Origin of the sequence: Clostridium porci, from assembly GCF_009696375.1 — a bacterium.
In the GTDB taxonomy this organism is placed as follows: domain Bacteria; phylum Bacillota; class Clostridia; order Lachnospirales; family Lachnospiraceae; genus Enterocloster; species Enterocloster porci.
The window spans coordinates 112580-170250 of the sequence record NZ_VUMD01000007.1; the positions used below are offsets into that span (position 1 = coordinate 112580).

53 protein-coding genes and 1 other annotated feature (2 of these 54 running past the window's edge) are annotated in these 57671 nt (G+C 45.9%); of the genes, 11 read left to right on the forward strand and 42 right to left on the reverse strand.

All coding sequences use genetic code 11. The features are described from left to right. The 6 genes from FYJ39_RS09615 to FYJ39_RS09640 all read left to right on the forward strand — a co-directional run. Positions 1-599, forward strand: partial view of a glycosyltransferase gene (locus FYJ39_RS09615; protein ID WP_154472250.1) — the 3' portion only. It extends 226 nt beyond the left edge of the window; the window shows 599 of its 825 coding nt (coding positions 227-825); its start codon lies off the left edge, out of view; the stop codon is at positions 597-599. A gap of 18 nt (positions 600-617) precedes the next feature. Next, positions 618-1577, forward strand: coding sequence for a glycosyltransferase family 2 protein (locus tag FYJ39_RS09620; protein ID WP_154472251.1), 960 nt, complete (start codon positions 618-620; stop codon positions 1575-1577). Between the two features lie 27 nt (positions 1578-1604). Continuing rightward, a complete protein-coding gene (locus FYJ39_RS09625) occupies positions 1605-2705 on the forward strand; it encodes an EpsG family protein (protein WP_154472252.1) in 1101 nt (366 codons plus the stop codon). Positions 2706-2758: 53 nt separating this feature from the next. Further along, positions 2759-3994, forward strand: coding sequence for an oligosaccharide flippase family protein (locus FYJ39_RS09630; protein WP_154472253.1), 1236 nt, complete (start codon positions 2759-2761; stop codon positions 3992-3994). Positions 3995-4043: 49 nt separating this feature from the next. After that, entirely contained in the window at positions 4044-4859 is an 816-nt protein-coding gene (locus FYJ39_RS09635) for a LicD family protein (protein WP_154472254.1), read from the forward strand. A 63-nt stretch (positions 4860-4922) separates the two neighbouring features. Further along, the gene (locus FYJ39_RS09640; RefSeq protein WP_154472255.1) at positions 4923-7334 is read left to right on the forward strand and encodes an NTP transferase domain-containing protein; all 2412 of its coding nucleotides are present in this window, start codon (positions 4923-4925) and stop codon (positions 7332-7334) included. Between the two features lie 89 nt (positions 7335-7423). Here FYJ39_RS09640 and FYJ39_RS09645 read toward each other — a convergent pair whose 3' ends face one another. From FYJ39_RS09645 to mreB, 13 genes are all read right to left on the reverse strand, one after another. Then, positions 7424-9049 (reverse strand): O-antigen ligase family protein, encoded by a 1626-nt coding sequence (locus tag FYJ39_RS09645; RefSeq protein WP_154472256.1) that lies wholly within the window; start codon positions 9047-9049, stop codon positions 7424-7426. A gap of 256 nt (positions 9050-9305) precedes the next feature. Beyond that, positions 9306-10262, reverse strand: coding sequence for a choline-binding protein (locus FYJ39_RS09650; protein WP_154472257.1), 957 nt, complete (start codon positions 10260-10262; stop codon positions 9306-9308). 126 nt (positions 10263-10388) lie between these two features. Then, positions 10389-12050, reverse strand: a complete 1662-nt coding sequence (locus FYJ39_RS09655) for an argininosuccinate lyase (RefSeq protein ID WP_154472258.1) — start codon at positions 12048-12050, stop codon at positions 10389-10391. 661 nt (positions 12051-12711) lie between these two features. Further along, positions 12712-13086, reverse strand: a complete 375-nt coding sequence (gene rplL / locus FYJ39_RS09660; protein WP_154472259.1) for a 50S ribosomal protein L7/L12 — start codon at positions 13084-13086, stop codon at positions 12712-12714. A gap of 96 nt (positions 13087-13182) precedes the next feature. Continuing rightward, positions 13183-13683, reverse strand: coding sequence for a 50S ribosomal protein L10 (gene rplJ, locus FYJ39_RS09665; protein ID WP_154472260.1), 501 nt, complete (start codon positions 13681-13683; stop codon positions 13183-13185). 55 nt (positions 13684-13738) lie between these two features. Then, positions 13739-13883, reverse strand: a sequence feature (ribosomal protein L10 leader region). Positions 13884-13930: 47 nt separating this feature from the next. Continuing rightward, on the reverse strand, positions 13931-14626 hold the full coding sequence (gene rplA, locus FYJ39_RS09670) for a 50S ribosomal protein L1 (protein WP_154472261.1): 696 nt from the start codon (positions 14624-14626) through the stop codon (positions 13931-13933). Between the two features lie 150 nt (positions 14627-14776). Beyond that, complete coding sequence (gene rplK, locus FYJ39_RS09675) at positions 14777-15202, reverse strand: 50S ribosomal protein L11 (protein WP_154472262.1); 426 nt, start codon at positions 15200-15202, stop codon at positions 14777-14779. A 99-nt stretch (positions 15203-15301) separates the two neighbouring features. Then, the gene (gene nusG / locus FYJ39_RS09680) at positions 15302-15817 is read right to left on the reverse strand and encodes a transcription termination/antitermination protein NusG (RefSeq protein ID WP_154472263.1); all 516 of its coding nucleotides are present in this window, start codon (positions 15815-15817) and stop codon (positions 15302-15304) included. 84 nt (positions 15818-15901) lie between these two features. Further along, positions 15902-16159 carry a preprotein translocase subunit SecE gene (secE, locus tag FYJ39_RS09685; RefSeq protein WP_154472264.1) on the reverse strand — a complete coding sequence of 86 codons (258 nt, stop codon included), beginning with the start codon at positions 16157-16159 and terminating at the stop codon, positions 15902-15904. 26 nt (positions 16160-16185) lie between these two features. Beyond that, positions 16186-16335: a 50S ribosomal protein L33 gene (gene rpmG, locus FYJ39_RS09690; protein WP_007038517.1), complete on the reverse strand. Its 150-nt coding sequence runs from the start codon at positions 16333-16335 to the stop codon at positions 16186-16188. A 196-nt stretch (positions 16336-16531) separates the two neighbouring features. Beyond that, positions 16532-17287, reverse strand: a complete 756-nt coding sequence (locus FYJ39_RS09695) for a ComF family protein (RefSeq protein WP_353847355.1) — start codon at positions 17285-17287, stop codon at positions 16532-16534. 90 nt (positions 17288-17377) lie between these two features. After that, positions 17378-19663: an SF1B family DNA helicase RecD2 gene (gene recD2, locus FYJ39_RS09700; protein WP_154472265.1), complete on the reverse strand. Its 2286-nt coding sequence runs from the start codon at positions 19661-19663 to the stop codon at positions 17378-17380. A gap of 152 nt (positions 19664-19815) precedes the next feature. Further along, a complete protein-coding gene (gene mreB, locus FYJ39_RS09705; protein WP_353847358.1) occupies positions 19816-20847 on the reverse strand; it encodes a rod shape-determining protein in 1032 nt (343 codons plus the stop codon). A gap of 561 nt (positions 20848-21408) precedes the next feature. Between mreB and FYJ39_RS09710 the strand changes: the two genes are divergently transcribed. The 5 genes from FYJ39_RS09710 (at position 21409) to FYJ39_RS09730 (ending at position 27495) form a co-directional block, all read left to right on the forward strand. Next, complete coding sequence (locus FYJ39_RS09710; protein ID WP_154472267.1) at positions 21409-23166, forward strand: argininosuccinate lyase; 1758 nt, start codon at positions 21409-21411, stop codon at positions 23164-23166. 112 nt (positions 23167-23278) lie between these two features. Next, a complete protein-coding gene (locus tag FYJ39_RS09715) occupies positions 23279-24229 on the forward strand; it encodes a choline-binding protein (RefSeq protein ID WP_154472268.1) in 951 nt (316 codons plus the stop codon). A gap of 273 nt (positions 24230-24502) precedes the next feature. Then, positions 24503-25363 carry a tyrosine-type recombinase/integrase gene (locus tag FYJ39_RS09720; protein WP_154472269.1) on the forward strand — a complete coding sequence of 287 codons (861 nt, stop codon included), beginning with the start codon at positions 24503-24505 and terminating at the stop codon, positions 25361-25363. Between the two features lie 21 nt (positions 25364-25384). Next, positions 25385-26236 carry a tyrosine-type recombinase/integrase gene (locus tag FYJ39_RS09725; protein ID WP_154472270.1) on the forward strand — a complete coding sequence of 284 codons (852 nt, stop codon included), beginning with the start codon at positions 25385-25387 and terminating at the stop codon, positions 26234-26236. Positions 26237-26358: 122 nt separating this feature from the next. Further along, positions 26359-27495: a putative ABC transporter permease gene (locus tag FYJ39_RS09730; protein WP_154472271.1), complete on the forward strand. Its 1137-nt coding sequence runs from the start codon at positions 26359-26361 to the stop codon at positions 27493-27495. A gap of 31 nt (positions 27496-27526) precedes the next feature. On the opposite strand, the gene FYJ39_RS09735 is transcribed toward FYJ39_RS09730, so the two are convergent. The 29 genes from FYJ39_RS09735 to FYJ39_RS09870 form a co-directional block, all read right to left on the reverse strand. Then, a complete protein-coding gene (locus tag FYJ39_RS09735; protein ID WP_154472272.1) occupies positions 27527-28078 on the reverse strand; it encodes an IbrB-like domain-containing protein in 552 nt (183 codons plus the stop codon). After that, positions 28068-29387 (reverse strand): phosphoadenosine phosphosulfate reductase, encoded by a 1320-nt coding sequence (locus FYJ39_RS09740; protein ID WP_154472273.1) that lies wholly within the window; start codon positions 29385-29387, stop codon positions 28068-28070. The genes FYJ39_RS09735 and FYJ39_RS09740 overlap by 11 nt, the downstream gene beginning before the upstream one ends. Positions 29388-29484: 97 nt before the next feature. Continuing rightward, positions 29485-31221, reverse strand: a complete 1737-nt coding sequence (locus tag FYJ39_RS09745; protein ID WP_154472274.1) for a phospho-sugar mutase — start codon at positions 31219-31221, stop codon at positions 29485-29487. 107 nt (positions 31222-31328) lie between these two features. Further along, positions 31329-32387 (reverse strand): protein kinase family protein, encoded by a 1059-nt coding sequence (locus FYJ39_RS09750; protein WP_154472275.1) that lies wholly within the window; start codon positions 32385-32387, stop codon positions 31329-31331. Between the two features lie 234 nt (positions 32388-32621). Beyond that, a complete protein-coding gene (locus FYJ39_RS09755) occupies positions 32622-33131 on the reverse strand; it encodes a tRNA (cytidine(34)-2'-O)-methyltransferase (protein WP_353847357.1) in 510 nt (169 codons plus the stop codon). Between the two features lie 9 nt (positions 33132-33140). Continuing rightward, positions 33141-34310, reverse strand: coding sequence for an aminotransferase class I/II-fold pyridoxal phosphate-dependent enzyme (locus FYJ39_RS09760; RefSeq protein ID WP_154472277.1), 1170 nt, complete (start codon positions 34308-34310; stop codon positions 33141-33143). Further along, the gene (locus FYJ39_RS09765) at positions 34307-34789 is read right to left on the reverse strand and encodes an Lrp/AsnC family transcriptional regulator (RefSeq protein WP_154472278.1); all 483 of its coding nucleotides are present in this window, start codon (positions 34787-34789) and stop codon (positions 34307-34309) included. Before FYJ39_RS09765 ends, FYJ39_RS09760 begins: the two co-directional genes overlap by 4 nt. Positions 34790-34834: 45 nt before the next feature. Then, positions 34835-35443 (reverse strand): AIR synthase, encoded by a 609-nt coding sequence (locus tag FYJ39_RS09770; protein WP_154472279.1) that lies wholly within the window; start codon positions 35441-35443, stop codon positions 34835-34837. After that, on the reverse strand, positions 35440-37008 hold the full coding sequence (locus FYJ39_RS09775; protein WP_154472280.1) for a VanW family protein: 1569 nt from the start codon (positions 37006-37008) through the stop codon (positions 35440-35442). The genes FYJ39_RS09770 and FYJ39_RS09775 overlap by 4 nt, the downstream gene beginning before the upstream one ends. 205 nt (positions 37009-37213) lie before the next feature. Further along, entirely contained in the window at positions 37214-37927 is a 714-nt protein-coding gene (locus FYJ39_RS09780) for a 3'-5' exonuclease (protein ID WP_353847354.1), read from the reverse strand. Between the two features lie 100 nt (positions 37928-38027). After that, positions 38028-38702, reverse strand: a complete 675-nt coding sequence (gene nth, locus FYJ39_RS09785; RefSeq protein ID WP_154472281.1) for an endonuclease III — start codon at positions 38700-38702, stop codon at positions 38028-38030. Between the two features lie 219 nt (positions 38703-38921). Further along, the gene (locus FYJ39_RS09790) at positions 38922-39413 is read right to left on the reverse strand and encodes a deoxycytidylate deaminase (RefSeq protein WP_154472282.1); all 492 of its coding nucleotides are present in this window, start codon (positions 39411-39413) and stop codon (positions 38922-38924) included. 194 nt (positions 39414-39607) lie between these two features. Beyond that, entirely contained in the window at positions 39608-40702 is a 1095-nt protein-coding gene (locus FYJ39_RS09795; RefSeq protein ID WP_154472283.1) for an L-threonylcarbamoyladenylate synthase, read from the reverse strand. A 167-nt stretch (positions 40703-40869) separates the two neighbouring features. Then, on the reverse strand, positions 40870-41691 hold the full coding sequence (locus FYJ39_RS09800; protein WP_154472284.1) for a 4Fe-4S binding protein: 822 nt from the start codon (positions 41689-41691) through the stop codon (positions 40870-40872). 13 nt (positions 41692-41704) lie between these two features. Next, positions 41705-41854 (reverse strand): CD1871A family CXXC motif-containing protein, encoded by a 150-nt coding sequence (locus tag FYJ39_RS20485; RefSeq protein ID WP_178258242.1) that lies wholly within the window; start codon positions 41852-41854, stop codon positions 41705-41707. Between the two features lie 57 nt (positions 41855-41911). Further along, on the reverse strand, positions 41912-42568 hold the full coding sequence (locus FYJ39_RS09805; protein ID WP_154472285.1) for a TlpA family protein disulfide reductase: 657 nt from the start codon (positions 42566-42568) through the stop codon (positions 41912-41914). Between the two features lie 237 nt (positions 42569-42805). Further along, the gene (locus tag FYJ39_RS09810; RefSeq protein ID WP_154472286.1) at positions 42806-43489 is read right to left on the reverse strand and encodes a V-type ATP synthase subunit D; all 684 of its coding nucleotides are present in this window, start codon (positions 43487-43489) and stop codon (positions 42806-42808) included. Between the two features lie 89 nt (positions 43490-43578). Then, positions 43579-44952, reverse strand: a complete 1374-nt coding sequence (locus tag FYJ39_RS09815) for a V-type ATP synthase subunit B (protein ID WP_154472287.1) — start codon at positions 44950-44952, stop codon at positions 43579-43581. Further along, complete coding sequence (locus tag FYJ39_RS09820) at positions 44952-46727, reverse strand: V-type ATP synthase subunit A (protein ID WP_154472288.1); 1776 nt, start codon at positions 46725-46727, stop codon at positions 44952-44954. The genes FYJ39_RS09815 and FYJ39_RS09820 overlap by 1 nt, the downstream gene beginning before the upstream one ends. Before the next feature lie 111 nt (positions 46728-46838). Then, positions 46839-47156: a V-type ATP synthase subunit F gene (locus FYJ39_RS09825; protein WP_154472289.1), complete on the reverse strand. Its 318-nt coding sequence runs from the start codon at positions 47154-47156 to the stop codon at positions 46839-46841. Then, on the reverse strand, positions 47149-48114 hold the full coding sequence (locus FYJ39_RS09830; protein ID WP_154472290.1) for a V0D/AC39 family V-type ATPase subunit: 966 nt from the start codon (positions 48112-48114) through the stop codon (positions 47149-47151). The genes FYJ39_RS09825 and FYJ39_RS09830 overlap by 8 nt, the downstream gene beginning before the upstream one ends. Before the next feature lie 36 nt (positions 48115-48150). Then, on the reverse strand, positions 48151-48744 hold the full coding sequence (locus FYJ39_RS09835) for a V-type ATP synthase subunit E (protein WP_154472291.1): 594 nt from the start codon (positions 48742-48744) through the stop codon (positions 48151-48153). A 38-nt stretch (positions 48745-48782) separates the two neighbouring features. After that, positions 48783-49265, reverse strand: coding sequence for a V-type ATP synthase subunit K (locus tag FYJ39_RS09840; RefSeq protein ID WP_154472292.1), 483 nt, complete (start codon positions 49263-49265; stop codon positions 48783-48785). A 2-nt stretch (positions 49266-49267) separates the two neighbouring features. Next, positions 49268-51283: a V-type ATP synthase subunit I gene (locus tag FYJ39_RS09845; RefSeq protein ID WP_328597539.1), complete on the reverse strand. Its 2016-nt coding sequence runs from the start codon at positions 51281-51283 to the stop codon at positions 49268-49270. A gap of 21 nt (positions 51284-51304) precedes the next feature. Continuing rightward, positions 51305-51613 (reverse strand): hypothetical protein, encoded by a 309-nt coding sequence (locus FYJ39_RS09850; RefSeq protein WP_154472293.1) that lies wholly within the window; start codon positions 51611-51613, stop codon positions 51305-51307. A 446-nt stretch (positions 51614-52059) separates the two neighbouring features. After that, a complete protein-coding gene (locus FYJ39_RS09855; protein ID WP_154472294.1) occupies positions 52060-55107 on the reverse strand; it encodes an efflux RND transporter permease subunit in 3048 nt (1015 codons plus the stop codon). A 14-nt stretch (positions 55108-55121) separates the two neighbouring features. Next, the gene (locus FYJ39_RS09860) at positions 55122-56285 is read right to left on the reverse strand and encodes an efflux RND transporter periplasmic adaptor subunit (RefSeq protein WP_154472295.1); all 1164 of its coding nucleotides are present in this window, start codon (positions 56283-56285) and stop codon (positions 55122-55124) included. Between the two features lie 224 nt (positions 56286-56509). Further along, entirely contained in the window at positions 56510-57403 is an 894-nt protein-coding gene (locus FYJ39_RS09865; protein ID WP_154472296.1) for a LysR family transcriptional regulator, read from the reverse strand. 150 nt (positions 57404-57553) lie between these two features. Then, a protein-coding gene (locus tag FYJ39_RS09870) for an ABC transporter permease (RefSeq protein WP_154472297.1) crosses the window boundary here: on the reverse strand, positions 57554-57671 show its end. It continues 812 nt past the right edge of the window; only the last 118 of its 930 coding nucleotides appear in the window; its start codon lies beyond the right edge, outside the window — the gene reads right to left on this strand; the stop codon is at positions 57554-57556.

The following is a 57671-nucleotide window of genomic DNA, read 5'->3' on the forward strand; positions in this document are numbered from 1 at the left end:
GCAATGCTTTAAGTATCGGCCTAATTACCTGTAAAAACACCCTTGTGGCAAGAATGGACAGCGATGATATATCATTACCTACCCGCTGCGAATTACAGTTAAATGCATTTTCAGAAAATCCAGATTTAGCTCTGTGCAGCGGATTAATCGCTGAATTTGAAAATACGCCAGACCAGATACAAAGTATACGTCATGTTCCCCTAACGCATGAAACTATTTTAAAGTTTGCCAAGAAACGTAATCCCATGAATCATATGGCGGTAATGTATCGAAAAGATGCTGTAATGAATGCTGGTAATTATATGGAAATAAGCTTGGCTGAAGATTACTACCTTTGGATCCGAATGCTCCAAAAAGGCTTTTCTGCCATGAACATAAATAAGATACTTGTATTTGCGCGAATCGGAAACGGAATGTACATGCGCAGAGGCGGATTGAACTACGCAAAAAAAATCTTCTATTTTCAATTTAAGATTTGGCAACTGGGATTTATCTCTTTTGGAAGACTTCTCACAAATTGCCTTATTCGCTTTTGCATCATCATGGCTCCTGCATCTTTGAGAAAATATATATACACAAAACAGCTGCACCACAAATAAAAGACAGAAAGGACCGGCATGTTCTTATCTATAATCACCCCATTTTTTAATTGCTATGGTAATATCCAAAAGTGCATTACGTCATTAGAAAACCAAACATGTGATGACTTTGAATTAATCTTAATTGACGACGCTTCTACAGATATTTTATCCAGTGAATTAGACCGAACCATTGAACGCTCCCATCTGAACATATATTTGCTGCATAATAATAAAAACCAGGGTCCTGGTCCTTCACGAAATAAAGGAATCAACACAGCCCACGGGGATTATATACTTTTTTTAGATAGTGATGACTGGTTAAGGGATGACGCAGTTCAACTATTGCAGCAACTAGTTTTAAAACAATCATATGACTGTATATTATTTGATTTTTTTATTATTAAGAATAAAAAGAGTTCCCGTTCTACCGTAGAAAAGCTTTCGCAAGGAACACTTGATAAAAAGCAGGCTTTACTATATTCCTCAGGCAGTGTATGCTGCAAACTTTATAGAACAAAACTTATCACTAATAATAATATACAATTTCCTGATATATATATTAAAGAAGATATGGTCTTTAACAAAATAGCTCTGTCTTATTGTGAAACTATATTTTACCTGAAAAAGAGCCTTTACTATTACAGCATGCATCCAAATTCTTTAATGCACTCAACAAACGCCTTTGAGATAAATAACGATATTATGGCATTCCAAATAATAGAAGATAAATTGTCCCTGTATCCGGATATTTTAGAGGAGCTCTTTCTACGTGAACTATTATATGCCGGCACACTCCATATGCTATGCGCAAAAAAGGAGAAGCAAGCTATTGCAAATTTTATATCTTCTACAACCCAAAAATACCCTGGGTGTTTTGAAAGCTCTTATTTACAAAAATTACCATTAAGGATGCGATTATTTTTGTTTGGGGTTAAACACAATTACTGGAGCCTATTATATATAATGGCATATCTTAAAGTTAAATTCCGGTATTGAATTTATTATCATATATAGAGGTGATCCATGGCAATACATATCGGACTATTATTATATATCTGTATATTAGGTTTTATTTTTTTCTATAAAGCTATATCAAAAACAAGGAACAGGTATTTTGTTATTGCTGCCTTTCTTCCCATATTTATCATTCAGGCAGTTCGTACACTCGAGGTTGGTATTGATACCCCCGCCTATGTGCGTGGATACTTCAACATAAACACGGTTCCATCCAGTTGGGAAATACAAAATTGGGAAAAAGGATACGTCTTTTTAAACCAAATCATAGGAACAATAACCAGCAACAACCCTCATTGGCTGCTGGCTGTTGTCAGTGCATTAATTTTAACTGGAACAGGTTACTTTATAATAAAAAATACGCCCTCATTCCAATCCACCTTTTGGCCTGTTTTTTTCTTTATCACACTTAACCATTATTTAACTTCAATGGTAAGTTTACGCCAATACTGTGCACTTTCAATCGGGATTAACATATATACTGTACTAAAAAAAAGCACATCGCACAGAGCTTATATTAAATCAATATTACTATTTCTGATTGCGATGTCTTTTCATGCCTCTTCCATTGTATGCCTTGTATTGATTTTTTCTTTTTTCCTTAAAAGAGTGAATCAACATACCATACTTATTTGTATCATTACCTTCTTTATTATATTTATAAATTTTGATGTATTACTGAATATTGCATTTAAATTATTTCCCCGTTATTATGCCTATTCACAAATGGGACACACCAAATTTGCAGGTGTTCCATTCAGCAATACATATATTGTGTTTTTAATGGCTAAACTTGGATTTACCATCCTTGTTTTTATGTTAAACCCTCAGTTAGATACAAACCAGGATTTATATCGCCTTCTTTTTTTTGCGCTCATAGGAGCTGGCATCGGCGTTATGACCACTAAAATTGCATTAATATGGCGTTTTGGCTATTACTTTGATATTTTTCTTATTTTACTAATACCTAGGATAGTGGTTCGTATCAAAGCGCTATGCTCAACAATATATATTATATGCTTTTTAGCAGGGTGGTCTTATTACCTTTATTTATTACTTACAAATACCGCCTTATGTGTACCATATCATACGTTCCTGAAATTTCCATAAAGATTGTATAGCAAAAGGTATTATGAACATTTAACTTATTGTAAAGGTAGACAATGAAAAATAATAAAATAGTAAACAATACAGTGATGCTTTATAGCATGAATATTGCAAAGCTTATTTTTCCATTACTTACATTACCATATTTGACACGTGTGCTATCTGTAGAATCCTATGCTTCAGTTGCTTATACAAAATCTGTTATGTCATATATGCAGATTCTAGTTGATTTTGGATTTCTGCTTTCTGGCACCAAAGATATTGTTCAAGCGCAGCAAAATAAACAATCAATGGGTAAAATAACAGCCGAAATATTGATTGCAAGGATTTTTTTAGCAATCATAGCATTTAGTATGTTGCTGATCATGAGTTTTTTCATTCCAATATTAAGTATAAATAAGCTATTTGTTACCTTATCATTTATCCCTGTGTTTCTTTCTGTATTTTTGCTTGATTACCTGTTTCGTGGTATGGAAAAAATGCAGATTATCACTATCCGGTTTGTAGTTATGCGAGGTATTTCCACTATATTAACCTTTGCAGTTATAAAAGAAGATAAGGATATTCTTTTAATTCCTATTTTAGAAATAATTGGCACTACTGTTGCTATTGCTTTCATCTGGACAGAACTAAAAAAGATGAATCTTGTAGCTGAGTGTATCACATTAAAGGCAGCCATCGTCAAACTGAAAGAAGCATCTGTCTATTTTGTTTCAAATATGGCTACAACTGCCTTTGGCACTCTGAATACCATTCTAATCGGAATGTTTCTTCAAAATGAAACTATCGCCTATTGGAGTTTAAGCATGCAGCTAATCGGAGCAGTTCAATCATTATACAGCCCTATTACAGACGGGGTATATCCAGAAATGATTAAATGCAAAAGTCTTCATCTTATCAAAAAGATACTTTACATTTTTATGCCAATTGTTCTAGCTGGAAGCATATTTTCATTTATTAATGCGCCGTTTATTCTTATTTTAGTGGGCGGTAAGCAATATGAAGCGGCTTCAACCGTATTTCGGCTTCTGATTCCTGTACTCATATGCAGCTTCCCAGCCATGTTGTTGGGATGGCCGGCCCTAGGCTCTATTAATAAAGAGCAACAGGTTACCCACACAACAGTCTGGACTGCAATTTTTCAGATCATTGGATTAATTGCCTTAATTATATCTGGTAACTTTAACCTGGTATCCATTGCTATCCTGCGCAGCCTAACAGAAGCCATATTATTGACAGTCCGAGCCTTTTACTGCATAAAATACAGACTCGAATTCAGCAATCCACTTTAATTACAGAAAGCCTTCATAATCATTGCCACGAAAGGAAGGAGTATTCATAATGACCGAAGACGAAATTCATAAACTGCATCAATTAACATTAAAAATAGCAAATGAAATCAAACGAATATGTGAAAACAATGGTATTCAATATAGTCTCAGCGGAGGAACACTATTAGGGGCAGTCCGCCACAGAGGATTCATTCCCTGGGATGACGACATGGATATTGATATGACACGAGAAAATTATGATAGGTTCATTAATAAATGCAAAACAGAATTGGGATCTGAGTACATACTGCAGACCTGGATTACCGATACAGAATATCATAATGGATTTGCAAAAATACTATTAAAAGGAACCTGCGCTATTGAAAAAAGAGGAAAGGATACTATTTGCGAAAAGGGCATTTTTGTAGATATTTTTCCATGGGATAATATCCCTCACAGTCAATGGAAAAGAAATATCCATAACATTCACATACAAATTTTTAAAAATCTCTTGATAGCAAAACATGGAGCAAAAATTCCTGAAAACAGCAAAATGTTTAAAAAAGGTATTTTTATAATATTGCAATTTATTAGCCGGTTTATGACTCACAGATATTTAGTTGCGCATTGCGAACGGGAACTGCGAAAATATCCCCCGGGGGACATGATAACATGTGCCGTAGGTGTGTTGGGATATAAGAGTAATACAATTCCTAGCTCCTGGCATAACCACTACCTTAATTTACCATTTGAAGATACCACATTCTCTGCAATTGAAAAATATGACGACTTATTGAAGCAATCCTATGGAGATTATATGACGCCGCCTCCTCTTAGCAAGAGGAGATGCCATGAATATATAAAACTGGATTTTGGAAACTACTAATGCCAGGAAAAATCATTAAAAAATTAATTAAATCCTCAAAAGAAAGGTGAGTATAATTTGCTTATGAAGAAAACAGAATTTGATGTATTAATGAGCATTAAAGAAAAAGGCCAATGTGATGCTGACTATCTGGCCCGTATCCTGTATAAGCCGCTGGATACAATCGAAGAGTCTATTACTGCCCTGAAAAACGGGGGTTTTATTCTTGACGGACAGCTATCAAAAAAGGGAGAAGCAGAGCTGAATACACACCGTATAGACAACGCAGTCATCTTGTCAGCTGGAATGTCTACCCGATTTGTTCCACTTAACTATGAAAAGCCCAAAGGATTACTTGTCGTTAAGGGAGAACCTTTGGTTGAACGTCAGATATGTCAATTACGCGAAAAAGGCATTCAAGAAATTATCATTGTTGTAGGATATTTAAAAGAACAATTTGAATATCTTGCTGAAAAATATGGGGTAATACTGATTGAAACCCAAGAATATAACACCAGAAATAATCATGCAAGTATTTGGGCTGCACGCCATTATCTAAAAAACACAATTATAACATCATCTGATTTATACTTTGAAGAAAATATCTTCCAAACCTATGCTTATGATTCCTTTTACTGTACTGTTTATGAATCGGGCAAGACTGCGGAACGAGGTATTGAAACAGATGAGAATGATAAAATTCTTACAACAATGTATGGAGATAAATGCTACGACACGTGGGTGACCTTAGGATATGCGTTCTTTTCCACCCAGTTCTCCTCACGCATGATTGAAATACTGGAAAAAATATATGATTTGCCGGAAACAGCAAGCAAATTTTGGGCAGATATACAGGATGATTACCTGGAGGAACTTTATATGTATGCGAAAAGATGTGATTCAGAAATTATACATGAATTCGATTCTCTGGAGGAATTACGAGCATTTGATGATAAATATCTTCATAATGCAGATTCTCAGATCATGCATAACTTATGCTGCCTGTTAGCAGCCAGGGAAAATAACATTATTGGAATTGAATCACTCAAAAAACTAAAATATTCAATGTTCAAATTCCGCTGCAAGGGAGATACATATATCTGTGATGTTAATCCAGACGAACAGGAAAAAGTAAACTATCAGGGCAGGGTTTATTACCAATGTCATGACTTTATGGAGGGATCACTAAAATTGTTTAAAATGGATAAAAATATAAAAATAGGCGGCGTATATTATACCGATACAGAAAATGAACTCATGCAGCTTTATGATTATTCAAAGGATTTTAAAGATTATCACGAGCGTTCGTTACCTTTATGCGCTGCTGAAAATATAATCTCCCCTTTCGCAAATCTGCCGTTAAATTTCGGTTTCCAGGAGAGATATATTATGAATAATACTTATTCTTTTAATATGGATGACAACTTTATAGGATGTGAAAAATTATTTCCATTCTATCAAAAAATATCTGATGTGTGCGGCAGGATTTTCGGTGCCAAGTATACCGATCCACGTCCATTTACAGGTATGCATTGTATTGACATGATCACAAAAACCATATGCAAGCCAGGCAGCAAAATGATGATATTAGATAAGGATTACGGTGGACATGCTTCTGTCAGGCCAGTTGTAGAACGGCTGGGAGTAAAGGTTTACGATGCGCCATACGATTTAGAAGAAAATGACTTAGACTACCGTGCTGCGAATGAAATGATTAAAAAACTTGAAATTGATTATGTGCTGTTAGCTCCCTCAGATTTAATCAAGCCTCTCAATGTGGAACAGATTGATACCACTCATTGTATTCTACTTTGGGACTGCAGCCAAATTATGGGATTAATTGCTGCAGGACTTTGCTCCAATCCTCTGAAAACAATGAAGAATATTATCCTGTTTGGCGGTACCCACAAAACGTTTCCAGGACCGGCATCTGGGCTGATTATGACAAATGAAAAATATCTGCATGATATGATGGAAACTGAAATTAATCCTAAATATTTGCGTCATTCGCAAATGCATCAGAAAATATCATTGCTTTTTGCGTTAATTGAATTTGAAAAATATGGTTCACAATACATGAGCCATATGATTCATTGTTCAAACTATCTAGGAAGCAGATTGCGTGAAAAGGGGTATGATGTGGCAGATGTTCATGGGCAGATTTCTAGAACCCATCAAATTTTCATCCGCTGCAGTAAAGAAGAAATGAATACAATATATAATAATGCCTATAAACTTGAAGTAACCTTAAACAAAAAACATAAAGCACTATTTTATGGATATGGTATTCGACTTGGTACTCAGGAAATTGCACGCTATGACTGGAATGATGCAGCTCTGGATACGATTGCTGAGGTACTAATCCATCTTTCTGATAAAGACATTAACATTGATGAAGTAAAACAATTAATACATTTACTTCCTCCTAAAACAATCAGCTATACCTTTTCTGATAACATAGTAAACCAATTTAATAACTTATCTATCTATTCATAACGAAAAGAAAGAGGGGATGCTGCGCCTTTCTATTTTGCAGCATCTCCTTGCATACGAAAACAATCTAACTTTAACACATTAAAAACATGCTATGATTGATCTGCTCGCCGATCCACCGACACGCCTATCATTAAAAGCGTCATCATAATCGGTGAAACAATCGGTATACTAATATTGACCGCAGCCTGCGCACCATAACAAACCAAAGCAAATACAATCGCCATCAAAGCTGGTGTCTTTTTCGATGAACGCAGCATCTGTACAATGGAAGTGAAAAGTAAGGAAAGGTAAGCGGCAAGGCCCGCAATGCCGATTGTAATCAGATATTGCAGATATTCATTATGAGCGCTGTCAAATATCTCATGATACCTGGATTTCATTTCTTCATAATAGTTCTGAACCGTAATAATACCGAACGTATCTGGCCCATATCCAAATATTTTATGAATTAGCGGGAATTTCTCATAGCTTTCCATGCCAATTCTCCAAATATACCACCTATGAGTTCCCCAATTATCATCAATGAAGAGATAGGTCTTCAATGAACCATATCTTTCTGTATTCCCAGCGATATTCACATCATAGAGGGCATAACATACGCTTAGGGCTGCGCAAACAATAACCCCCAGCCAAATCCATCTCCCTGTATTTCTTTCTTTTCTTATAGCTCCTTTTTTAGATAAATGAGCATCCCAAATATATAGGCAAACAGCCGCTCCCCATAACAGAATCACCAAATAAGCAAGGTATTCAAACTCTGCAATAATGTCAAATATACCATCTATTCCCAATACATGAGCGGAGAACCTTTTATTAATATAGCCGGTTATCTGAAATTCTGTAAACAAAATGGCCAGCAGCAATATATACTTCTTCACACCCTTTATATTGCTAAAAAGATATAAGGGCAGCAATCCGTAAAGCGCCAGCAATGCTAAATAAACATTATCGCTGATACCTGTTATCAAGGCAAAAAGAGATACAATTACATTAAACAGATACCAAATCCTTCTATATATGTTTTTTTCAATGGTGAACAGCACAACAGCCATACCGGAAATAAGCGCCAAATAGGAAGTATACGTATTAATATTTCCAATTGTTGACGTAAACATCCGATATTCTCTTGGATCAATCTCAGCTTTAAAACCGATGGGATCGATTTTAAAATATTGCAAAATCCCAATTATACAGGCAATCATCCCAGCCGCCAAAAATGCGTCTAAATACCATTGTCTAAAGCTCAGAAAACGGCTAATAATAAAATAGCTGGCGCCATAGAGCAAAAACAGGAATAAACCCATGTATCTTCCTTCATTTCCCCAAAAGGATTCATAAATATATTCCGACTGAAAGGTAGAGACGGCAACTGTAATAATAAATATTATCATAGCCCAATCGCATTTTCGTAAGCTCCTGAGAGTAAGGCCTTTGCATATTTGTTTCATATTTGCCCATTTATATAAGCGGTTATCTATCCGTATATAGATTATCGCTACAATTAATGTTACAGCCAGCATTAGCAGAACCGTCCCGTAGTAGAACGCATACTTAACCCTTAATATATCAAAATAATAATCCCGAAACACCAAGGGAAGGGCAGATATAACGATCAAAGTAAAAATCCCGGCAATAATACTATTCGTTTTCTTCCAGGAAATAATGAAATCAGACGTTGCACTGTCCGCCTTTTTTTTCAGCTTCATTTTGCCCATAAGCTTACCATCCTCTTTCTTATCCATTATCCAAATACTTAAACATTATAGCATTTTACCCATTACTCCGCAACTTTATGATTTTAACATTTGCCTGAGGCATCAGCTTATTTTTCTTCTTCCTCTCTATAAAGGAAACCTCCAAACTGAATTATCTTATCTTACATCAGTTCGAAGGCTTACACAAGCATTGGGTACATGCAATAGAGTTTGTACTTCTATCGATTCACAATTATCTCTTCTGCATTATCTCAACTTAGGAAAAGGAAGGCCCCAGATTATTCTTATCCCCGGACGAGGTAGATATCTGACCATCCCAGACACCATTTGCATCTACATAATATCCGTCCGGCGTTATATCGTTCGTCACCATTCGACTACTTAAATCAAAGTAATACCATTTACCATCCGAATCCTGAATCCATGAAGCTGTAGCGTAAGATCCATTTTTTGTCAGGTATCGCCAGGCATCGCCATCCTGCTTCCAGCCAGGTATATAATTCGTACGCTCTCCTTTTCCATTTACATAGATTCCGTCTGGCGTCATTGTATCAGCAAGCATAACCCCTGCCTCATTCAAATAATATTGCTTCCCATCCACTGCCAGCCAGCTGCTGGTTACAAAGCTTCCGTCTTGTTTTCTGTATTTCCACTGCTCATTCTCCTTTATCCAGCCAGAGGTTACCGTTCCCTGATAGGCTCCTGCGTCAGAGCCGTCCACATTAATCAGATATTTCCTCACCTCTGGCGGAAGCTCTGAAGCCGATACACCTTTTGGAAGGCTGACAACATCAATATACCTTTCTTTGAACGCCAGGTTTTTATTATTTGTGAATAGCACAATTTGCAACGTTGGCTGGCTCCCTTCTGGAAGCAGATGCCAATTCTCAGGAATCCCCCATGTGCCCTCCATATTCACAAGCTGCGGAGCCTGTCCCCAGGGTTTAGGATAAGAAGCAGAGGCAAAGGTATATGCGTAATCGTATCCTCGATTGAGAATTACATCTTTCTCTGCAATCGTATCTCCTCCAGCCAGAATCGCAAAATAGCGTCCGCTTCCATATTCCATTGGACGCCATTCAAACAGATAGGCCCCACAATTTTCTACAGACACAACTGCTGCTTCAGCAGAGGGAGCTGCCTGTATTGCAAGAGCATTTACCATAGTGAGGCTTACTATAAGCCCTAATACTGCTAGTCCCTTTTTTATCATACCAAACATTTCCTTTCCCATATTTTAAATATAAGCAAATACAAAAGAACGGCGCTATAACTAATCATTATTTCATCAATCAGTTATAACGCCATTCCCCTTATCTTTGCCTTAATTGGCTTTTATTTAATTTTCTACGTAAACAGCAACAAGCTTCTTGTTCTTGATTACATAATTATAATCATTACCATCTGTGTTCTTGCCATTGTTGGTAATAATCTTACCGCTTGTATTAACCAGAGAAAGAGCATCTCTTGACGCTGTCTTAACCTCATACAATTCAGCTACGTCACCAACTCTTTTATTAATACCTAACTTCTGCAAATTATCAGCAGTGATACTCTTCTTCTCAGCCTCTGCATCAACAAAAGCTTCTGCATCCGCATACTTCTTATAACCGTTGGCCTCTTTCTTAACTACCTGATACTTCTCATCCTTGCCAGCAGCTAACAGCTTACCAGACTGATAAATCTTTTTATCCTTCTCGCCTGTTTTACCTGCGCCCTTATTCTTACCGGCTGTCTCAAAATAGAAGTTAAACTTCTCTCCATCAATCTCAACGCTTGCCTTGCCAGTCTTCATAGCTCCATCTTCGCCATTTCCGAAGTAGTAGCACAGATAGCCATCTTTATTTAATTCAGGAGCGTTCTCATCAAAGTTGGCTCCGTTATCGTACTTATCCTCGTCACCTGCTATATCAAGACCGCCATTGGCTTCCTTAATAAATTTCAGACCGTCAACCATACGGCCGTCATTTCTGAAAGCATACTTCTTACCATTGATAGTCTTAAACTCGCCTGCATACAGCTGACCGTTCCCGTCTGCATAATACCATGCATCACTCTCATCATTATATCTTTCTTCATTCAGATACTTCGCAGGAACAACCTTAAACCAGCCCTTGCTTACTCTGGAACCATCCTCCGCGCTATTGAAGTATCTCCAGGTCTGTGAATACTGGGCATCCTTTCCTTCACCAGGAGTTGCAGTATTGCCGCTGGCCTTCTTTATATTCTGAGACCACTCAGCCACCATGGCGCCATACTGGTCAAAGGCATACTTCTTACCATTGATGGTCTTTTCCTTCTGGCCGTTAGCATCGCCCTTTACCTTCTTACCATTTGCCTGGAAGTAGAACCAACGGGTCTGATCTGCATCCTCATTAAACGCAGGAGCAACAACTTCATCAGTTGAAGCCTCATCATATGTTACGTCCTTCTGCAGCCATCCAACAGTCAGCGCACCGTCGTCGGAACCGCCGAAGAAATAGTCGCCCTCTTTAAAGGCATCTCCATTAGCATCATCAAGCCGCTCTGCATTATCAGCATTTACCCAGCCATACAGCATCTTTCCTTCGGAATCAAAGGCATACTTCTTGCCATTAATGGTCTTTAAGCTTACGCCGGTATTATTCCCATTGGTTAAAGCCTTACCGTTTGCCTGGAAGAAATACCAGTAGGAATCCGGCTCATTGTCATCGCCTGCGTCCGGATTCTCAATAGCAACCCACTGATTGGAAGCCATAACACCGTTAGCATCTACATAATAATAATTATCGCCGTCATCAATCAGGGTATCAACCGCCATCTCGCCGTCGCTGTTCAGATAATACCAGTTATTGCCGGACTTAGCCCACTTATCGGTTGCCCTCTCGCCATCTCTGTTATAGTATACCCAGGTTCCATCTTCTTCGGCCCAACCCTGAGCTGCGAAGGATGTCATGGATGCACCGATAGCGAGAAGCGCTGCTGTAGATAATACAGCAACTAATTTTGTCTGCTTTCTCATAATTAATGCACTCTCCTTTTTCTTTTAAATACTTTTTGAAATTCCTAATTGCATTACGAGTTGATTATACTTCGGATAAGGAAAATTATCAATAGTTTTTTTGCATTTTTTGCAAATTCTACTAAAACTGTAATAAAACAACAATTTTCTCATGAAGATAGCCAACTCCATCACACGCATTTAGTATAGTATATATTTGAGGAAAATACCATAACATTTACCTGTGCATTTTCTTACATAATTATTACAAAAAGCAAAGACCCTGATTAAATTGTACTTATATTTGTACAATCTTTGGTTAAAGTAATAAATTTTCTGCTTTTTACGACCAGATATTCTTTAAGGCCTTCATATACACCTAATATACCCATTTTCATCAATTTAAATTCTTATTCAAATATATGATTCTAATATAGAATTCTAATGTAGTAACAGCATCAGCTCCTTCTGTATCCTTTTACCAGGTTAAAATATTTCGTTTATAATATGCCCTCTCACAGGCGCCCGGTAACGTTGCTGCTTGCATGAGCAGTCCTTTTACTGTCTCCTCGGCCCAGCCTTCATAAAACTATGTTCTGGAACAAAAAACAGGCAGCCGAAGTCTCTTCCGAAACTTACATCTGCCTGTCATAAAGTCTATATTCTGCTGAAAAAGGCTTACTTACTTCAGAGTAACTTTAGCTCCCTCAGCCTCTAACTTAGTCTTTATATCCTCAGCCTCTTCCTTGGAAACACCCTGCTTTAATACCTTAGGAGCTCCGTCAACTACATCCTTAGCTTCCTTAAGGCCTAAACCGGTAGCCTCACGAACAACCTTGATTACCTTAACCTTGTTAGGACCAACCTCAGTCAGCTCTACATCAAATTCGGTCTTTTCCTCAGCGGCTGCCGCACCTGGGCCTGCTGCCGCAACTACTACGCCTGCCGCTGCAGATACGCCGAACTCTTCCTCACATGCTTTCACTAATTCATTCAGTTCTAATACAGATAATTCCTTGATAGCTTCGATAAACTCAGCGGTTGTTAACTTTGCCATTTGATAGTCCTCCTGTTTATTATTTAAAATTTGTTTTGGCCTGCGCCTTAAGCCCTCAGGCCAGCGCTTCCTTCATTCTGAATCGGAAACAAAGGCTTAAGCCTCTGCTGCTCCGCCTTTCTGCTCCGCAATCTGATTGAGTACGCGAGCCAGATTTGTAATCGGAGACTGGATGCTGCCAAGCAGCTTGCCCAAAAGTTCTTCTCTGGACGGAATGGTTGCGATAACCTGAGTTCCCGCTGCATCGTAGTAGGTTCCCTCAACAATACTTGCTTTCAGCTCCAGCTGTGGAGCAGCCTTGGCGAAGTTAGCTAAGATCCTTGCGGGAGCTGTGGCATCTTCCTTGGATACCGCCAACGCAGTAGGCCCCTCCAGCTGCGGTTCAAGAGCCGCAAAGTCCGTGCCTTCAGCCGCACGTTTAATCAGGGTATTTTTAAATACCTTGTAGGTCACCCCGGCTTCTCTTAGCTGCTTACGCAGCTGAGTATCCTGCTCTACAGTCAGGCCGCGGTAATCTACGATAACTGCACCTGCAGCGCCGTCAAGCAATGCCTTGATTTCGTCTACAATTGGCTGTTTTAATTCAACTTTTGCCATGAATGGTTTACCTCCTTATATATTTTTGCATTGAAAACCGTCATAGCATGGAATCTTTTAAACATAAAAGGCCCTCTGCCGCAAGGACAGAGAGGCCGCAAAATCTCACCATAATCAGTCAGAGTTTGTATGTTCCTCGGCAGGCGATATGCCTTATACCTTACGGTACCTGCTGTCTCAGGGCATTCAATACTGTGGTATCATACCATAGGGTATGATTGATGTCAAGTTCTATATCGGCAATTTATTAGTTCACAAGCTTCGCTACATTCAGCTTAACGCCAGGCCCCATGGTAGAGGTCATAGCAACGCTTTTAAGGTACGCGCCCTTAACTGTGCTTGGCTTAGCCTTAATAATTGCATCCATAAGCGTCTGGAAGTTGTCCGCTAGCTGCTCCTCTGTGAAAGAAGCCTTTCCTACTGGCACATGAATAATATTCGTCTTGTCAAGTCTGTACTCAATCTTACCGGCTTTAATATCGTTTATGGCTTTGGTCACATCCATGGTTACAGTGCCTGCCTTTGGGTTTGGCATTAAGCCCTTTGGTCCAAGCACACGGCCAAGCCGGCCAACTACGCCCATCATGTCAGGGGTCGCTACTACAACGTCGAAATCCAGCCATCCGTCGTTTTGGATCTTCGGAATTAACTCCTCAGCTCCTACGTAGTCAGCGCCTGCAGCCTGAGCCTCGTCAGCCTTCGGCCCTTTTGCGAATACTAAGATACGTACGGTCTTACCTGTACCGTGAGGCAGCACAACAGCGCCACGGATTTGCTGATCAGCGTGACGTCCATCACAGCCGGTTCTGATATGAAGCTCTACAGTCTCGTCAAATTTTGCAGATGCGTTTTTCTTCACTAATGCAATAGCGTCTGCAACATCATACAATGCAGTACGATCTACATTTTTAAATGCCTCTGCATATCTTTTACCTGATTTCATTCTTATTAACCTCCTAGTGGTATTGACGGGGAATCTCCCTCCCACGTTCATATAACGGTTCCATGCTTTCGTCAGCCTTAAAACCTTGCTCAAGGGTCAGGCTGATTTCAGTTCGCCAGGCTTAAAAAGCCCTTGCCAGTCTGTTTTCAGTCATTCCTCAATAGTAACGCCCATACTTCTTGCAGTACCGGCGATCATGCTCATAGCAGCCTCCAAGCTGGCGGCATTTAAATCCGGCATCTTCGTTTCTGCAATTTTCTGAAGGTCAGCCTTCTTAAGAACCGCCACCTTGTTCTTGTTAGGAACTGCGGATGCAGTCTTTATATTGCAGGCCTTCTTAATGAGTACAGCTGCCGGCGGCGTCTTGGTGATGAAGCTGAAGCTTCTGTCCGCATATACGGTAATAACCACAGGGATAATCATATCTCCCTGGTCTGCTGTTCTCGCATTAAACTCCTTGGTAAACTGTACGATATTAACACCGTGCTGGCCAAGCGCTGGTCCAACTGGCGGAGCCGGTGTTGCCTTGCCAGCCGGAATCTGTAATTTAATATATCCTGATACTTTCTTTGCCATCTTAGGCACCTCCTAAAATTATGTGGTATTGCCGGGAATCTCCCTCCCACCAGCCTTTGCCCCGCAAAAGCTGATATCCTATGCTGCAACTGAATTTGCCTACAGCTTCTTGACTTCGGCAAATCCAAGCTCAACCGGTGTTTCACGGCCGAACATTTCTACATTAATGGTGACGGTTTTTTTACTGTCATTGATAGCCTTGATGGCTCCCACAGTATCCTTCCATGCACCGGAGATAACAACCACCGTATCTCCTATTTCAAAATCGACCAAGACGTCTTCTTTCATAAAGCCCAGGCTGGCCATCTCTTCTTCTGTCAGAGGAACCGGTTTGGAGCCCGGACCTACAAAGCCCGTAACGCCACGGGTATTGCGCACTACATACCATGTATCATCATTCATGACCATGTTGATGAGCACATAGCCCGGAAACATCTTCTTATCGGCTTTCTTCTCCACGCCGTTCTTAAGCTCCACAACAGGGAGCATTGGAACTGACACTTCCAGGATCTGATCCTGAAGGTTTCTATTTTCGATTGTCTTTTCAATATCGACCTTGACTTTGTTCTCATAACCTGAGTAGGTATGGACTACATACCAATGTGCTTCTGACATACAATCACCCTCGCCATTATTAAATCCGCATTTTGAGTTTATGCAACGTTCAAAATGGAACAGCGGCTACGCTGCCTTCCTGAATTAAAGAATAAAGCCCAAACCAAACTTTAAAACGAAGTCCAGAACAGCAATTAAAGCGCCGATAAAAATGGACATCGTTACGACTGCTACCGTCTGCTTAGCCACCGTTTTCTTATCAGCAAAGACAACCTTTTTGAATTCCTTCTTGAGTTCCTTAAAAAAGCCGGGCTTTTTCTCCTTCTTGTCTTTCTTTACTGCCTTGCCAGTCTGGGCCGTTTTCTCTTTGGGCTCTACAGCTGTTACTGTATTATCTTCCATACGTTCACGTCCTTTACTGAGCAGGATTATTTTGTTTCCTTATGCATAGTGTGCTTTTTACAGAATCTGCAGTACTTCTTTGTTTCCATGCGATCCGGATGGGTTTTCTTATCCTTTGTCATGTTATAATTGCGTTGCTTGCATTCTGTGCATGCCAGTGTGATTTTTGTGCGCACGACTTCCACCTCCACTTATATTATCGTAGTTCACATTTGCCGCTTAGCCCTTATTTTTGAGCATAAAAAAAAGACCTAAACTCTTCCATTCGCCTGTCTACTATATCACAGATATACAGAGGAGTCAAGGTTTTTTAGGTCTTTTATGATGCTTTTGCTACTTCCGGCACAGGAGTGTTCCGGACAAATTTCTTGTTTACGGTCCGCTTCCTATAAAAATAGCAGCAAAATATACTCTATCCGCACCTGCCGCCCGCAAAGCCCGGGTGCAGGCTTCTATCGTGCTGCCGGTAGTGTAGATATCGTCTATGAGAATGACAGAGCGTATATGGGCCGGTATAGGAGCGGCAGTGAATGCCTGCTCCAGATTTTTTAATCGGTCTGCTGGGGTTAAGGCCTTTTGAGGAACCGTTTTCCTGCTGCGCTTTAGAATGGAGGCGTCCATGGGGAGCCCTAAGCCCAAAGAGAGACGCCAGGCCAGCTCCTGAGCCTGATTGAAGCCTCTCATTTTCAGGCGAGAGGAATGGACAGGGACTGGCGCCAGCACATCGGCGTTCATGGACAGAAGCCGTTTTCCCAGCTTTCGGCACATGGCTTCGCTGTAAAAATCCAGATATTCTCGCTTATTTTTATACTTGATGGCTGCAATGGAGCGGCTGGCAGCCTCGTTGTAATTAAAAAGGGCTACTCCGTAATCGAAGCTCCTGCGCCCTTTGGAGCAGTCCAGGCAGTATTCTATGGAGTCGCTCATAACCTCCTTTCCACATTTTTTGCAGGTAGGAGAGCGAACCCATGAGAGTTTTTTCATGCAGCCAGGACAGATAAGCGCTCCTTTGGGAAGAATGATTTGAAAGCAGACCGGACAGCAGCGGGGAAAGAGGATATCAAGAGCTGCTGCTTTTATGTCTCTGAGCATACCTGCGGCCTGTCTGTGAAAGCGGTTTGTAGCCATATGCATCATATCCTTTCTATGAAAAATAGAGTAAATTAAAATTTTAATGGTATCACAGGCAGAGCTGCCGGATTCCAGGCTAAATCGTGTTTATGTCAGAGATTCAGCCTGGTCATAGATTTCTTTGATTCGGGCTTTAAGCCCGGAATAGCGTGTTTGTTCTGCACAGTTGGAGGCCATGGAGCGAAAAGCGTCAGGCAGTCCTACCAGACAAACGCAGGATCGCGCACGGGTAACTGCTGTGTAGATAAGATTGCGGGTCATAAGCATACGGGGGCCATTGTACATAGGGATAATAACAGCTGGGTACTCGCTTCCCTGGGATTTGTGGATGGTAATGGCATAGGCCAATTCCAGCTCCTCCAGCTGCTTAAAGCTATACTCGACCCTCTTTCCCTCGTCAAACTCTACGGTAAGAAGCTCGGCATATTCATTCATCTCCCGGATGACGCCCACGTCTCCATTGAAAACACCGGCGCCCTTATCCACGGGGATTCCGTATTGATTGCAGACTTCCCACTCCATTTGGTAATTATTTTTAATCTGCATTACCTTATCCCCTACCCTGTATATGGTCCCCCCGGCTTCCTTTTCCTTTTTGGATTTGTCCGGGGGGTTGAGATGCTTCTGGAGCGCCTGATTCAGCCGTTCTACCCCCAGAACGCCTTTGCGCATAGGAGTCATAACCTGAATATCAAAAGGCTGGGCATGAACATAACCAGGAAGCTTTTGCTGGAGCAGGGTGATGGAGGCGCTTATAACTGCCTCCGGGTTATCCCGCCTGATAAACAGAAAATCCCTGCTGCGCTTAGCCAGATCCACTGGCTCCCCCGCATGGATCTTATGGGCATTGACAATAATGTCACTTTGTGCGGCCTGGCGGAAAATGTGTGTCAGCTTTACTACATTGAAGCTGCCGGAATCAATGATATCCCGAAGCACATTGCCAGGACCTACGCTGGGAAGCTGATCCACGTCACCTACCAGAATCAGCCTGGTTCCTATGTTTACCGCTCTAAGAAGGGAATGCATAAGACTTATATCCACCATGGACATCTCATCAATAATAATGACATCTGCGTCCAGAGGATTTTCCTCATTTCTGTCAAAATGCATCCCGGCCGTCCCCCGCTTACCCATTCCTGCTCCATGTATATCAGAGCTGTCGCTGCCGGGTATTCCGGCAGGAACCAGCTCCAGCATACGGTGGATCGTTCTGGCCTCATATCCGGTAGCCTCCGTCATACGCTTGGCCGCCCGTCCTGTAGGGGCTGCCAGAAATATTTCCATGGATTCCATCTCAAAGTAGCGTATGATGGCGTTGATGGTAGTGGTCTTACCCGTGCCAGGGCCGCCGGTAATCACAAGAAGGCCGCTGTTAACCGCCTCGTATATAGCTCTTTCCTGAAGCGGATCCAGAAAGATTGCTTCTTCCTTCTGTATCTTTTCCAGGTTTGCTTTGATTTCCGTCTCAGGAATATCTCCCCGGATATTTAAATCGTGCAGCATCCTGGCAGTATTCAGCTCCAAATAATAATATTGGGAGGAATAGACTAGTTGGGAGCCAGAGGACGCCTTTACCACCAGCTTGCGGTCTATCTGCATATCCATAAGGTGTTTTTCCATCACCTGAGAATCCACCTTTAACAGTTCCGAGGCCTGGGTAAGCAGCTCCTCCTGAGGCAGATACGTATGGCCATTTGCCGAGGCCTGAAGAAGAATATAGAGGATTCCCGCCTTGATGCGGTAATCGGAATCTGTAAAAATCCCTACCCGCTCTGCTATCTCGTCTGCCATCTTAAAGCCCACTCCCGGAATGTCGTCAGCCAGGCGATAGGGATTCTCCTTGATGACGCCGTAGAGGGACGGGCCATACTCCTGATATATTCTGGCCGCCAGGTTCATGGTAATTCCATAGCTCTGCAAAAACATCATGGCCTGACGCATATCCTTCTTTTCCTCCACCTGCCCGGCGATATCCATGGCCATCTTCTCGCTGATGCCCTTAACCTCCGAAAGACGTTCCGGCTCCTCCTCCATAATGCGGAAGGTATCAGCCTTAAAATGACGGACAATCCTAGCAGCCAAAGCAGCCCCAATCCCTTTGATGGCTCCGGAACCAAGATAGCGCTCCATAGACAGCTCGTCCTGAGGCACTTTTATCTCATAGCGTTCGATTTGGAGCTGCTCTCCATAGACCGGATGCTCACTCATAATGCCTGTGGCCTGGATCATATCACCTTCTGTGGCATAAGCCAGATTTCCCACCATAATGACTTCCTCACCGTCCATTTGATCCGTAACGCTGAGCACAGTGTAGCCATTAGCCTCATTGCGGAATTTAATTTTCTCTATAAAGCCTGTGATTGTTGCCATACTGTCTTTCTATGTTCCTTCCGTTCTGCCGGACGGGCCTGAATCATCCCCAGGCACAGTAACCTCCAACCGTAAATTACCATGCTTCGTGAAAACCCGGCCGGAAGCCTGTCCTTTCAGCCTCCCGGCCGGGCTTATATCCGGCTTCTCTTTTAATAGTCCTCTTTCGTACTGCCCCCCACAGCCGGATCCATGGCCAGGTTCATGCCGTGGGCAAATTCGATAAACTTGCCCGTGCCTATAGCTACGGCTGTCAGCGGATCTTCCGCTATCATAGTAGTAATGCCGGTCTTCTCCTCTATCAGAGCATCCAGGCCGCTTAACAGGGAGCCTCCCCCCGTCATAACGATACCCCGATCAAAAATATCTGCCGCCAGCTCCGGAGGAGTACGCTCTAGCACATTGTGAACTGCGTCCACAATCTGAAGGGCGGGTTCTCTTAAGGCTTCCAGAGTTTCGTCGGAAGTAACCACGATGGTCTTTGGCAGACCTGTTACCAGGTTGCGTCCTCTTACCTCCATGGTCAGAACCTCCGGCCTGCGATAGGCTGCGCCGATGTTTATCTTGATTTCCTCCGCGGTGCGCTCACCGATCAGAAGATTGTGCTTCTTTCTCATATAGCGAACCAGGGCCTCGTCAAAGTCATCCCCGGCAATCTTGATAGAGGTGCTTACTACAGGCCCTCCCAGAGAAATCACTGCGATATCAGCCGTACCGCCGCCAATATCGACAATCATATTACCACAGGCCTTGCCAATGTCAATGCCGGCTCCAATGGCCGCAGCCACTGGCTCCTCGATAATAGCAACCTCTCTGGCCCCAGCCTGATAGGTGGCGTCTTCAACCGCTTTTTTCTCCACCTCGGTAGCGCCGCTGGGTATGCACACGCTGATTCTTGGCTTGCGGAGAGTTTTCTTTCCCACTGCCTTACTGATAAAATATTTCAGCATCTTCTCAGTTATTGTGTAATCGGAGATAACGCCCTGGCGCAGGGGGCGGACCGCCACGATATTTCCGGGAGTTCGTCCAATCATGAGACGGGCCTCCTCGCCGATTGCCATGATTTTGTTTGTATCACGATCTATGGCTACTACAGACGGTTCCTTTAATACAACGCCTTTACCCTTAATGTATACCAGGATACTGGCTGTTCCTAAATCAATTCCAATATCATTGGACATCATTGAAAACATAAAAATGGTTCCTCCTCGCTATCCGCACCCGAAACAGGCGCCTAAACCCTGTGGTTTTTCTTCTATAAAGCATTGCCTTTATTATATACAATATTGCAAAGTTTTCAAAGGGGTTTTTTTCTTTTTTATTTTCTTTAGGTTTTTTTTATGCTGTAGACATATTTTTGACACATTTACTCCGTATGATAATAGCAAGTTCACCGAAAGGTGGACGAGGCCTTTGTTTCAAGTGATGACTTGAAATCACAAAGCTTTTTCATACTCATACCGGACAGAGCAATCTGTCCGGCCCCCCTCAAGTATTTGTCCGCTGTGCGTAATGCCCGGCGGTTTTTTCTTCGTCCAGAGCTATAAATAAAATAGGCCGGCGCCTGTAACAAAAGGGCTTTCTCTGCGCATGTCTTATGCGCGGAGGGGCCTTTTTTGCCTTCTCCGATGCCACCCTCTCCTATCCTAACTGTCTATAATTTTCCTTATCCGAAGTATAATCAACTCGTAATGCAATTAGGAATTTCAAAAAGTATTTAAAAGAAAAAGGAGAGTGCATTAATTATGAGAAAGCAGACAAAATTAGTTGCTGTATTATCTACAGCAGCGCTTCTCGCTATCGGTGCATCCATGACATCCTTCGCAGCTCAGGGCTGGGCCGAGGAAGATGGAACCTGGGTATATTATACCCGAGATGGCGAGAGGGCAACCGATAAGTGGGCTAAGTCCGGCAATAACTGGTATTATCTGAACAGTGACGGCGAGATGGCGGTTGATACCCTGATTGAAGACGGCGATAACTACTACTATGTAGATGCGAATGGCGTTATGGCCTCCAACCAGTGGGTAGCCATTGAGAACGAGGATGCCGGCGATAATGACGAGCCAGATCAGAACTGGTATTACTTCCAGGCAAATGGTAAGGCCTTAACAAACGGAAATAACTCCAAGGTTGCATTAAAGACAATTAATGGCAAGAAATATGCCTTTGATGACGAAGGAAAAATGCTGTGGGGCTGGGTATCTGCTGACAGCGCTGAGCACATCGACAATACCGATGGCGATGCTTTCCTGACAGGAGATTATTATTTTGGCGGCTCTGACGACGGAGCCATGACTGTGGGCTGGCTGCAAATGGATATTACCTATGAGGCAGCTACCAGCGACAATACCATTGCTCCTGTATTTAACGAGGATGAGGATCAGACCCGTTGGTTCTACTTCCAGTCAAACGGTAAGAAGGTAAAGGCCGACTCAGGTGATGAGCAGAAGGAAAAGACCATCAACGGTAAGAAGTATGCCTTTGACGAGAACGGCGCAATGACCGCAGAGTGGTCTCGTGATGCAGAAGAGTATAATAAGATCGCAACAGAGAATATTGCAACAGATGCCAGGGCAGCAAAGGTAACTCAGTCATGGAGATGGTTCCAGAGCGCTGAGGACGGAGCAAGACTGAACAAAGGATGGTTCAAGGTTGTTCCTGCTGAGGATCTTGACAAGGACAGATATGATGACGACGAAGATCACTGGTACTACGCAGATGGCAGCGGCAACCTGTACGCAGGTGAGTTTAAGACCATCAAGGGCAAGAAGTATGCCTTTAGAAATGACGGCCGTATGGTTGACGGTCTGAAGTTTATCAACGACAGCGGTGAGAGCCTTGATGTAAAGGATGACGATAATGACGAGGCTGATTTCGGACCATTTGATACAGAGGATGACTTCCTTGCAAATGCTGCTAAGTATGAGCAGAAGGGCTACTACTGCTATTACTTCGGCAACGAAGAGGATGGCTCTATGAAGACAGACAAGACCAATCTTGAGATTGATGGCGACAGGTTTAACTTCTACTTTGAGACATCCGGCAGCAAGAAGGGCGCAGGTCTTAGCGGTGAGAAGGACGATAAGCTGTATCAGTCCGGTATGCTGCTGAAAGCTGGTTCTGACGAGAAGTATCAGGTAGTTAAGCAGACGAACATTGAGGATGTAAATGGTAAGACCATTAAGACTTATGAGAAGTTTGACGACGCGGATGCGTTTATGGAGAATGCCGGATTCAAATTAGTTCCAGAGGATCAGAAAGCAGCTGTTCTTAAGGCTCTTGGTTTGAATAAGAAAGCAGATGATATTAAGGAGCTGTATATTGCAGGCGGCGCTCTTAACTCTGATGGCAAGGTTGATGCCGCTTCTTACAAGGAGTACTATTTGGTAAATACCTCAGGAAAGATTATCAACACCAATTCTAAGAACACAGATGGCAGTGATTATCGCTATTTCGTTGAAAAGAACGTTGGTATCAAGGCCGTTTACGTAGAAAACTAAATCTTTATACGTACAATCAGTATTAAATAATTAGGGGACAGCGTTGTGACTGATTAAGTTTTAATTAGTCACAGCGCTTCTTTTATAACTATCATACCAGGAGGAAAATAAGATGTTCAAAAAAAATCTGGCTATTTTGTTATTGGCCTTCAGCTTATCAGCAGCATCGGTATTTGCTTCCATGGCTGCTCCTTCCACTGTCACAATGGAAAATTGCGGAGCCTATCTTTTTTCCTGGAGGCCCGTTGACTGTGGAAACGGTCAGTCCTTTGCAATTTTGTCCGGCGGAGATACCATCCTTGAAAAGGATGTGGTTTTAAACCGCGGTTATGATTATGCTTACACCTTCAACCCAAATATGTATTCCCGTCCCTGGGGTCAGGTGCCTGAATTAGTTAATATAGACGGAGTATGGGGAATCCCGGAGAATTGGTCTGTTCTTCCTGAGGGCAGCCAGCCTGCAACCCGCATTGTTCTTCTTACCAATAATAAAAATTTTTCCAGCAATGAGCGGTACATAGACGTAGTTCATCTTCCGGCAGGCGTTTCTGCTTCTTCTCTTCCACCGGAGGTAAGAAAGTATCTCATCAATGTAGACGGCTCTGACGCAGGAGCATATCAGGGAACAGTGACCTCTGGCTGGGTAAATGAAAATGGCCAGTGGAAATACAGAAAGCAGGATGGAAGCTTTATCAGCAACAGCTGGCTGGCAGTTGATGAACAACAGTATTATCTGAATGAGGATGGCATTATGCTGGCGGATACAATTACACCAGACGGAATCTATGTAAATGGAAAAGGCGAGCGCACAAATTATATACCAGGCTGGAAGCAGAATGGAGATACATGGAGGTATCTGAAAAAAAATGGTTCCTATGCCGCATCTACATGGATTCAGGATTCGGATGGAAAATGGTATTATTTTAATTTAGGCGGCCGAATGGTAACGAATACTACAACACCAGATGGATATTATGTGGATGAAAACGGTGTGTGGGATGGTCAGCCAGCCGCTGATTCAAACAAGAAAAACCTGGGTCCTGGAGTTCTGTCCACAGAATAAGCTGAAGCAAATGGACATACAGCAGCCTCTGCAAAGAATCAAAGACGATGTAAGGTAAGCGGCATACGATATAATGCAAATCCTATGCCGCTACTTTTTCACTTGTAGAGCAGATATTGTACATAATTTTTCTATTTGTCTATTCAATCAAGAAGCCTACACAGCTATTTGGTTTTACGGTTTATCTTATTAATTTCCAGAATTTGACTATTTACTTTTTTTTAAAATGTGTGCTAATATATTTTAAAATTTTTGCTAAAGGAGGATTCCGCTATGACGGAGTTAGAATTTTCCTATGAAACCCTGGAAAATCCTTGGGATTTCAGTCATTCTGAAAACGAATACCGCCAGTATCTGATGGAACATCACATGTCGGACAACACGATTAACTCCTATCTTTACGGGCTCCGGCAGTTTTTCGGATTTTATAAACAGCTGTCATTGACTTCCCTGAATCTCTATAAGGTTTACCTGATGGAGCACTATCGTCCTCAGACAGTGAACCTGAGGATTCGGGCCATGAACTCCTATCTCCAGTTTCTTGGAATCAGCGATTACAAAATGAAAACCGTTCGGATTCAGCAAAAAACCTACCTGGACCGCATTATCAGCCAGGCCGATTATGAATATCTGAAACGAAGGCTTTGGGAAGACGGGGAATATACATTTTATTTTATTGTCCGTTTTACTACCGCCACCGGCATCCGTGTCAGCGAGCTGGTAACCTTTCAGGCTGAGGATGTGAAAAAAGGATACAAAAATATTTACTCTAAGGGCAACAAGATGCGCAGAGTTTATATACCTGTTTCTCTGCAAAAGCCGGCGTTAATTTGGCTTAAGGAGGAAAACAGGATATCTGGTCCTCTGTTTTTAAACCGTTTTGGAGAAGGAATCTCCGCGACGGGAATCCGGGGACAGCTGAAAATGTACGCCTGCCGCTACGGGTTGGACCCAATGGTGGTGTACCCCCACTCCTTTCGCCACAGGTTTGCGAAAAATTTTATTGAGAAGGGCGGCGATATTGCTTTGTTGTCGAATCTGCTTGGACATGACAGTCTGGAAACCACCCGCATCTATCTTCGGAGATCTAGTACAGAACAGGCTGCTATTTTTAATGAAGTGGTAGATTGGTAATACTTTAAAGGACGTGAATATATGGAACATCCAAAGGAACCTGAATTTCCAGCACAGGAAAATTTTAATTATTATCTTAGAAAACGGGAGGCCTCTCCAAAGACCATTGCAAGCTGTATGACTGCCTGCCGGCTTTTTTTCAGCCTGTTTCCCCAGACAGATCTGCCCAATCTGAAGGAATTCAAAAGATATTTACTGAAAACTTACAAACCTTCTACTGTAAATAATCGGATTTATGGAATCAACTGCTATCTTGACAGTCTGAATTTGCCGGCTGAGGATCCCTTATGCAATTTCCGGCTGTCTACCGTGAAGGAGCAACAGGCTCCTTTTCTGGATAATGTGATTTCCCAGGAGGATTATCAAAGGATGAAAGAAGGGCTAAAGAGGGACGGTAATATGCTCTGGTATTTTGTGGTGCGTTTTCTGGCCGCCACGGGAGTCAGAGTCAGTGAACTTCTACAGATTAAAATGGAACATTTGACGCTTGAGTATATGGATCTTTACTCAAAAGGGGGAAAGATCCGAAGAATCTATTTTCCAAAAATTTTATGCAGGGAAGCAATGGAATGGTTTCATCTTCAGGGCGTCAAAACTGGCTTTCTCTTTCTAAACCGCCGGGGAAAACCCCTTACTCCCAGAGGGGTTGGCAGCCAGCTAAAAGCCTTCGCGCTTCGCTACGGAGTCTCTCCGGAGACAGTCTATCCCCACTCCTTCCGCCATCGGTTTGCCAAAAATTTTCTTGGCAAATTTGATGACATCTCCCTGCTGGCAGACCTGATGGGACACGACAGCATTGAGACCACCCGAATTTATCTTAACCGTACATCCAATGAACAGAGGGAGCTGATTGATAAAATTGTTACCTGGTAAACTGACCCAGATCCACAGATTGCTTTTTTAGAAAAAACCCGTTATCATATAGGTAGTATTTTCGCCGTGCTTCATGAGGGGATGCCATTACAAAAACGCCGGCAGACAAAGGAGGATTATTTATGTATGAATATACTTGTTATCAATGGCTGATGTTCTTCTTTTTGTACTGCTTGTTCGGATGGATCTTTGAGTCCACCTATGTGTCTGTGAAAACCCGGCACCTGGTAAACCGTGGATTTCTAAGACTTCCCATGCTTCCCCTCTACGGTACAGGGGCCGTGATGATGCTTTGGGTGTCCCTTCCGTTTAAGGAGCATCTGGGGATGGTCTATCTCTCAGGCGTAGCTGCCGCTACCCTTCTTGAGTATGTAACAGGCTGGGGGATGGAACGGCTTTTTAAGATGAAATACTGGGATTACAGCAGCCAGCGGTTCAATCTGAAGGGATATATCTGCCTCTCCTCCTCCATCACCTGGGGGTTTCTTACAATTCTTTTGACAGAAGTAATACACCCACCCATTGCGCGGTATGTTATGGGACTTCCTTCGATGGTAGCGATTACAGTTGTAGCTGTAATCTCCATTCTCTTTGTGGCAGACACAATCCGGTCAGTTAAGGCAGCCCTGGATCTGGCAAAGGTTCTGGATGCCATGACGAAAATGAAGGCAGAACTAGACGATATCCAGGTGCAAATGGCTTTGCTGAAGGCAGATGCCGGCCAACGAATCTTGGAAGCCAAGGAGGATGCTGTTCAACGTCTGGACACAATGAAGTTGGACGCTGCCCTCCATGCCGCAGCCTTTAAAGAGGATGCGGCCGGGCGTTTATCTGCCATGGTAGAATCTACCGTAGAGAAAGTGGGCGTTATAGTAGAGGGAACTGCTCAGAAAGTAGGCACTCTGGTAGAAGATACAGCGGATAAGGTGACAAAGACAGCGGAGCGGCTGTCAGAGCTTACAGAGGATGCCGCAGCCAGGATGAGCCTCACCTTAAGCCAGCAGTCTGCCCTCCAGAAGGACAGATATGAACGTTCTGACACTGCCCCCAGTCAGTCTGCGAAAAATCACAAAGACAGGCTGGCCGCTCTTACCAGACGGTTGACTGCCCTTACGGCAAAGCGTCATGCCCTCACTACCTCTATGAGCTATCACCTCAAAAGCCTCCTTAAAGGAAATCCCACCGCATCCTCCCCACGCTTTTCCGAAGCTTTAAGAGAGCTGCGGGAAATTGCGGAAAAGAAAAAGAAGGAGCTTTAAAAAGAATCAGGATGTTTTCGCGCCGCAGGGGCTACTTCTCATTATTCTCGTTCATATCCTCCTCAACCGGACGCCAGGCCTGTCCGAACTTTACATCACGAAACAAAGCGGCCAGGCCGGTAATCTGCTTCAACCGCAAAATCTCATCTCTATCCATGCCCAAATGCGCGGCAATCCAGGTATCGGAGCGGCCCAACTCATGAAGCTCCTTTATAATGTTGCTCATCAGATCTACATTATGGGAACCTCTGGCTCGGTTGTGGCGTACGGTGCTGGCCATTCGGTTGGAAAGTCCCTTATCAATAACCGAAACCGGAAGCAACCCCTTCTCTCTTTCATAAATATCCGAATACTCCTTCATTACACGCCAACGGTGGAAGCCATCCACAATGATATACAAATCCTGCTTTTTCGCATGATAGCAAACGATGGGCATTGTATAGCCATCCTCCTTAATACTGTCATACAGCAGCCTCATCTCAGGAGGCGCCACACTGTTAGGGTTATATGTATTGGGCACGATCTTCTCAAAAGGTACAGCAATAATATTGTATACCGGACTTTTATAGTTCTCATTTCCCATTCAGCATCCCTCCGTACTTTCGTTTGAACATGTCGACTCGCTTCTGCTCCTGACGGGACAGGCCAAATCCCATAAAGCGGCAGGTATGATCGTTTTTCAAAATGCAGCAGCACATCCGTTTCCAGCTTGGGATATCCTTTGTGCTTTTAATGTCATCTGTTTGATCCGGGATATCCCCTATAAAAATCACACGGGATTTTTTATCCAGCGTATAGTTGGAAACTCCATTCCTTCGAATCTGATAGCCACGTTCCTCCAGCTCCCGGATGGTTTCCTCCGACAGTCCTCCTCCCGTCTCATGCCAGAATTGTATAGAGGTCTTAAACTTTTTCACATAGTTATTCCGAAGCCGCCGCGGCAGTGTATCTAACAGAAATTTGGTATAGGACTGCCAGGTATGACCCTCAGGCAGTGTAATTTTCCGATACCCCATCGCTTTCGTCCGGCCATAGATAGCTCCAAAGTTGGCTCCCTGGACCCGTCCCACCAGCTTTACCCAGATTTCCGGATCAATCACACGGTACAGGTTCAGAGCATCCTTGGAGTAATCATTAAAAGGGGAAGCCACCCGCATCTGATCCGGCTTCAGCCCGGCTTTATAGTAGAGATCATACAGCTCATTGTAATCGTAATCAAACTTGTAGTTTGCTGCCCATATATCACTGTTGGACCAGTCATAGATGGGGGAGGCGCACCAGACATCCTTAAACTGTCTGGAAATCCAGCATTCATCCTTGTAACCGTATTTCTTATTTAAAAAGGCGCTGTAGCGCTGCAGGGATTCATCCGCACGGATACCAAGCAAACATACTGTTTTACCGCCTCCGCTCTGCTCTTTATAGAACCTTCCAAACTGTTTTGCCAGATCCTCCTGCCTCATTCGATACTTATAATGATTAAAGGGCTTCTCTATATTAATCACATACGGATAAGCCGGCATTGGCCGCACCCAAAGCTCCTGCTTACGGTCATCCCATGGATACCAGAACATCTCGTAGCTTGAAAGCGCGGTGCGCGTTGCCATGGGCAGGCATACCCAGAACGGATTAATCTCAGGCAGCAGCCGCTCAAAGGTGCGTATGACATACTCGGTTGTCACCGTGTACTGTGCCTCAAAGTCCTGGTGAAACACACCAACTGTCCGTTCTGGATAATGGATCCTTTTATAATCCATCAGCATATTCAAAAGAAGTCCGCTATCCTTTCCTCCACTGAAGGAGACATAGATGTTCTTAAATTCGCTGAACAGAAATTCAAAGCGTTTCTGGGTTGCCTCATATACCGTTGTTTTTAGATACTCCCTTCTCATTTTATTCATCTCCTGAATTTTCTCTTTAGCAGGTATTTCTTTCTTATATCTCTGAAGCCGGCCGTCCTTCGAACAGAGGCTTTTAAAGGACTCCGCATTAAAGCATCCTATCTACCATCTCCATCACTGCCGCTCCCAGAGCCTCCGCCTTGGCATCCGCGTCTTCTATGGAGCTTCCCTTAATGCCGTAGTAGAATTTAATCTTAGGCTCCGTCCCAGATGGCCTGACGCAGATCCATGCCCCGCCCTCCAAATCGTAGTAGAGAACATTGGAGGAAGGCAGACCCGTGGTTGTTTCCTCCCCTGTAGCCATGTCCTTAATGGTGTCTCTCTTGTAGTCTCTGGCAGACACTACCTGATAGCCGCCTACCTCCGTTGGGACATTGCTACGCAGAGTTTCCATTATGGATTGAATCTTTGCCAGCCCCTCAATTCCAGATAAACCAATGGACTTCACTGCATCTTTGTAATAGCCATACTTATCATACATAGCTACCATGGCATCCCACAGGGTCATGCCCTTCTGCTTATAGTAGGCGGCTGCCTCACAGAGGGCTGCCGTCGCCGAGATGGCGTCCTTATCTCTTGCATAAGTGCCGATTAAGCAGCCATAGCTCTCCTCCATACCGAACAGATAAGAGCCGCGTCCTGTTTCCTCATTCTTAAGAATCTGCTTTCCTATCCACTTAAAGCCTGTCAGCACCTCTATAAGCTCACAGCCGTACTCCGCCGCCACTGCGTCAATCAGATTCGTGGTAACGATTGACTTTATAACCTGTCCATCCCCAGGAATTTTTCCTGCCTCCTTCTTCTGGCTCAATACATACTCACACAAAAGAGAGCCGGACATATTGCCTGTGAGAGGAATATACTCTCCTGACCCGGCATCCTTCACGTATACGCCCAGGCGATCCGCATCCGGATCGGTTGCCAGCACCAGATCCGCGCCCTTTTCTCTGGCCAGCTTAAGCCCCAGCTCAAAGGCTTCCTCGGCCTCAGGATTGGGATAGCTTACGGTTGGAAAGTTCCCGTCTGGAAGTTCCTGCTCAGGCACTACATATACATGGGTAAAGCCAATTTCCTTCATCACTCTTCTGGCAGGAATATTGCCTGTTCCGTGAAGCGGCGTGTATACAATGGTGATCTGATCCTGCATCCTGTCAATGGCCCTCTGGTTCACCACCTGGGCTTTCACCTGAGCTATGTATTTGTCGTCTATTTCCTTTCCTATCACCTGATACTTGCCGGCAGCGACGGCAGACGCTTCATCTGTAGTCTTTACTTTGGACAAATCCTCAATAGCCAGAACCTCCTGGGTTACGCCCTGGTCATGAGGGGGCGTAAATTGTGCGCCATCCTCCCAATATACCTTGTAGCCGTTGTATTCCGGCGGATTATGACTGGCTGTGATATTGATTCCCGCAATGCATCCCAGCTCCCTCACTGCGTAGGACAGCTCCGGAGTAGGACGCAGAGACTCAAACTTGTAGGCCTTGATGCCGTTAGCCGCCAGGGTCATAGCTGCTTCCATAGCAAATTCCGGTGACATACGGCGGGAATCATATGCAATAGCCACACCTTTGTCTGCCCCGCCCTGCTTGATAATATAATTGGCAAGTCCCTGGGTGGCACGTCTTACCACATAAATATTCATACGGTTGATGCCGGCTCCAATTACGCCGCGCAGGCCCGCAGTGCCAAATTCCAGGTCCATGTAAAACCGTTCTTTAATGGCATTCTCATCCCCCTCAATGGCGCGAAGCTCTGCTTTTGTATCCTCATCAAAATAAGGATTCGTCAACCATTCCTGGTAAATTTTCATATAATCTTTCATCCTATACTCCCTTCTGCATACTATATTATCTTGTTAAGATTATACTATAGGAAGGGACAAAAAGAAAGTGCAACCCGTCAATCTTTTTCTCATTCAGCAGGACAGGGCTATGCCTGACAGTTGCTCCACAGCCGTTTCAGAAATCGGTTCCGCTCCGGCTGCTGGCCTTCCAGATTCTGGAGTTTTTCAATATTGCGGCCAGGAATCCAAGCCTTGTTGGTATTATAGTAAAAATTCAGCTGCTTCCAATATTTCTCAGGATACAAAAACAGGTAGTAAAGGCAGGCACGCTCTTTTTTACTCATAGGCATTACACGCTCATAAGCGTCCAGCATGGAAAGGCCCAGATCAATGTTCCAGTCCTGTTTTTCCATGACCTTGCGCATAAAGCGGTACAAATCAGAGGCCTGGATACCCAGATGCATCCGGTTGTACTCGATGATGGCAGTATAATTATTTCCCGTAAGCACATGATGCTGGTCCAGGTCTCCGTGGCATAGATACAGAGGCTTTGCCTCTCCCGGCTTCCTTAGCCGGCGCACCTCTGCCGCTTCCAGCTCATCACAGCAGCCAGGGGCAGGCTCCTCCTGATTCCATAAGCCTTTGAGACCCTCAACTGCTTCCAGGGCCTGGGTGTAGAACATATCGTAATTCCCTATAACGCACAGCTCAAACTCTGATTTACCCCGCTTGCTCCTGACGTAGTTTCTGGCCCGCTGCAGCTCCCGGTTATGGCGCTCCAGCTCGTTTTCCAGAGGCTCCGAAAGGGTGGAACCCATATTCCAGACTTCCTTAAAGGAAATGCGACGCAGCTGGCTATGGAGCATTCCCAAGCGTGACAATGCCTGCCGGATTTCAAAACCATCCTTTATGTTGCACTCCCGATCCGTAAACCATTCCTTTAGTATGTAGCGTGTTCCGTCTCCTGTTATGGATAAAAGGCTTCCCTCGTTATTCCTAATATACTGGTCTACCCTCAGACTTTCCCCGGCAGCAAGCGTTCCCAACACCTCGTCCTCAAATTCCAGACGCTTTACAGTTCCACGATATTCCTTTAATAGCCGGCAGCCACTTCGGGTCTCGCAAATCCACGAGCCGCGGCCCTTTCTTACAGATAGTACCTCCATGTCATATTGCTCTAAGGCTTCCACGTACTTCTCGTTCATTTACAACCCCTCCACACTTTGGCGCAGCAGTCCCCTTATCTCCCGGAAACAGCCGCACTGACTCCCATTCATTTAGTCGAAACGGGAAGCTGCCGTTTCAGCTACTTCTAGGGTATGTAAAGAATTGGTTATTTATGACAGAAAACCAGAGTGATAAGGAGCACCTGTGGAAGCTAAAAAAAGCCCGGCCCTGCTATGCTATAAAGCAACAGCAAAAACCGGGACATACGCAGCTTAGCTTTCCCTGCTCTTCCATTGAAGGCGGTGCAACTCCCCCTCCAGCTCCATTTTTTCAAATCCCTGCTGCCTTAAGGCTTCATAAAGGACAATGGATACGGAGTTAGAAAGGTTCAGGGAGCGGATCTCTCCCCACATGGGGATTCGAATGCAGCGATCTTCATTTTCTATCAGAAGCTCTTCCGGAATTCCGCCGCTCTCCTTGCCGAACATAAGATAACAGTCCGGCTCATAAGCAACGTCAGAGTACACCCTGTGGGCTTTGGTAGTGGCAAAATACAGCTTATTAAGGGCCTTTGGGTTCTTATCCAGAAAATCCTGGTAATCGCTGTACACCGTCACATCCAACTTCTCCCAATAATCCAGGCCTGCCCTGCGAAGAGCCTTCTCATTCAACTTAAAGCCCAAAGGTTCAATGAGATGAAGCCTGGTTCCTGTGGCCGCGCAGGTTCGGCCGATATTTCCTGTATTGGCCGGCATTTCAGGTTCCAGGAGCACAATGTTCATCATACCATCCTACACCTTCCCGTCCAGCTTATCTACAAACCGTCTGATACGGCCCAACGCCTCCTTTAAGCTCTCCAGGGAGTAGGCGTAGGAAATCCTCACAAAGCCCTCTCCGCAGTCGCCAAAGGCAGTTCCCGGTACAACTGCTACCTTTTCCTTCTTTAAAAGCTCTGTAGCAAATTCCTCGGAGGTCATACCAAACCGCTTGATGTTAGGGAAGGTGTAAAATGCGCCCATCGGCTCAAAGCAGTCCACTCCCATCTCTTTAAAGGAATTAAGAAGGAAACGGCGCCGCTGATTATAGGACTCCCGCATCATAGCCACATCCCCATCTCCATTCTTCAAAGCAGACACAGCCGCATACTGGCTGGTGGTGGGCGCGCACATGATAGCATACTGGTGGATCTTTAACATCTGCTCCAAAATAACCTTGGGAGCTGCCGCATAGCCCAGCCGCCAGCCAGTCATAGCGTAGGATTTGGAAAAGCCGTTAATAAGTACGGTTCTCTCCTTCATCCCCGGAATCGCCGCAATCGTGGCATGCTGATCCTTATATGTAAGCTCAGAATAGATTTCATCAGAGATAACAAAAAGATCCTTCTCTATAACAATTTTAGCAATTTCCTCCAAACGCTCCTTCTCCATAATGGCTCCGGTAGGATTGTTGGGGAAAGGCAGAACCAGAAGCTTCGTCCTTTCCGTAATCTTCTCCAGCAGCTTCTTAGGGGTAAGCTTAAATTCGTCCTTCTCCTCCAGCTCAATCACCACCGGAACTCCGTCTGCTAAGGCTACGCAGGGTACATAGGAAACATAGCTGGGCTGAGGCACCAGCACCTCATCTCCTTCATTCAACATGGCCCGCATGGCAATATCAATGGCCTCGCTGCCACCTACTGTCACCAGCACCTCCTGCTCCGGATCATAAGACACATCACATCTGCGCTTTAAATACCTGCAAATTTCCTCCTTTAACGGCTTAAGGCCCGCATTGGAGGTATAAAAGGTGCGCCCCTTTTCCAGAGAATAAATTCCCTCCTCCCGGATATGCCAGGGAGTTTCAAAGTCTGGCTCGCCTACTCCAAGGGATATGGCGTCCTTCATCTCACTTACAATGTCAAAGAACTTGCGGATTCCAGAAAATGGAATATTTACAATTTTATCTGAAACTGGATTTCTCATAGGGTAATCAGCATCCTTTCATCCTGCATCGGCCCGCTAATAATGGTGCCGTGATCCTTGTATTTTTTCAATACGAAATGGGTTGCGGTACTCAGCACAGATTCCATAGGAGCCAGATGATCGGATACGAACTGCGCTACTTGGCGCATGGTTTTTCCCTCCAGAAATACGGTAAAGTCATAAGCTCCACTCATAAGATATACTGCCTCCACCTCGCTGTACTGGTAGATGCGCTCTGCAATCTTGTCAAAGCCCATGCCTCTTTGGGGAGTTACCTTCACCTCAATCAAAGCCACTACTTTCTCATCACTGGTATTGTCCCAGTTAATGAGCGTATGATAGCCGCAGATAATATGCTCCTTCTCCATCTGTGCAATTTCATTGGCTACCGCCACTTCACTTTCCCCCAGCAAAGCAGCCAGATCCTTAAGGTCAATTCTGCTGTTCTTCTCAATTACTGCCAGAATCTTCTCTCTCATGTTTTCCTTCCTCCAACCTTTATTCCATTCATAATCTCATATACACTAGGAAGCAACCGAAATCCCCAGCCTTAACAGCTCATCCGGCTGCGGCCGCTCTAAAAACCCGATGGTTTCCCCGCCATGGCGTATCTGCCTTGCAATACCCTCTGTAACGCAGCCCACTACCTCCGCCGGTATTCCTTCTCTGCGAAGGCGTCTTACCAGAGCTCCTCCACCCTCTGCCGCCATCAGAAGGCAGTTACCGCTGTAGAGACGGTAGGGATTCAGTCCAAAAAGCTCACAGAACTCCACCGTAATCTGCTTGACAGGAAAAAGCCGCAACTCCACATCAATTCCTGCATGAAACACACCCGGCAAATTCCAAAGGGCAGCAAACACGCCGCCCTCTCCTGCAAATTTATAAGCGGTAACAGGGCTGTTTCCTGCCTCCAACTCATGCTTCATCCATTGTTCTGTGGAAAAACGCTCTCCTTCTTCCAGGCTGCGCAGAAATCCCGGAGCAAAATGCTTCCCCAAAATCTCTCTCTTCCTTTCTCCTATCAAAAGAGTGCCGGAAAATCCGGTGTAGCCTGCCATCACCAGCTCCTGGCCTGGTTTCATGAAGCCATCCCCTAATCCGAATCCGTCCTTTCCCTGTACTGTATTCCTCATCCCGGCGAAGACGCCTCTGGAACAGGAGTAATTTCAGCTGCTGGCGCAGGGGATGGGGAAGGCGCTGGCTCTTCCGGAGCAAGAAAGGGAGCTGGCTCTGCAGGCACCGGGGAGGGAGCTGGCTCTGTCACACCAGGGCCTCCCTCTATACCGGTTACAGGAGCTGACTCTGGGGGTACTGTCTCTGTGGGCGCCGGAATCGTTGGATCCGGCAGCACCACTGCCGGAAGGGCGGGCCCCACACGGTAGATGGCCTTGGAGGCATTATAGCTGTCTGTGGAAAGCAGGGTTCTCTCCTTCTCCACCCCATCTACCGTAACGACCTTCCAGAGCCTGGATCGAAGCCCTGTGTGGGAGGACTGTACCTTCACCTGCTGTCCCGGAGCAAGGCTGTTGTCTACAATCAGCTGCGGCTCTCCCGGACTTGTAGTACCCAGAGTCTCGGAAACATATTCTACCTTCCGGTTTGCAGGGCGGGTTTCCTTTCCATAGATGGTAAAGGTAAGCTTTCGGTTTGCTGTATATCCCTCTACATAGATGGGAGTACTATAGTTATTTTTTATTTTGATGTCCTTATAGGTGCCTGCGATGGCTGCATCCCTGGAGGGTTTTACATAGGTCACTATCATCGAGTGATTCTGTCTCTGCACAATCTCCACCTCTGCTTCCAGAGCTGCATTATACAGAGTGGTAGCTATCTGACATACACCGCCTCCGATGCTGTCTACCACCTGCCCGTTTTCGTAAGCCGCAGCAGTCTTATAGCCGTTTGCGTTGGTAAAGGGCTGAAGGCACTGGTAGCCTGAGAGCACCTCTCCCGGCATAAGCACATGGCCATTAATTTTCTCCGCTCCGACCGACAGATTGGTAGAACGGGCTGAACCGCTGCTGCTAAAATCTGTGGTAAAGGTTCCCAGTACATCGGTAATCGTGGACAAATCCTCTTTGGTAATGGCAGGCTCCTGCTCCTTAATCTGAGCTGTTACCTGGACTGGTTCCTTCAGGCCCCCGGCCAGAGCTTCATTCAATGCCGCTTCTGTGGCTGCCACATCAACGGTTCTGCCTGCCACAGAATCTGTGATTATAAATTTCCCATCTACCCTGGAGATGGCGGCATCCTGAGGCTCTGCCGTCATGCCCTGACACTGGGTATCCACAAAATCCTTCACCCTAGCAGAATCCACCTCTGTATCCAGTTCCAGCTCCACCGGAGCGGACGCCAGTTTTTTTTCTGTCTTATATTGCTGAATCAGGCTGCCCCCAGCATACTGGCGGACTGCTTCATCTACTGCTTCCGTATTTTTCAAATGAAAGCCCAGATCCCCTGCTGTAGTTTCCACATTATGGCCGTCTATGATCAAGGTAATGCTCTGGCCTGACATTTCATCAACATACTCTCCGATTGCTGCTCTGGCCTCCTCTGCCGTCATGCCTTCCAGGCTTTGGCCCCCCACGCTGATTCCTTCCGGCAGCACAGGCGCTGCCATGGCAATCACTGGAGAGGCCGCCCACAGTCCCATACTGATAAGGGCTGTCAGACCAGCTTTCTCCACTAATTTTTTCATATCTGCTCCTCTCCCGGCTAAACTGCTAATACGTCAACATACTAAGAGCCATAGGCACTATCATAGCCAGAATCAGAACTATAACGATTATAGTTGAGATAATTTTTTTAGTTTTTGGATTCCTCATATCGAACATTGTACATTCACCTCTTTATTATAATATGCCTCAGATTTTCTTCTTTAGCCACAAGTTTTCAGATTATTATTATGACAACCTTCCATACTGAGAGATAATCTTGTCAATCATCCGCGAAGCTTCACTACGGCTCATTGCATCTACCTGCACAGTTATGTCTATTTTATGACATTTTGCCAAATCACGCAAGTAGTCTTTTTGCCTTTTTGTGGCTGGCTGTTGTCTTTTTGCTTTGTAAATCAAAGGTTTTGCGGCAAACAGCTCCGGCTTATCCCCAGAGTGGAGCCCTTTCAGCTTTTGATACAGCTGGTGAGACGCCTCTGCGTCTGACTCTGCCCTGTGGGCTGCAGACAGGGGAATCTCATAAAAGGCGCAGGCGCTGCTTAAATTTCTCTTGGCATCCCCAGGCATAAAGAGCCTGCACAGAGCCAGCGTATCAATTCCTTCCTTTTCAAATATCAGCCGGCTGTTAACCGCCGCCCGTTTCAAAAAGCCATAATCAAAGATAATATGGTGTCCCAACAGGGGTAAATCCCCGCAGAAATCAATTACTGCTTCGATTATATCTCCAATATCCGGGGCATCCGCAAGCATTTCATCCGTAATCCCCGTAAGCTCTGTAATCCTCTCCTCAAGCTTCCTCTTAGGATTTACAAGCGTAACCAGCCGGTCGGTAATCACTCCCTGGATAACCTTTAAAGCGGCAATCTCCGTTATTTTTTCCAGCTTAGCCTCCAGCCCGGTGGTTTCCAAATCAATGGCTATGTATGAATCAATCATCATTTCCTCTTTTCTTTTTCTGTCTGTGAATATTAAAAACTCTGTCTTGCCAGTACAGCGCCTGCCGTCTGACCTCTGGCAGAACAGAAGCTTAAAACCAGCCCTATGCCTCTCTGCCCGGACAATTCTCCTTTAAAAAGCATATATCACACTTCGGCCTGCGGGCAACGCAGATGGTACGGCCCAGGGTGATGATATGTATATTCCACAAAATCCAATGATCCCTGGGCAGAACCTTCATAAGGTCATATTCAATTTTCTCGGGAGCCGTTTCTTTTGTAAGCCCCAGCTTCCGAGATATCCTCTTAACATGGGTGTCTACTACAATACTTGGCTCATTGTAAATATTGCCGCGGATTACATTGGCCGTTTTGCGGCCCACCCCAGCCAGAGAGGTAAGCTCCTCTATTGTCTCCGGCACCCGGCCCTGGTATTTCTCTACCAGATCCCTGCAGCAGGCGATAATATTCTTCGCTTTCATATGGTAGAAGCCTGTTGAATGGATATCCTTCTCCAGCTCCTTTAGGCTGGCCTCCGCAAAGGCCTTAAGGCTATCATATTTTTTAAAAAGACGTTCCGTTACAATATTCACCCTTGCATCAGTGCACTGGGCGCTCATAATCACAGCGATAAGAAGCTGCCAGGGAGTCTCATGATTCAGATAGCATCTGTACTCCCTGCCATACTCTCTATCCAGAGCCTCCAGAATGCGCCCCACGCGGGCCGCCTGCTCAGCCTTTGTCTCCCTCCGCCTGCTGCTGGTTTTTTTATCCGTCATGTATTTATTCCTCTCTATTGTTATCTGTATTTCAGAATATCAGCATCTCTCCCAGAAGGCAGCTCCTTCTTAAAGCTATTCGGTCTATCTTCTTCCAGCTTTGTCCCCTCCCAGTCCGCTATACCTTCTGCTGCTCTGTCTTAACCAAAGCTCCAATTATACATGCCCGGATTGGAATCAATATTTGTTATTTACCGCTCCCATCCTGCGGTTCATGCTTTATACCTTTACCTCTATCGTGCGTCCCGTAGACTGATACTGGTAATATCGAACCCCAGCAGCGTTCAGCATCCGCTTAGAAGCCTTCACCTCCGGCGTATCTGCATACTTGTCCTCCATATAGATAAGTGTCTTAATTCCAGCCTGAATAATAGCCTTTGCGCATTCATTGCAGGGAAACAGCGTTACAAACAGCTTGCTTCCCTCCAGGCTTCCCCCTCTGTAATTAAGAATAGCATTTAATTCGCTGTGTGTGGAGTAGAAATATTTGGAATTATAGGGATCTTCCTTCTCATTCTCCTTCCCCCAGGGAAATTCATCATCCGAACATCCCACAGGAAATCCATTATATCCCATAGACAAAATTTTATTGTCCTCACTTACAATGCAGGCTCCCACCTGGGTACTTGGGTCCTTAGACCGCTTTCCCGCCAGCAGCGCCACTCCCATAAAATACTCATCCCAGGTTATATAATCCGTCCTCTTTGACATAGGCCGCACCTCCTTCTCAAACCATCTATTTACCTGTATTACTATCATAAAATAAAACAGCCGGAATTACAACCAGGCATTTAACCTTCTATGGCCTTTTATCATACCTTCGGCTGTATCCGGCGCTTATTCTGCCAGCGGAGGCTCTGCCGCTGGCCTCTGGCCGGGGTAGGGAGTTATGTAAATCCCAAAGCTCAGATACGCACAATGTTATATCCAGAAGCTTTGGAAAGGCGGTTCATGATAGCCTGCCCAAGGTGATCTTCAGCAAAGCTTTCAGAAAAAATATATTCAACCTGTAATTCATCAAACTCTCTCAGCACTGCATAAAGATTATGAGCCACCGATTCCTGGCTTTCTCTGGTTCCAATGCTGCGAATCAGCCCTTCCGAATAGCTGTGTCTGGACTCATCGGTACAGATAATCCCTACTCTGTGTCCTTCCTCCAGCCTTTTCTTTGCAAGGATTTGCACTTTATCTACCATGCGCTCCACCTGAGCCTTATCCATGACTGACGGACTACCGGGACTCTCCTTTGGCTCCACCAGGATTAAATCTGCCTTGGGAGCATAGTGCTTATACTTCATCCCCGGAGCCTTTGGTTTTACGTCAGCAGATACAGGCCCCAGTATAGCGGGATCCACCGTAATCTCCCCCAGCTCCTGGCGGAGCATTTCCATAGTGACAGCCCCGGGACGAAGTACAGCCGGCACAGGGGCAGATACATCCACGATGGTAGACTCCACCCCAATCCCCACCGCTCCGCTGTCAATGATCATGTCAATCCGTCCGTTCATATCCTGCCATACATGATCCGCAGTTGTGGGGCTTGGACGGCCGGATATATTGGCGCTGGGAGCCGCTACTGGCACTCCTGCCAGGGAGATAAGGCGGCTTGCCACAGGGTCATCCGGCATGCGGACAGCCACCGTATCCAGCCCTCCGGTGGTTCCGCTAGGCACTCTGTCGCTCTTGGGAAATATGATAGTTAAAGGGCCGGGCCAGAATGCCTTCATCAGCCTGAGCCCTGCTTCGGGAATCTCCTTTACCAACGGCTCCACCTCAGACTCGCAGGAAACATGGGCAATCAGGGGGTTATCGGAAGGACGGCCCTTGGCTGCGTAAATCTTCCCTGCCGCCCTCTCATCCAGGGCATTGCCCCCCAGACCGTAAACCGTCTCTGTGGGAAAGGCCACAAGGCCTCCCCTTCGAAGAATCTCTGCCGCTTCCAAAAGCTCCTCCTCTTTTACATTGTTTCTATCTTTAATTACAATTCTTTTTGTCTCCATGGCTTACCTCTAAATTATAGTGTGCACTTTATACAGTTTATTTTAATCTCTTTTTTCACATAGTTTTAGCTGCGTCACGGGCAGGATACTATAACAAAACTCCTGTACGGAAAGGCACACTCAGTTCTTTTTCCTGTACAGAAGTTTTACACTACATCTTTAACTGGCTATCTTGAAAAGGGGTTCTTCCAGCGGATGGCCCCCAAGCTGCATTCCTGTATACATTCTCCGCACTGAACACACTCCATGTCTCCTACCTTTTTTATATCCATTTTGCAGGCTTTTACACATCTCCCGCAATTCGTACATGCATTATCGTCCACAGCTACACCCAGTAACGCCACAGGCGCAAAAAGGGAATAAACCGCTCCCAATGGACATATAAAGCGGCAAAAGCTGCGGCAGATAAACACAGCGCTGAGGATAATCACAACCAGCACTCCGGCTTTCCAGGCAAACAAGGCTCCTGCCAGGCTGCCCAGGCTCTTATCCATCAAAACCAGAGGGAACCCTCCCTCCAGGGTTCCGGCAGGACAGATATATTTACAGAAGGCCGGGACTGGAAAACCAAGAGCCAGCTTATAAACCACAGGCAGTAATAACACAAAAACCAGCAGAATCAGATATTTCACCCTTGATAAGGCGCTGGTCAGCTTACTTTTCTCCAGCTTTGGCCCAGGTATCTTATAAATAAGCTCCTGGATAAAACCAAAGGGGCACAAAAAGCCGCAGACTATCCTGCCCAAAACTGCCCCAAATAGCAGCAGAACTCCTAATATGTAAAAGGGCAGCTTCCTGTCCATGGCTGCCAGAGAATTCTGCAATGTCCCCAGAGGGCAGGAGCCGATGGCACCAGGGCAGGAATAGCAGTTGAGTCCGGGCACACAGGTGCCTTTGAGCTTCCCCTTGTATATGCTTGCTTGTGCAAACCCCTTTAAGTTTAAATTATATAACAATGCAGCACTGAGCTGTATCAGCCGTCGTTTCATTTTTGTGTCCCCTTCATCCGATTCCGATACATTCCAGGCATACCCGGATGGCCTTGTTAAGAGTATCCCGGTATTCGCCCTGACACAGACCCAGAACCAGGAGCAAAGCACCAAAAGCCAGAAGGAATACGGCTATTTTATTCTGTTTAGCCAGCTGTCTCATATAAAATCCTTTTCTTCTCGCAGCACTCAGGACAGAACCCCAATACCGGGAGCCGTATTACAGTCCTAAGGCTTCTTTATACATTTCATACATGGTATCCGCATCGGAAGCGCCGGTGGAAATTTCCGTTACAATTCCTTCCTTATCCACTATAACCGTGTAGGGAATCCCATTGGTTGGATACAGGATAGATGTGGCATAAGCCTCGTCTAAAGCTACAGGGAAAGTGTAGCCGTTCTTTTTCACAAATTCCTTGACTGTTGCTGCATCCTCACCGCAGTTTACCGCAAGGATTTCGATCTTATCTCCAAAGTCCTTTTGGAGCCGCTCAAAGGCAGGCATCTCCCTGACACAGGGTCCGCACCAGGTAGCCCAGAAATTGATAATAACAGGCTTTCCCTGGAGGTTTGAAAGGGTAACTGAGGTTCCGTCTACCAGAAGCGTTGTAAAGTCCGGGGCCTGGCTGCCTATTTCCAAGGGCATCTCTCCCTGCATCTTAATGGCTGCATCCTCTTCTCCTTCTTTCTCAGACGGCCTTCCGGCTGCCTCCTGCACTTCAGCTTTTGCAGCTCCAGCCTCTTGTTTGGCCTCTGTAGCAGAAGAAGCTTTTTCTTCCTCCGTCTGAGCAGAGGATGCCTCCGTCCCGGTGGTATTCCCGCCGTTGCAGCCAGACAGGGCAAGAGCTAGGGCAAGTACCGCCAAATATTGTTTCATCTTAGTCTCCTCCTTATTCTGAATGGTATGTAGGTTACGTGTCACCGGCGCTTCGCCTGAGCCTTTGACCGATTCATGGAGCGGCTGCTTAATGCGCAGCCAGTATTATAAAAATCCCAGAGAATGGAATTCCTCTTTCTCTGGGATTTACTCTAACATATTTATTCTCTTCTGTCCACCCGGATAACCGGGGGTTTGATGAAAATTTTATTAAGCTTTCATGAAGAGACTAAAAGCCTATACCTCGTCTGCTGCCGAAATAATCTCCCTTTGGCTGTAGTGGTGAGCCTGCTCAAGCATCATATCCTTCACCTTCATAAGCCTTGTCTGGGAGCTTCTCTCATTTTCATCCAACTTCATTGTGATATAGCGGATGTTTTGCTGTGTCTGCGGGATCATTACATGCTCCAGCGCATTTACGCGGCGGCGGGTCTTCTCAATCTCCGCAGCCATTAGTTGGCAGGACTTCTCACACTCAGCAAGACGCAGCATATCAGGCAGAATATCCGCCAGGCTTTTTACAGCGTCGTCCAAATCGCTGGAGGTAAAAGCAAAGCCATAGGAATAGATGTCATTCGGGTCAGAGGTCCTGGTTCTGTACTTAAATACCGGAATCTCCACACTCATGACATTTCTGGTCTCTGCCTCCAGGTAAACCTCCTGCTTGGGAGCCATCAGCGCTACATTCAGCGCCTCGTCCGTCATGCCGGAACGGGCCAGCACGAAATTCTGGTTAGCCCCAGCGATGCCTGCCTCCACCTTCTCACGAAGGGCCTTGTTCTCCCGCACCAACTCCAGGAACTGACGCATTAATTCATCCCTCTTATCCTTTAAGAGCTTGTGTCCCCGGATAGCTGTGGCCAGCTTTTTCTTCAAGCGGGTCAGCTCCATACGGGTGGGATTTACATGCTTTGCACCCATGTTATGTCAACTTCCTTTCTGCCGGTCAGAGAAGGGATTTCTTCATTGCCCTGCAAAATCCATTCCCTTACCGGGCTGTGACTGCCAGTTTATTTTGCATCATAATACAGGTCGAGAAATTTGTCCTTAATACGCTTTAGTTCACTTCTTGGAAGGATACGCAAAAGCCGCCAGCCGATGTCCATGGTTTCCTCTATATCACGGTCGGTATAATAACCCTGGGAAACATACTCTTTCTCAAATTCATCCGCAAATTTGGCGTACAGCTTATCCATATCGGTCAAAGCCGCCTCTCCCAGAATCACCATCAATTCCTTAGCGTCCTTACCCCGGGCGTAGGCAGCGAAGAGCTGGTTCATAACATCGGCATGATCCGCCCTTGTCTTTCCTTCACCGATACCCTTATCCTTTAGACGGGACAGGGAGGGCAGCACGTCGATTGGAGGCGTGACAGCCTTGCGGTACAGCTCACGGCTTAAGATGATCTGGCCTTCCGTGATGTAGCCTGTAAGGTCAGGAATAGGATGGGTCTTATCATCCTCAGGCATGGAAAGGATCGGAATCATGGTGATGGAGCCATTCTTGCCCTTCTGACGTCCTGCTCTCTCATACAAAGAAGCCAGATCCGTATACATATATCCAGGATAGCCTCGACGGCCCGGAACTTCTTTGCGGGCTGCGGAAATCTCACGAAGCGCGTCTGCGTAATTTGTAATATCCGTCAAAATAACCAGAACATGCATGTTCTTCTCAAAGGCCAGATACTCGGCCGCAGTGAGAGCCATACGGGGCGTTGCGATACGCTCTACCGCCGGGTCATTGGCCAGGTTAATAAACATTACGCTCCGGTCGATAGCCCCTGTCTCCCGGAAACTCTCCATAAAAAAGTTGGCTTCCTCAAAGGTGATGCCCATTGCCGCAAATACTACAGCAAAAGGCTCATTGGTGCCGCGCACCTTAGCCTGACGGGCAATCTGAGCCGCAAGGTTAGCATGAGGAAGACCGGATGCTGAGAAAATCGGCAGCTTCTGCCCCCGAACCAACGTATTCAGTCCGTCGATGGCAGAGATGCCGGTCTGGATAAACTCCTGAGGATAGCTTCTGGCTGCCGGATTCATTGGTAGGCCGTTAATATCCATACGCTTATCAGGCAAAATCTCCGGGCCTCCGTCAATGGGCCTTCCCAAGCCGTCAAACATGCGGCTCAGCATATCCTCAGATACACCAAGCTCCATAGCCCGGCCTAAGAACCGTACCTTGCTGGAATCCAGGTTAATGCCGGTAGATGCCTCAAATAGCTGCACCATAGCGTTTCCGCCGTCAATTTCCAATACCTTGCAGCGCCTCTTTTCGCCGCTAGCCAGCTCAATCTCTCCCAGTTCGTCGTAGGTTACGCCCTGCACGCCGCGAACCAGCATCAAAGGACCCGCTACCTCTTCGATCGTTCTATATTCCTTGGGCATTAGAAGTCCTCCTTTCTGAGCAATTCTTCTCTAATCTGATCTTGAAGCATATTCATTATATCCGCATATACGGTCTCCAGCTGTGCTTCCTCTGTGTACTTGAAACGTCCGATTGCCTCGCGGACAGGCAGGCTGACCAGACGCTCAATATTCACGCCCTGGCTTAATGCCTGGCCTGAATGGTCAAAGTATGCCAGAATCAGCTTCATCAGCATATGCTGCTTTGTAAGGGAAGTAAAGGTATCCACCTCATGGAAAGCGTTCTGGTGGAGAAAATCCTCACGGATGGAGCGGGCTGCTTCCAGCTTCAGTCTGTCTGGAGCAGACAGAGCGTCCATACCGACCAGCTGTACGATTTCATTTAGCTCGGACTCTTCCTGAAGGAGTCTCATAAGGCGGGCGCGAAGCTTCGTCCAATCTTGGTCCACCTCTGCGTTAAACCATTTCTCCATGGTATCGACATACAGGGAATAACTGGTCAACCAATTTATGGCAGGGAAATGCCTTTTATATGCCAGATCGGCATCCAGGCTCCAGAATACCTTAACGATACGCAGGGTAGCCTGGGTCACAGGCTCGGAAATATCTCCGCCTGCAGGGGATACGGCTCCGATAACGGACAGAGCTCCCTCTCTGTTGTCCTTACCCAGGGAAATTACACGGCCGGCGCGCTCATAAAACTGTGCCAGACGAGAGCCCAGGTATGCAGGGTAGCCCTCCTCACCGGGCATTTCCTCCAGACGCCCTGACATCTCTCTAAGGGCCTCGGCCCACCGTGAGGTGGAGTCCGCCATGAGGGCCACAGAGTAACCCATGTCACGGAAATACTCAGCAATGGTGATACCTGTATAAATCGACGCCTCACGGGCCGCAACCGGCATATCAGAGGTGTTGGCAATCAGTACGGTACGCTCCATCAGAGACTTTCCGGTCTTTGGATCCTTCAGCTCCGGAAACTCGTTCAAAACGTCTGTCATCTCATTGCCTCGCTCACCACAGCCAATATAAACCACAATATCTGCATCTGCCCACTTGGCCAGCTGATGCTGCACTACTGTTTTACCAGAACCAAAGGGCCCCGGTACAGCCGCAACGCCGCCCTTGGCAATGGGGAAGAGACAGTCGATAACGCGCTGCCCTGTTACCAGCGGCATGTCCGGTGAAAGCTTTCTCTGGTAAGGACGGCCCTTACGTACCGGCCACTTCTGCATCAGTCCTACCGGATGCTCCCGGCCCTTTTCATCCGTTACCACCGCTACGGTGTCAGTTACTGTATATTCACCGGCGCTGATATAGGTAAGGGTTCCCGCTATTCCAACAGGAACCATAATCTTCTGCTGTACTACATCGGTCTCCTGAACCAAACCAATGATATCTCCTCCGCTTACCTTATCACCCACAGCAGCCTGAGGCTCAAAGCTCCATTTCCTGTCACGCTTTAAGGAGGGAACCTCCACGCCCCGGTTTAAGAGATTTCCACCTGTCGCCTCCATAATCGCATCCAGGGGACGCTGAATACCATCATAGATGCTTCCAATGAGGCCAGGCCCCAGCTCCACACTCATGGGAACGCCTGTGGATTCCACCGGCGCCCCAGGTCCCAGTCCGGAGGTTTCCTCGTAAACCTGAATGGAAGCCTTATCGCCATGAATCTCTATAATTTCGCCTATCAGACGCTGTTCGCTGACGCGAACCACGTCGAACATGTTCGCGTCACGCATGCCTTCTGCAATGACCAGCGGACCGGCTACTTTTTTAATTACGCCTTTGCTCATCTTTTACCTCCTCGTTACGAGCGATTAGTGACCGTCTTTTGGCCACTTGCATGCGATACATACCATCTCCACCTAGCTGGTTTCTTCCAGCTTTGTGAAGCGGCAGCCCGCTTAGTTGTTGAAAATTATATCTGAACCCACTGCCTGCTCCACTGACTTCTTAACTGCCATAATTCCCCTGCCTGTATTGCCGGACACACCGGGAATCAAAATAATTGCCGGAAGGTCAGCTTCGCGGTAGCGGTCAATCTCCGGTTCTACCTGGGCTGCCAGCGCCTCAGTTATATAAATCACAGCATAGCCGCTTTCTCCCAGCTCCCTTAATTTCTTTCCTGCCTCCACCGGGTCTGTCACAGGAAAGGGTTCCAGACCCAGCGCCGCAAAGCCGTAGATACTGTCGCGGTCGCCCATCACTGCAATCTTATACATACATCTCCCTTACCCTTTCCCGAATGGACTCCTCGGGAAGATGGTTGAGTTTCCCGGAAAGTACAATCCGAACTGACTTGACTTCATTTTCACGTGCTAAAATATAAGCTGCCAGCGGTCCCAGCCCAAAGGGAACGTACTGCTGAGGCTTCATCCTTCGTATCATCAAATTATCGCACCACCGTTCAAAGGCAGAAGGTGAACGGCGCAGCTCTTCTACTGCGTCTGCATAGGGAGTGGATTCCAGATATAAGCCAATGGCATCTTCTCCCTCAATGGCCGCCTGGGCCAGGCGGTAAATGTCCAAGGTATCACAAGGCGCCAGCGCCTGTTTCAAAAATGCCCTGTCCTTACCGATCCGGGAGGCCCGCACCGCTGTTTTTATATCTGCCGCTGCCACTGTCAGCTCCGCATAAAGCTTCAAAAACTCATTGCCGGATTCCTTTCCTGCACGGTAAATGGCCTCCAGAGCCGCCTTGTCGATAATAATATCGCATAGCTGGCCGTCTTGGGTGTGTAAAAGGGCTCTATAAGCCTCTTTTGCAGGACCCCTCATAGCCTCAGGCAGATTCTGGAATTCGCGGTTCTGGATAGAATCCCTTATCCGTTTTACATCCAGCGTCCCCTGGCTAATAAAAATGCCCGGAAACTGGTGGCCCATTCGAATCTCCTTAATGGCTGCTTTCAGATTATGGTAATCGTTGGCATATAAGAACACATCAAACACCGACCGGTCCTCCACAAGCTCCGAAATCAGCCCCCAGGTTTTCTCTCGTTCCGCAGCCAAAAGCTCCTCCGGATTTGTGATACCGTCGCCTCCCCAGCCCTTTTCATGCAGAAGCTGGATGCATTGATCATAGCTTTTTGCAGCTGTCAACTGCTCTAAAAATGCACCGGATAGCAGGGACAATTCTTTGGAACGGATACGGGCTACTGCATAAATATATTTATCTGCCATTCAAAAGTTCCTCCTAATCAGTTTAACGCCCTTTGTTCATGAAAATAGAAGCTCCTGCGCTTTATCCTGTAATGTCTCACGGGCCGAATCAAAGATTGCGTCGAAGGAGCAGTTCTCCTCAATCCCGCCATAGGTAAGCACAAATCCGGCGTCAATGTCTCTGGAGCCCGCAGATACGTGCAGCACTGCCCCCTTATCCTTTAAGGCAGCGTTTATCTGTTCTTCAAACCCTTCCGGAAGCCGGGCTAAGTCCTTAGCTGAGAATAGAAGCTCTCCTTCCCCGGTCTGTGCGGATTTGACTGCCAGCTTTAAAAGCATCTCAAAATAGGCCTCTCCATCCAGGCTTTTAAGCTCTTCCTTGGCCCTGGCGATGGTTTCCCCAATCAGCCTCTGCTTCTCAGCCAGAAGACTTCCCCGCTTCTTCAGCTCTGCCGCTGACCTTCCTCTTTCAAGGATATTAGCCACAGCCTGGTCTGAGCGCCTTTCAATGCGGCCGCACTCTTCCTCTGCCTCTTTCCGGGCCATCTCAAGGATTTTTTCCGCCTCTGCCCTGGCAGCCTCTATGGTGCGGGCTGCCGCCCCTTTGGATTCCTCTTCAATCTGGCCGATGATTTTATCTAATCCCGCCATGCCTGCTCTCCTTTCTTGAGTTCCTTCGGTTCGCTTTGTTATACGGTAACGCCTGCAATACCAAAGATAGCAAGAATGGAAATAAGCAAAGCCAGAATAGCGTAGGTCTCAACCATAGCCGGGAAAATCATGGCTTTACCAAACTGATCTGGTTTTTTGGCCACTAAGCCGATACTGGCTACCGCAGCTTTTCCCTGCTTGATAGCAGAAAACCAACCCACAAAAGCCATAGGAAGGCAAGCAGCCAGGTATAGGAAGCCTTTAGCCAGGGAAATATTGGAATCTCCGCCCATAATGCCAATCTGCGTCAGAGTGATAAAGCCAATGAGCAGACCGTAGATACCCTGAGTACCAGGAAGCAGCTGTAATACCAGAACCTTACTGAACTTATTTGGGTCTTCCGTAACGACTCCCGCAGCAGCCTCACCTGCAATTCCAACTCCGATAGCAGAACCAATTCCTGCAAAAAGCGCCGCAAGCACCGCTCCTGTTAATGCTAAAACAATTCCCAAATTCTCCATAACTAAATGTCCTCCTTAACTCTATAATATTTTGTGTGGATAGCGAAGGGTTCGAATTTCCTTCCGCCTCCTTCATAAAACTTCCCAAAAAACTCCACAAACTGCAAACGATTTGTATGGACGTAGGCTCCCAGGGCGTTAATTGCCAGATTGAGGCTGTGTCCGATGATGAAAACCAAAATGAAAACAATGATTCCCGGAATGGAATTTCCTACCATGCTTCCCATCTTATTAAATACGGTGGAAATAACGCTGGTCGCAAGTCCCAGGGCCAGAAGTCTGGAGTAGGACAGGATGTCACTAAGATACGAGGTAACTCCGTATGCGCCGTACAGTCCCTTTAGCAAACGCTTAAACCAGTTCCTGGATTCCCTTCCGCTGGTCAGTATAATTCCTAACAGTCCGATAAAGGCAACTGCTGCTGCCGCTGTTCCCGCAGAGGCGGGAAGTGTGAAGCTCAGTCCCAGCATTTCCGTAAACATGGACATAGTCAACAGATACACAATGCCTCCGCCTACCAGCATATACCAAAATACCGCGTCGTAAATCCCGTCCATGATCTGTCCGTTCTTTATGCAGCTATAGAGTTTAACGCCAAGTCCTGTAAACAGATGGATAATTCCCAGCAGGAAAGCAAACACCAGCATCTTCATAGGCAGGCTCACAGGCTCAAACCAGATAGGCGCAAGCCGTATATCCGGCCGGTTGAAAAATGTGGTGGCGATTACATTCACCGCATCTCCAAAGAAGCTGCCGAACATAAATCCCCAGAAGGCAGTGGATATCCCACAGAACATAAACATTTTGATGGTTTTCCTAAAGCCCGGCTCCATGTTCTTAAGCTTTAGCAGGCAATAAGCGCAGCCGCCTGTCATAATCAGTCCGTAGGCTGCATCGGAAAGCATCAGACCGAACAGTACATAGTAGAACATTGCCACAACCGGAGAGGGATCCATCTCACCCCTTCCTGGAAGGCTATAGCTTTCAATAACCCCCTCTACAGGCTCCACAAACTTATTATTGTGAAGGAGCACAGGTACGTCCTCCATTTCTTCGGGATCGGCAAATTCCACCACGCTGTCGTATTGCTCCTTTAAAAGCTTCTCCAGCTTCCGTGCCCTATCCTCAGGCACATAGCCGGTGAGCAAAAATACGCTTCTGGACTGAACCAGGCCGCTTAACACTCCATATTTCTCAGCCCGCATAGTGTAATAATCCGCCACAAACCGAAGGGCTTTCCGATCCGGGGCCATGGCTGCTATTTTATTTTGGGTCTCCTCAATCTCCGCCCTTACTCTGTCAAGCTCCTTCTTAAGCTGGACAGTCTGCCTGGCAGGCACCATAGAGGTAAGGGGCGGTTTCACAAAGCTCAGCTTTTTAAGAGCGCCCTCCACAGCCTCCTCATCTGCTCTGGAGCAAACAACAAAAAGACAGGTCTGCTGCTTTCCTCCACTGACAATGGTTATATCGACAGTTTCCACCTGGCCTGTCAATACGCCAAGCTTCTCTGTTATCTGTTCCAGAGATAGTTCCTCCTGTATGGAACCGATAAACGCCGCTGTCTTTTTGGTTCCCTTAAAGTCAAGCGGCAAATCAAAGGCGCTCCAGGGAGCCAATGCCTCCAGCTGCTGCTCCAGCTTTGGTATCTGGGCCATGCATTCCCCAATCTGTTTTGCATAATCCTGTATGCGGCAGGCCTTTTTGATGGCCTCCTCGTGATTTACCGCATTGCTTTCGTATTCATCCACAGTAAGGAGCTCCCTGCCTGCAAAGGATGAAAGGATGCTCTTCTTCTCGGGAGCATACTGTTCCAGCACGGCAAGAGCCTGCTCCGCAATTACAGCATTTCGTTCAAACACGGTTTTTGAAGAGGTTACATCCATTTTACGGAATGTATTATCTTCCTCCAGCACATTGCTGATCTCCAGCGCTCCCTGGCGCTGCAGAAGCTCAAGAGTACCCTTCCGGTCCTTCTTCAAGCCGCAAATCAGCACTTTTTTCATAGGCACGATTGCCACTTTTAAGCGCCTCCCTTCCTACTACAGCAGCTCTGATAAAATCAGCTTCACTGCCTGCTCTTGTCTACCAGCTGCCTGACTTCGCAGCGCTTCTAGCTGCGATGCCTCTTCCCTTATGGCAGCCTGCATCATAGCTTCGCTCTGGTTCCAGGCATCCTCTTCTCTTTGGGAAGCCGCTTCTGTAGCCCTGCGGGTCATATCTTCTTTCAACTTCTCGGCCTGATCCCTTGCCTGTGCTACAATTTCTTCCGCCTCCTTCATCGCAGCTTTTTCTGCCGCTTCTGCCGCAGCCTCCGCCTTGCGAATGGCGTCAATCGTCTCCTGGGCCAATCCAATATCCCCCTTTCTAAATCAGAAATCCCGCAAATAGTCCTTGCCGGTATATGTAGCTAGTGTACGCCAATTACCCTGCGAGAATACTATGGTAAATACATCCTTACTAAAAAATGCAAGCTTTTCTGCATTTTCCCACATCTTTCCTGATATTTTTTACAATACGAATCAATTATAACCCATCAACAAAAAATCATCCGCCTACTTTCCTTTGCTGCAGAAAGTTTCCAGCTATCTATATTATTTTTTGTATGATGCGCTGCATTAAGAATGCCTCAAAAGTCTACTGATTGTTTAAAGCAATTTTTTCGACATCCTCCTCCATTACAAATAGGCTGCAGGCAAAAGGCGCTCCCTCGTCCATCTGCAGCCATATTTGTTTTATCATATCATTTTTTTCAACATTTGAAAATAGTAATCTTTTAACATTTTTTTAATGCGCTTTAATCTGCTATAATTACACGCTTTTTCCCACTGCCGTTCATCAGGCTGTAATATACAGGAAGCATCAGCAGAGACAGGATCGTAGATGCCGTAAGTCCTCCGATGTTTACCAGAGCAAGACCCTGTGTAGTCGCGCCGCTGTCTCCCAAGGCCATGGCCATAGGAACCATGGATACCACCGTAGTCAGAGTAGTCATAAGGATTGGACGGAGCCTCGTAGCGCCTGCCTCAATAAGGGCTGTATTCAAATCCATCTCCCGTCTGTATTGATTCACCGTATCCACGTAGAGAATACCATTATTAACAACAGTACCAACCAGCATAAGGAATCCCAGAAGGGAGGTCATGCTGATGGCGCTGTCTGCTAGCCACAGCAGTCCAAAGGCGCCGATAAGACAAAAAGGAATGGTAGTCATAACCATGACGGAGAACTTAGGCGACTCAAACTGAGCGGCCATTACCACAAAAACCAAGAACACTGCCAGAGCGATGGCCTGGAACAGCGCGGTAAACTCCTCTGCCATGGATTCCTCCATGTTGCTTTTTGCAACCGTTACACTGCCGGATACATTTGGAGATACCACCTCTTTCTGAAGCAGGGCCTTCGTATTCTTGTTTGAGTTCTCAGTATAAACACCGCTTATGGTGGCCCTGTACTGCTTATCCTGCCTTGAAATAGAAGCAGGGCTGTCCGCGAAACGGATTTCCGCCACATCTGTAAGAGCTACGGAGCTTCCGGCAGGTGTCTGAAGGGTTATGGTTTCGATCTGATCCAGGGTTCTGTAGCGATCCTTGGGATAGATAACCTTAATATCCACATCCTCACCGTCAATCTCCATCGTAGTCGCTGTTATACCGCTGAGCATATTGTTAAGTGTCGAGCCTATCTGAGCAGGCGACAGCCCGGCCGCCTTAGCTTTGATGGGATTAACTGTAACTTTAACTACGGAAGCCGCATTTTCAAGGCTGGAATGTACCTTGGTAAGCTCAGGCCGTGCTCCTAAGGCCTCGGCTATCTTATCACTGGCAGCCTTTAAGTCATCATAGTTGGTACTCTGTAGGTTTACCTGATAGTCGTTTTCCGATCCCATCATAGCGCTGACCTGAGAATACTCCTCAACTGTGATATTGGTATCCGGTATTCCTCCTAGCTCCTTCTTCCACTGCTTCACTACATCCTTCGTCTCCATCTTACGGTCCTTCTTAAGATAAACCGTAATCCCAGGATCGGAGCTCATGCTTAGGCCTGAGCTTCCTGCCAGAGTAATGTAGGATTCCACATCCGGGCACTGGACAATCACGTTTTCTATCTTCTTCAAGATACCGTCGACCTTTTCAATTTCCATACCCGGCTTCATCTGAGCAGTTATGGAAATCTGTCCCTGGTCATCCTCTGCCATCATCTCTGATCTAAGCTGAGTCGCAAGGAAGAAGGAAAGAGCCAAGAGCGCAACGGAGGCAAGCATAACGACAGCTCTTTTTTTCAGAAAGCCTTTCATTATATTTCTGTATGCATCCTGCATTTTCTCAACAGGCCTTGAAAATGGAGCTGTTTTCTTCTCAATCGGCTTATAAATCATGTAGCAGAGCGGCACGACCGTGATGGCGGATATCAGAGAAGCCGTCATACAGAATACGATGGTAAAGCCCAGGGGCTTAAACATCTGTCCTGTCATGCCCCCCAGCATAGCCAAAGGCAAAAACACCACGCAGGTCGTCAGAGTAGAACCGATGACGGACTGATACACAACGCCGGTTCCAGTGAGCGCCGCCTTAGCAAACTCCTTAAAGCCTGTGCCATCGGTCGCTCTGAAACAGCTTTCCAGTACAACCGTGGAGTTATCCACCATCATACCTACCCCCAGCACCAGCGCGCTCAGGGTAATTACGTTCAGGCTAAAGCCCATAAGCTGCATCAATATAAGAGAAGACAGGATGGATACCGGGATAGAGCTTCCCACAATCAGTGAAGCCTTCAAATCTCCAAAAAACAGCCAGATGATAATCATGGAAATGATAACCGCCATAATCATAGTCTGGATTACAGAGGTTAAAGAGGACATAATAGAATCCTTATCATCATCTACCACTGTAATGGAAAGGGTTGGGTCCTGACTGGTCAGTTTTTCGATTACCTTATGCACATCTTTCGAAAGAGTAAGGGAAGCGGCATCCTGCTGCTTGCTGATAGTCACAGCTACCATATCCTCTGCTGCTCCGTCCTCTGGTTTATAACGGGCGATGCTTTCCGGATCATCTGCTCCCAAGTACACATTTGCAACATCACTCAGATACACGGTGCGATTTCCCGGTATGGAAAGGGGAATATCCTTCAGGCTTTCCAGTTCGCCGAAGGGCTGCTCTGTCGATACGGACAGCTTTTGGTCTCCTACTCGTGTATCGCCGGCAGGATAGGTAATATCCGCGCCTGCAATATCATTGGAAATGGAGCTCATGGACACGCCGTATTGCTTCAGCTTTTCAGGCAGCAGCTCTATTTTTATGTATTTCTGGGCGCCTCCTGTTACGGAAACCTCTGCCGCGCTGGGCAGCTTCTCAAACTCAGGCGCCAGGGTATTGTTAACATAATTATAAAGATCCTCATCCTCACCATGATTAACCGCAAGGATGATATTGGGCTTCATGCTGGTATTCAGCTCCAGCATGATGGGTTCCTCCGCATCATCCGGTATCTCGGTTTTCACCAGGTCTATCTGCTTCTTCAAATCATCATACGCTTCGTTCATATCATAGCCGTACTTATACTGCAGCGTAACGATGGACATATTCTCCCGGGATGTGGAGGAGATGGTATCCAAACCGCTTAAGGTACTGGCTCTATCCTCAATCGGTTTCGTTACCAGTTCACTGACATCGTCAGGGCTGGCTCCGGGATATACGGTCATTACAATCATCATAGACATGTTCATGTCCGGCATTAGCTCCAAAGGTGATTTCATCACTGAGGATAGTCCAAACACAACCAGGCAGAGGATGGCAAGCACCGTGCTGACTGGTCGTTTTAAGACAAGTTTCGTTAAGCCCATTTTCCTGCCTCCTTCTACTGTGCCTGACTCTGGTCTGCAGCGGGACTTTCAGCTTCTGCTCCCTGAGATTCTTCTGTCATGGAGGTTTTCAACGCTTCATCATCTTTGCTCACCGTAACTGGAGCCTCACCCTCCAAAGTTACCTTGGTTCCCTCCTTTAGCTCAGAGGTCCAGGTGGTAAGAATCTGATCCTCCAGGGTAAGACCTGAGGTTACAATAATATAATCCTTATCAAAAATTCCTACCTCCACAGGAACCTCATGAATGATTCCCAGGTCATAGGTGTAGACGTAGGCGTCACCTCCCTTGTAATATACGCATTGGGTAGGAATGAGCATTACATTTTTCTCAGATGCAGAGGGAACCTTAAGCTCCACGGTGGTTCCGGCAGCCATCTGCTCATTATCCTCCACTGACGCCTTAATCTTAAACAGGCCTACGGAAGCCTCCGCCATGCTGCTGACTTCAATCACTGTGCCTGGATACTCTTTTCCTTCTTTACTTACAACAATAGGAGTACCCTGTGTCAGGTTGTTCTTCACCTTCTCTGTTACATAAAAGGATACGTTGTTGCCGCTGTCCCCCGCAATCACGCAAAGCTGCATGGAGGAACCGACCGTATCATGAACCTCTACGTTAAACTGCTCTACGCGGCCGCTTATAGGAGAGGTTACATGGCTGAATTCCATTTGATTGTCATATCCAATCTTAGCAGCCTCATACTGAAGGCGCTTAGCCTCCGCATTCGTTTGATAGCCTTCAAACTCCTTATCCGATACAAATCCGGAGGCGTGAAGGGGCGCCATACGGTCCAATGTGGATCTGGCGTCATCCCAGGCGACCCTGGCTGTGTCCATCGCGTTTTTAGCGCTTGCCACCTGCTTTGTATCAATTTCAAGAAGCACCTGACCGGCTGAAACAACATCGCCCGCCTTTACGTTAACTGCGGTTACATCTCCGCCTGCCTTTGGATATATATACACAATATCCGCAGGCTCAATGGTGCCGATCAGGTTCGTAGTCAGCTCAATATTTCCCATATGGGGGTTCTCTGCTGTTACTACCGGAGCCGGCGTCACTGCCACAGGCTCTCCCTTTCTGGTCATGCGGAAAATCAATAGCGCCGCAAAGGCAACTATAATGACTCCCCAGATTATGCGCACCTTCATCTTTCTCATTTTCCTCTTTCCTTTCATAACCTTTATTATTCTTGAGAAACAGTATGACGTAAAAAGAATAAAACAAGGGAAAGGAGCTGCTGTCCTTGGCAGCCTTTTCCCCAACATGATAAATTTATTAACGGCTGCTTTTTAACAACCATTTTAACAATCAAGAGTATTTTAGACAGTAAGACCCCTCTTTGTCTAACACCAAAAACCGGACAATTAACAACCAGAAATTGTTAATTAGAAAGATTTTTCAGAAATTTTATAAAATTTTCAAATCTATTTTCATTCTGTTTATGCCAGAGCACGACTACATTGGCATAAGCTTGATTGGTAGAATTTGGAAGAGGATACATTTTCAGGCGGTTCCCATAGTTGTGATAAAACTCCTTAAAGCCGATGTGGATTCCTTCATCCGCGATCAATGCCAGCTCCAAACTATTGACATTCTCAAAGAAGCGCGCTTTGTTAAGAATATTCTCCCCATTGGAAATAAATTCAAACAGACGCATTTCCGCACCTGCAAAAAAGTTTTTAAAAAGGCACAGCATTGTCTGTCCTTTCAAATCCTTCAGTGTCAGCTCCTCCTTGTCTGCCAGGGGGCTGTTTCTGGACACAACATAGTAAAGGGGAAGCCTTGCAATACTTGTTGCCCCATACTGTTCTCCGATCTGTTCAAAAGAGGGGATAAAGGTTACAGCCATTACCAGATCCGCATTATGGCTGCTTAAATCCTTCACATCTGTAAATTCAAAGATATCAAATTCCGTATCCGGGTCCTGAGCCATATAGTCAGCCAAAAGATTACCGGCCATCTCAACAATGCCGCTCATCCCCACTACAGCCAGACTGATACGGCTTTTGGAGCGCTCTCCTTCCTCCCTAGCCATATCGATGGAGGCTTGAATTTCCTTAGGGATATCCCTCCATCTCCACAAAAGCAGCTCTCCGCTTCTGGTAAGGCGCACATCTCTTGTGGTTCTGTCAAAAAGGCGCAGCTCCAGCTCCTTTTCTAGGGAAGCGATCTGGCGGCTTAACCCCTGCTGGGAAATATAAAGCCGTCTGGCTGCCTCCGTAAAGTTCAACGTTCTGGCCGCTTCCAAAAAACACTCCATCTGATGGATGGTCAAATCCGTCACCTCCTTCCATTTACGTTTCCTCGGCCGTCAATCCGGACAGACAGGAATATCCATCTGGAGGCTGCCCCCAAAGCAAACTCGTCCTTCACCCTCAGCCGGAGGGCTTACAATGCTCCTCCACTTCTGCCTTAGAATAACTATTCACTCACATTCGTTCTGCTCCTCCCCAGAAAGAGAATTCACATTCATCACTGACGAAGGATCTAACGCATCTCTCAAAGCGTCCCCCACAAAGTTGATAGCCACCACAAGCACTACA

Excerpts from the sequence above, each read along its gene's own strand:
- FYJ39_RS09620 (WP_154472251.1), top strand. The coding sequence starts at position 618 with ATGTTCTTATCTATAATCACCCCATTTTTTAATTGCTATGGTAATATC.
- FYJ39_RS09625 (WP_154472252.1), top strand. The coding sequence starts at position 1,605 with ATGGCAATACATATCGGACTATTATTATATATCTGTATATTAGGTTTT.
- FYJ39_RS09630 (WP_154472253.1), top strand. The coding sequence starts at position 2,759 with ATGAAAAATAATAAAATAGTAAACAATACAGTGATGCTTTATAGCATG.
- FYJ39_RS09635 (WP_154472254.1), top strand. The coding sequence starts at position 4,044 with ATGACCGAAGACGAAATTCATAAACTGCATCAATTAACATTAAAAATA.
- FYJ39_RS09640 (WP_154472255.1), top strand. The coding sequence starts at position 4,923 with ATGAAGAAAACAGAATTTGATGTATTAATGAGCATTAAAGAAAAAGGC.
- FYJ39_RS09645 (WP_154472256.1), bottom strand. The coding sequence starts at position 9,049 with ATGGGCAAAATGAAGCTGAAAAAAAAGGCGGACAGTGCAACGTCTGAT.
- FYJ39_RS09650 (WP_154472257.1), bottom strand. The coding sequence starts at position 10,262 with ATGATAAAAAAGGGACTAGCAGTATTAGGGCTTATAGTAAGCCTCACT.
- FYJ39_RS09655 (WP_154472258.1), bottom strand. The coding sequence starts at position 12,050 with ATGAGAAAGCAGACAAAATTAGTTGCTGTATTATCTACAGCAGCGCTT.
- rplL (WP_154472259.1), bottom strand. The coding sequence starts at position 13,086 with ATGGCAAAGTTAACAACCGCTGAGTTTATCGAAGCTATCAAGGAATTA.
- rplJ (WP_154472260.1), bottom strand. The coding sequence starts at position 13,683 with ATGGCAAAAGTTGAATTAAAACAGCCAATTGTAGACGAAATCAAGGCA.
- rplA (WP_154472261.1), bottom strand. The coding sequence starts at position 14,626 with ATGAAATCAGGTAAAAGATATGCAGAGGCATTTAAAAATGTAGATCGT.
- rplK (WP_154472262.1), bottom strand. The coding sequence starts at position 15,202 with ATGGCAAAGAAAGTATCAGGATATATTAAATTACAGATTCCGGCTGGC.
- nusG (WP_154472263.1), bottom strand. The coding sequence starts at position 15,817 with ATGTCAGAAGCACATTGGTATGTAGTCCATACCTACTCAGGTTATGAG.
- secE (WP_154472264.1), bottom strand. The coding sequence starts at position 16,159 with ATGGAAGATAATACAGTAACAGCTGTAGAGCCCAAAGAGAAAACGGCC.
- FYJ39_RS09695 (WP_353847355.1), bottom strand. The coding sequence starts at position 17,287 with ATGGCTACAAACCGCTTTCACAGACAGGCCGCAGGTATGCTCAGAGAC.
- recD2 (WP_154472265.1), bottom strand. The coding sequence starts at position 19,663 with ATGGCAACAATCACAGGCTTTATAGAGAAAATTAAATTCCGCAATGAG.
- mreB (WP_353847358.1), bottom strand. The coding sequence starts at position 20,847 with ATGATGTCCAATGATATTGGAATTGATTTAGGAACAGCCAGTATCCTG.
- FYJ39_RS09710 (WP_154472267.1), top strand. The coding sequence starts at position 21,409 with ATGAGAAAGCAGACAAAATTAGTTGCTGTATTATCTACAGCAGCGCTT.
- FYJ39_RS09715 (WP_154472268.1), top strand. The coding sequence starts at position 23,279 with ATGTTCAAAAAAAATCTGGCTATTTTGTTATTGGCCTTCAGCTTATCA.
- FYJ39_RS09720 (WP_154472269.1), top strand. The coding sequence starts at position 24,503 with ATGACGGAGTTAGAATTTTCCTATGAAACCCTGGAAAATCCTTGGGAT.
- FYJ39_RS09725 (WP_154472270.1), top strand. The coding sequence starts at position 25,385 with ATGGAACATCCAAAGGAACCTGAATTTCCAGCACAGGAAAATTTTAAT.
- FYJ39_RS09730 (WP_154472271.1), top strand. The coding sequence starts at position 26,359 with ATGTATGAATATACTTGTTATCAATGGCTGATGTTCTTCTTTTTGTAC.
- FYJ39_RS09735 (WP_154472272.1), bottom strand. The coding sequence starts at position 28,078 with ATGGGAAATGAGAACTATAAAAGTCCGGTATACAATATTATTGCTGTA.
- FYJ39_RS09740 (WP_154472273.1), bottom strand. The coding sequence starts at position 29,387 with ATGAGAAGGGAGTATCTAAAAACAACGGTATATGAGGCAACCCAGAAA.
- FYJ39_RS09745 (WP_154472274.1), bottom strand. The coding sequence starts at position 31,221 with ATGAAAGATTATATGAAAATTTACCAGGAATGGTTGACGAATCCTTAT.
- FYJ39_RS09750 (WP_154472275.1), bottom strand. The coding sequence starts at position 32,387 with ATGAACGAGAAGTACGTGGAAGCCTTAGAGCAATATGACATGGAGGTA.
- FYJ39_RS09755 (WP_353847357.1), bottom strand. The coding sequence starts at position 33,131 with ATGAACATTGTGCTCCTGGAACCTGAAATGCCGGCCAATACAGGAAAT.
- FYJ39_RS09760 (WP_154472277.1), bottom strand. The coding sequence starts at position 34,310 with ATGAGAAATCCAGTTTCAGATAAAATTGTAAATATTCCATTTTCTGGA.
- FYJ39_RS09765 (WP_154472278.1), bottom strand. The coding sequence starts at position 34,789 with ATGAGAGAGAAGATTCTGGCAGTAATTGAGAAGAACAGCAGAATTGAC.
- FYJ39_RS09770 (WP_154472279.1), bottom strand. The coding sequence starts at position 35,443 with ATGAGGAATACAGTACAGGGAAAGGACGGATTCGGATTAGGGGATGGC.
- FYJ39_RS09775 (WP_154472280.1), bottom strand. The coding sequence starts at position 37,008 with ATGAAAAAATTAGTGGAGAAAGCTGGTCTGACAGCCCTTATCAGTATG.
- FYJ39_RS09780 (WP_353847354.1), bottom strand. The coding sequence starts at position 37,927 with ATGATGATTGATTCATACATAGCCATTGATTTGGAAACCACCGGGCTG.
- nth (WP_154472281.1), bottom strand. The coding sequence starts at position 38,702 with ATGACGGATAAAAAAACCAGCAGCAGGCGGAGGGAGACAAAGGCTGAG.
- FYJ39_RS09790 (WP_154472282.1), bottom strand. The coding sequence starts at position 39,413 with ATGTCAAAGAGGACGGATTATATAACCTGGGATGAGTATTTTATGGGA.
- FYJ39_RS09795 (WP_154472283.1), bottom strand. The coding sequence starts at position 40,702 with ATGGAGACAAAAAGAATTGTAATTAAAGATAGAAACAATGTAAAAGAG.
- FYJ39_RS09800 (WP_154472284.1), bottom strand. The coding sequence starts at position 41,691 with ATGAAACGACGGCTGATACAGCTCAGTGCTGCATTGTTATATAATTTA.
- FYJ39_RS20485 (WP_178258242.1), bottom strand. The coding sequence starts at position 41,854 with ATGAGACAGCTGGCTAAACAGAATAAAATAGCCGTATTCCTTCTGGCT.
- FYJ39_RS09805 (WP_154472285.1), bottom strand. The coding sequence starts at position 42,568 with ATGAAACAATATTTGGCGGTACTTGCCCTAGCTCTTGCCCTGTCTGGC.
- FYJ39_RS09810 (WP_154472286.1), bottom strand. The coding sequence starts at position 43,489 with ATGGGTGCAAAGCATGTAAATCCCACCCGTATGGAGCTGACCCGCTTG.
- FYJ39_RS09815 (WP_154472287.1), bottom strand. The coding sequence starts at position 44,952 with ATGCCCAAGGAATATAGAACGATCGAAGAGGTAGCGGGTCCTTTGATG.
- FYJ39_RS09820 (WP_154472288.1), bottom strand. The coding sequence starts at position 46,727 with ATGAGCAAAGGCGTAATTAAAAAAGTAGCCGGTCCGCTGGTCATTGCA.
- FYJ39_RS09825 (WP_154472289.1), bottom strand. The coding sequence starts at position 47,156 with ATGTATAAGATTGCAGTGATGGGCGACCGCGACAGTATCTACGGCTTT.
- FYJ39_RS09830 (WP_154472290.1), bottom strand. The coding sequence starts at position 48,114 with ATGGCAGATAAATATATTTATGCAGTAGCCCGTATCCGTTCCAAAGAA.
- FYJ39_RS09835 (WP_154472291.1), bottom strand. The coding sequence starts at position 48,744 with ATGGCGGGATTAGATAAAATCATCGGCCAGATTGAAGAGGAATCCAAA.
- FYJ39_RS09840 (WP_154472292.1), bottom strand. The coding sequence starts at position 49,265 with ATGGAGAATTTGGGAATTGTTTTAGCATTAACAGGAGCGGTGCTTGCG.
- FYJ39_RS09855 (WP_154472294.1), bottom strand. The coding sequence starts at position 55,107 with ATGGGCTTAACGAAACTTGTCTTAAAACGACCAGTCAGCACGGTGCTT.
- FYJ39_RS09860 (WP_154472295.1), bottom strand. The coding sequence starts at position 56,285 with ATGAGAAAGATGAAGGTGCGCATAATCTGGGGAGTCATTATAGTTGCC.